Origin of the sequence: Hymenobacter sp. BRD128, from assembly GCF_013256625.1 — a bacterium.
Classification (GTDB): domain Bacteria; phylum Bacteroidota; class Bacteroidia; order Cytophagales; family Hymenobacteraceae; genus Hymenobacter.
The window spans coordinates 3,371,482-3,429,152 of the sequence record NZ_CP053908.1 but is presented as its reverse complement, the minus strand read 5'-3'; the positions used below and the strand labels follow the sequence as shown (position 1 = coordinate 3,429,152).

Here is a 57,671-nt window from a genome sequence, read left to right as displayed (position 1 = left end):
CCGACGTGGGTGAGGCTAGGAGAAGTTGATTCGGACATAAACAGAAAATAGAAAGTGCAAAGAACGGATACGCGTACGGGACTGGGGCCAGTCTGGGTCGGGTATAAAAAAACCTCCCTGCCAGCGGCAGGGAGGTTTTTTAGCTAGTCTCAAGGGCTTATTCCTTGGTAAGGCGCAGGGTCTGGCGTAGGGTCGAGCCGTCGGCCAGGGTACCCGTCACGAGTACGTGGTAGGTGCCGGTAGCCAGCTCATGCAGGTCCAGCGACTGGGCCAGGCCACCGCCGAGGCTAGCCGAGCGCACCAGGCGGCCGGTGGCATCGAGTAGCTGCACCTGGTAGGTGCCGGTGGTCGGCAGCTGGCTCAGGTCGAGGGTTGTGGCGCTCTGGGCCGGGTTGGGGTAGAGGCTCAGGGCCACCGTGCCGGCTTTGGTGAAGCTAACCGAGCGCACAGGCGAGTAGCTAGCCTTGGCGTCGAAGTCTACCTGCTTGAGGCGGTAGTACACCGGGCCCTGGGCCAGGCGTGCCGCGTTCAGGTCGGTGAAGGTGTAGTTCGTCGCAACCGTTACAGTGCCTTGCGCTGCTACCTGGCCAATTTTGGTGAAGGCCAAGCCGTCGAGGCTACGCTCCACGTCAAAATAGGCGCTGTTGAGTTCCGAAGCGGTGGTCCAGCTCAGCTTGGTGTCGCGGTTTTGCACGGCCGAAGCCGTGAAGGCCGTCAATTCCACCGGCAGCGGGTAAGCCCCGATGACAAAGGAAACAGGCGTGGTGTTGGTACCGCCATTGCTGTCAGTGGTTGTAACCGATACGGTGTAGGTCTGCGCCGTAGGGTTATTAGCCAGTAGGCTAGCGTTGCTTACGTAGATGGTGCCGGTAGTTGGATTAAGGCTTACACCAGCTGGCAGGGTACCCGAGGCCAGCACCGCGTTGGTGCCGGTGGTGGGCAAGCCATTAGCCGCTCCACTTTGCAAAACACCAGTCGTGGCATTGTAAATCAAGCCCCCTGCGGTATAAACGGCCGTGTTAGGGTCAGTTACTTGCGCCAGGATGTCATTGGTTACATACTTATTAGTGTTAGTGCCGCCTTTCGTGTCGTTATACTTCACGTAGGAGGTTGGCTGGTCGGCGGCCACCGGAATGGTATACTCCACAACCGGCGACTGAGCACCCGCCGCATTGGTGGCCAGGTACGTGAAGGAGGCGTTGCCTACGAACGACGTACTGGGCAGGAAGCGAAGGGTAGTAGCCTGGGCGGCGGTTAGCGTCTGATTGGCTGCCACGGCAGCGTAAGTGCCCGTGCTGGTACCGTTGGTGCTGTAGTACAGAACGCCCTGGGAGGTAGGGGGGATGCTCACGATGGTAAAGGGCGTTGTGGCACTGAGGGCGTTTTGAGGGTCGGAAGCCGCGAGCGGCGAAATGAGCAAGCCATTGGGCGTGGCGCTGTTGTTGGCAGCGGTGTTGCCCATGGGGCTTTGCAGCGTGTTCACCACGGCGTAAGCCAGCGGGGGCTGGTTGGTAGCCGTAGTAGTAATCGTCGCACTGTTGTTGGCCGTGTTGCTTTCGCCGGTTACCGTAACGTTGGCCGTGAGCGTAAGGCTGCCAGCGGGTTGGGTCACCGTGAAGCTGTTGGCCACGGCGCCGTTGCTGCCAGGCGCTTGGCCGGCGGGCACCGTCCAGGTAATGGTGTTGCTGGTGCTCGAGTATACCCCACCGTTTGTGATGTTGGTGGGCGTGAGGCCACTGGGCAGCGTTACCGTTTGCGTAGTAGTATTAGCCGTGAGCGAGGGGCCGTTGTTGGTCGTCGTTACGGTATACGTCTGGCTGGTGCCGGGCAGGGCCGAGGCTGGCCCGCTGATGCTGGTCACCTCGTCGAATACGGGTGTAATCCCGACGCTGGCGCTGTTCACATTGTTGGCCTGGGCAGCCGCCGTAGCCGGCTCACTGGTGTCGGTAGTCGTGGCAGCGGTAGCCAGCAGCGGCCCGTTCGTCGGGGCCGTTACCTGCACCTGATAGCTGACATTGCCGGTGCTGCCGCTAGCCTGGCTGGCGATAGTGGGGAAGGTCAACAGGCCGCTGGTCGTGTTGTAGGTAGCACCGTTGCCAAACGTTATAACGTTGCCGCTCAGCGTGCCCGTCTGCCCCGCTACCTGAATGCTGGTAGTAGTCAGGCCAGGCACCAGCTGCAGCGTAGGCCGCACATTCACGGCCGGGTCGGTACCAATGTTGCCGTAAGTAGCCGTAAACGTTACCGCTGTGCCGGCATTGACAGAGCTGGCCGAGGCCGATACCGCGGCCGTAACATCAGCCGAAGTCGTGGTTGTCGGGGCAATGCTGGTTGCTACGCTGCTGGTATTGTTGCTGGCAATCGGGTCGGCTGCTGCCGAGCTGGCGGAGGCAACCCCGGTGGTTTGGCCACCGGTTGCGTTGGGCATCACATACGTTACGTAGTTGCTCACCGTCTGGCCGTTGGCTAGGTTGGCAACGGCCGGGAAGGTAACCAGGCCGGTGCTCGTGTTGTAAGTAGCGCCGCTGCCGTAGGTAATAACGTTGCCGCTCAGCGTACCCGTCTGCCCGCCTACCTGCAACGTGGCCGGCGTAAAGCCAGTGGCCAGTTGTAAGGTCGTGACCGTATTGGCCGCTATTGAGGGGCCGTTATTAGTGGTGTTCACCGAGTAGGTAACCGCATTGCCCACCACGGCGGTAGCCGGGCCGCTTACCGTGGTAGCTAGGTCGGCCGAGGCCGCTACCGTAGTGGCTACGCTGGCGTTGTTATTGGCCGGTACGGCGTCGGAGCTGCTCGAGCCAACGCTGCTGCTGGGGCTGAAGCTCAGTGCCGGGGCAGCGAAAGACAGCTTGAATACCTGCGTGGCCCCGTTGGGGTCATTGGCCTGGGTGGGGAAGGTAACCAGGCCGGTAGCAGCAGTATAGGTAGCGCCGCTCACGGCAGTGCCTGCGCCATCGGTAATGGTCACGCTGGCCAGGCCGGCGGGCAGCTGCGCCGTTTCCGTCACGCCGGTGGCGGCCATCGGGCCGTTGTTGAGGAAGGTCACGGTATACTGAACCGGCTGGCCGGCCGTAGCCGAGGCCGGGCCCGAAATAGTCGTGGCCAGGTCGGTCGATTGCAGCAGCGTAACGGCTACCGCCGCTACGTTGTCGGCCGGTACGGGGTCGGTATTAGAAGTGCTTACCGTAGCAGTAGCCAGCAGCTGGCCGTTGCTGCCCGTAGAGGCCGGCGCCGCAAACGAAATCGTGTTGCTCACGCTCGTGCCGCTCGTGCTGCCGTTCGTGCCATTGGCCAGCGTGGGGAAGGTTACAATGCCGGTCTGCGTGTTGTAAGTAGCCCCGCTGGCCGTGCCGTTCGTGAAGGTCACCACGTTTCCAGCAGTGGTGCTGGTGGTGCTACCCCCTACGCTGATGCTGCCTTGCAGGCCGGGCAGAATCTGCACGGTTTGCGTAACGCCAGTAGCCTGGCTAGGACCATTGTTGCCCGTGATAACGGTCAGCGTAACGTTGCTGCCCACCGTAGTGCTCGCCACCGATGAGCTGATTTTGGTGTAGGCATTGGCCGTGCCGGCAGCGGTGGTGCTTACGCTTATCGAAGCCGGGCTAGCGCTCGTGCTGCCGTTGATGCCAACCGCATTGTTAGCGAGGTTGGTATCGCCGGCCGTAGTGGCGCTGGAGGCAGTGTTGGGCGTTACCAGAGCCGTCGGCGCAAACGGCGCGCTGGGCATAGCAAAGCTCACGGTGTTGGCCACCGTCTGGCCGCTGGGTACGTTGGGCAGGGTGGGGAAAACAACGCCGCCGGCTGGTACCGTGTAGCTAACTCCGTTCGCTACCAAGGTCTGGGTAGAAGTCGAAGGGTTATAAACACCGCCATTGCTCACGTACACATTAGTCAGGCCGCTTACCAGCTGCAGGGTTTGCACGGCGTTGGCTACGGCACTGGGGCCGTTGTTGGTCGTGGTTACCGCCAGGGTTACCGGGTCGCCGGCTACGGCCGAGGTCGGACCCGTGAGCGTGGTAGCCAGGTCGAAGGCCGGCGTAATGGTCATGGCCGCGTTGGCCGTATTATTAGCCGTTTGACCGGCCTCGCTGGTCGTCGTCGAAACGGTGGCTGCGGCCACTACCGGGCCGGTGGCCGGGGCATCGAACGTGATAACGGAAGTGGTTGGGGTGCCGCTGGCGATAGAAGTCAGCCCCGAGTACGTTACGACGCCCGTTGCGCTGTTGTACACGCCGCCGTTGGTAGCCGTTACGTTGGTCAGGCCCTTGGGCAGCTGCACGGCAGCTACCACGCCGGCTGCCGTAGCGGGACCGTTGTTGTTGAAAACCACCGTGAACTTGGGCGGCGTGCCGGCCGATGCCAGCGTCCCGGCCGCTACCGAAGTGGTAGTAGCCGTCACGGTCGTGAATACGTCGGCCGTCGGGGCCACTGCGGCGGTAATGGTCGAGGCGTCCGGAGCGACATTGCTCCCCTGCTGGGTTGTCGTTGTCACGTTGCTCGTAATAGCTACACTACCCGTAGCCGTGGTGGCCGGGGTGAAGCTAAACGTGAAGGCATTGCTGGCGCCGTTAGCCAATGCGGCGGCGGTGCCGAAGTCGATAGTGTTGGCCGTAGTAGGTGTATAGGCCATCCCGTTCACAATAATGTTAGTTGCGCCGGTTGGGAGCGTTACCTGTCGGGTCACGTTTGAGGCAGCCTGCGGGCCTTCATTAGTAAAAGTGGCCGTGTAAGTACCTGTGGGCTGACCAGCGATTACGGTTGAAGGGCCAGTGAGTGCTGTTGTTACGTCGGCGACACAGTTAGCGCCCGCCGTGCTGTTAGCGATACTAGTGCTGATAGCTGGGTTAGCGATACCCGTAGTACCAGGAGCCGCGCCGAAAGCGATAGCGCCAGGCACCGTAGTTCCGTTGGCACCACCATTCGCTGTAGCTGTAGCTGTTACATTATTATTAGTTAAGATAACGCCGCCACCGCCACCGCCGCCGGGGCCATGCGATACACCACCACCCGTATTAGTGCCACCAATACCACCATTAGCACTCAAGGTCAATGTAGCCGATTGGCTAACGGCAACCGTCAGAAGGATAGAACCGCCAGCACCGCCTCCGCCACTACCGTCATTGTTAACCGTGTTATTGGCATTTGTACCGTTGGCTAAAATGCTGCCGGTACCACTCAAAATGCCAGTTCGTATCAATACTGCTCCACCACCGGCTGCGCCGCTGCTGGCGAAGCCATTGCCGGGAGTACCAGTGCCGTCATTAGTTACACCTGCTCCGCCGCCTCCACCCAGGGTGAGCCGGCTGCTACTGGTTACTGAGAAAGCCGCACCAGGCTCACCTCCTACCGGACTATTACTGTTCCAGGAGTTGCCACCACGGCCCCCGGTGCCACCATTGGCGCCACCGCCACCGCCTGTGTTCTGGTCGTTAGCAGAAGGATGAGCATCTGTGCCACCGCCACCAGCGTTGCCAGGGGCTCCCCGACCGTTGTCGCCGCTAGGGTAGCCATCGTTTAAAGTAGGTGGTAGTAGAGTGGGATATCCCGTAGTTGCAGGCGCTCGTGTGTCAAGCAACACGCCATTGTTGGCTGCGGCGTAAGCTGGGTCGTTCACGTAGCGCGGAGTGCCAACAATACCTTCTCCTTTAGTGCCGCCAGTATTCAACATAGCTGAGCTGCGGTAGTCAGTGCCTGACGTAGTGCCCGAATTGTCGCCGGTCAACCTCCGGCCAGCACCGCCGCGAAAACCCAGACCCGATGCATCAATTGTGAAACCAGCTAGGTTCAGTTTGCCAGCTACATCGAGAACCACAATGCCACCAGTGTTACCGTTCCATGCTACCGGCGAGATATTGGCGGCTAGGGTCAAGTTGGTATACTGTGGCACACGAATAACCTGAAAAGTGCGCTGTCCAGCCGTTGTAGTAGCCGTAGTATTTGAATAGCTATTCTTAAGAGCGGATGTTAAAGTGATTGTCCCACCTGCCGCTGCGGTTGTCGTACTACTAGCCACCGTCACGTATTCATAAGTGCCGGCCGTAAAGTTGGTAGCGGTGTTGCCGTTAGCTGGGCCTCCAGCCACTCCATCACCATAGCTGTCTGTGTTAGTTGCATCAATAGCTGCGCCTTGCATTTGTATAACAAGTAGCAAGTCGCCCGCTGTAATATTATTGGCTGCGCCCCGAGCAGCACCTACTGCAATAGTGGTGCTGGTGCCACCAGTTAGCGTCTGGCTAGCAATACTAGGATAATAAGTATTAGGAGTAGTCAGGAGGCCCGCAACTGCGCCATCTTTGCCAGGATTGGCGCAAGGAGCCGGGGTGCCAGCGGCACCCGTGGGCGTCAGAGTAGTCGTTACGTTGGCATTAGCTGCTGAGCCATCGTTATTACTAGGATTGGCATCAGTCGAGGTCGTAGTGCTGGCTGCCCGCCCGGTAACTGAGCTACCCAAGGCTACAAAACTAACAGTGTTTGTCACCGTAGTGCCCGGTGCCACCGTGCCATTAGTAAAGGTTACGACGCCCGTGGTGGCATCATAGCTGCCATTAGCCGAAGTCGTAACCGTTGCAGGCTTGCTGGGTAGGGTAATCGTACTTTGTGTGCCCGCAGCGCTAGCCCCCGCATTAGTAGTGGTAGCAGTGTAGGTTATCGTTTGGCCAGCTAGCGCCGTGGTGGGGCCGGCGATTGTCGTAGACAGGTCGGTTGGCGTTACTGCTGAAGTTGCAAGATAGAATACGTCGCCGGCCTGTGCCTCACCGGCTATCGGCCATCGGCCCGTACCGTCACCGTGTATATAGAGCCGGAATTGCAATGATGTAATACCTGCTGCCGGGGTAGTAACCAGTACTGAGCCACTTACGAAATTCCCCGCGGGGTAAGTAGTGTTTGAATTGCTTATCTGCGCTGCTGTTACAGCAAAGCCTGTCGAGCCGCTTAGTTCGGAGAGTGTTACTCCTGCTGTAATCAGGTCTAAATCAGTTGTGAAGCCTACCCTACCGGTATTACCCCCCAGGTCAACAATTTGAATTACCGGGTTGACAGTAGGTTGGCTGAATGTAATAGTTACGGTAGAGTAAGCAAAACGAGTCGAGGCCGCTGTAATGCCTTTGCCTTGGAGCGCCTGAACCGAGTTGTACAAGGAGGTTCCGTGGTTAGTAGTTGGGTCAATGCCCACTCCTGCTCCACTAGTAGCATTCGATGTGTAAGTAGCGCTTGGGTAAGTACCCGTGAACTGCGCATCCATCGTTGGATAAAGCGCAAAGGCAATGGCAGAAGTACCCCCGTTGATAGTTGCACCAAACGATGTGCCCGTATTTGTAGTAGGTACAGAAGCTACCGTAGTATACGCTTGGTTACTAAGCGAAAAAGTAGTTGTGATGGGTACCGAGTAAGCGGCAAATGTATTACCAGTCGGGTTGTCCGTATTATTCTGGAACGTAATAGCTTGGTCAGCTGTCGAAGGACCATTACCAGTCGGATTGTTAACGCCGTTCCCGTTAGGCGCAAATTCTAACGCGGGCGTTTGAGCGAAAGCATGAGTTGCCCCAAATAATAGCAGCATCGCCCACAGCCATGTGGAGCGGAAGGGCCTGCCAGGGCTGGCCAAAGTCGGCCAAGCGAAAAGTAATCGTAAGGTTGGTCTCATACAGCCAAGTGGCTAGGGTGAAAATAAAAAAGTAAGCAGGAAGGATTTTATAATTAGCGCAGACAAGCAGGTCTGAATAGCTTAAAACACTGGCTTGAATGCGTTACAAAACTAAATTCAGCATTCGGGGGCAATTGAAGAATTTCGCTGAATCTCCAGATTTACTCGCCGAATGTAAGCTCGTCCTTATAGTCGAGCTCGCCGGTGCCATACGAAGTAACTGGTACCGGCGGATTGAGAAATTAGCTAAAAAAACCTCTGACAGGCAACTTTTTTAGGATTTTTGAGTAGCTCAACATTTAGCGCGCTAATGTGCTTGCTGCTTGCGGATTAAAAAAGCAGTCAAGCTAAAAAAAGTCATTTTACCGGTAGATAGCTAGCTTGTGCGGACAATAAAGTGCAGTTTTATGCGGGTGGTAGTATCAGAAATTTAATGGACGCGGATTGTGCAGAAAGCTTATATCATAATTTCATAAACCACTGATAATAACTCGAAAATATTATAAAAAAATTATACTTTAACTGGATTAAGTCACTTTGCTTGGCCTTTAGTACATGCTTTAAAAGGCCACGGCAGACACTTTTTTCGTAGCAGGGTGGTTGCAACGTGATTACGTTCAATATTTTCTTTTCTGTGTGCTATGAAAATCCCTCTTACCTTCCCGTGGATTGGCGCTGCTACGATTCTTATAGTGGCCGCCAGTAGTTGCACAAGCATGGCGCATGGCCTGGGTGCGCCTTTGGCAGGTCCGCCGGCCTTGGCCGTAGAGTTTGTACAGGCCTGTGCCAGTCGCCTCGACCTCACTGAAGCCCAGCGGACCAGTCTGCGGGAGTATCTGGAGCAGGAAATTGAGTTTATGAACGTGCAGGCCGTTAATCATCCGGCTGCCGAAGTGGCCGAGCTTATTCCGGCCGAGCGCGAGCAGCTCCAGCGCGTGGCGGGGCACCTGATGTCGCCTAGCCAGCTGAGCCAGTTCCGCGAGCTGGAAGCCACGCCCCAAATGAAAACCTACCTGAAGCAGATGTCGCTGGGCGACTAGCCGGGGCAGCAACTGTCACCAACCAAAAAGGCCGCCCTCATCGGGCGGCCTTTTTGGTGAAAAGTAGGCTAGCGGCGGCCGCCTAGTAGGCCGGGCCACGCCCGCTAGCCTCGACCAGCGCGCGCACCGGCTCGTTGAAGCCCACGGCGTCGTTGAGTTCTTCGAGGGTGAGGTGCAGGCGGTATTTCCAGAAGTGCTGCGGGTTGCTGGGTACGTTGATTTGCTCGTCGTGGGGGTTGGCGCGGCGCAGGCTGGTATCCATGCCCAGGAAGTCCTGGAGCGGGAAAATGGCCCACATGGCCGGCGAGTAGAGGTGCTGGCTCAGCACCTCGCGCACCACCCAGGGCTCGCAGTAGTAGGGCGCCAGCTGGCGCCAGTGGCCCAGCGTGGTTTCGTAGTAGCGCTGGGTGCGCACGCGGTCCTCTTCCCACCAGCCGCGCAGGGTACTCATGTCGTGGCTGCCGGTCGTCACGACCGACAGGTAAGGCGCGTCGTTGGGGTGGCCAAACTCGGTGGCGGGGTTCGAGGGCATCCGCTGAATATTCAGCCCCAGAATGCCGAGCTGGTGCATCACGCCGGGCACCGAGGCGGGCACCATGCCCAGGTCTTCGCCGCAGATGAGCATGTCGGTGGCGTAGCGCACGGCCGGCAGCTTGATAAGCCCCTGCTCGCGCCAGAATTCCTCGTGGCGGCGGAAGAAAAAGTCCACGTAGATATCGTCGTAGAGCCGGCGGCGGCTCTCGTCGTCGGCCAACTCGGCAAAGCTGGCGGTCTTGTTGAGCGTAATGCGCGGGTGGTAGAAGTCGTTGCCGGCGGGCAAAAACAGCACCTCGTTCACGAAGTGATACAAGCCCGGCCGCACGCGCAGCAAAAATTCGGTCCGCTCGGGGCTAGCCGCAAGCTGCTCATCCACATACGTTTCGATGAGGCGCTGGCTGCTTACCTGGGGCTTGAGCTGGATGGCACCGTACTGGTCGGCCGTCATAAACTCGTCGAACACGGCCTGGGCGTCGTTACCAAACGTGCGCTCCAGCAGGTGCCAGCGGATGTAGGGCTCGCAGAGGCGGCCGTAGTCGAACCACCCTAGCCGGCGCACTATCTCGTCGCGGTGCAGGGGCAGGGCGGGCGAGAAGTGCCCGAGTAGTCCCTCCACTGAGTTTTCGGGCATTTCCCAGATGCGGAAGAAGCCCAGAATGTGGTCGATGCGCAGGGCGTCGAAGTAGCGAGCCAGGTGGCCCAGGCGCTCGCGCCACCACTTGTAGTTGTCCTGGGCCATGCGCGCCCAGTTGTAGGTCGGGAAGCGCCAGTTTTGGCCGCTGGTCGAGAAATCATCGGGCGGGGCGCCGGCCTGCTGGTCCAGGTGGTAAAGCTCGGGCTGGGTCCAGGCGTCCACCGAGTGGCGGTAGATGCCGATGGGCAGGTCGCCCTTGAGCACCACGCCGCGGCGGCGGCCGTAGTCCACGGCGGCGCGCAGCTGCTTGTCGAGGTGAAACTGCGTGAAGAAGTGCAGGCCAAACTCGTCGAAGTCGGGGCCGTGCTCAGCGGTGAGCTGGGCCAGGCCGGTGGGCGCGTGAAACTCGCGCGGCCACTGGTTGAAGTCGGCGGTGCCGAAGCGCTCGCGCAGCGCCGAGAAGGCGGCGTAGGGCACGAGCCAGTTAGCCTGCTCGGCCTTGAAAGCGTGGAACTCGGGGTCGGCCAGGAACTTCTTTTTCTCCTGCTGATATAAGAGCTTGAGAAACTTCCACTTGGCGTTCATCACGGCCTCGTAGTCCACGAAGTCCTTTGCGTTCAGTTCTTCTCTGAGGCTAGCCAGCTCGGCGCGGGCGGCTTTGTCCTTAAGCTCGGCAATGCCTTCGAGGTGCAGGTACTGCGGGTGCAGCGCAAACACCGAAATGGCGGCGTAGGGGTACGAGTCGACCCAGGTATGGGTAGCCGTGGTGTCGTTGATGGGCAGAATCTGCACCAGGTTCAGCCCCGTTTTCTCGGCCCAGTCGATGAGCAGCTTGAGGTCGGAAAACTCGCCCACGCCCAGGCCTTTCTCGCTGCGCAGCGAAAACACGGGCATGGCCACCCCGGCCCCGCGCCAGGGCTGCGCGGCGTAGCGGAAGCCTTCGTCGGCGAGCACGGTGAGGGTGCCGGGCTGGGCGCTGCCGGCCGGCAGCACGCGGTCGTCGCCGGTTTCGAGCTGCACCACGGCGTGGCGCCGGGGGTCCCAGAAGCCGTATTTGTAGCGCAGCTCCTGGTCGGGGCTTTGCAAGGCCAGCTCGGCCTGCCAGGCGGGGTAAGTAGCGTCGCTGAGAATGAGTGGGTGGGTGTTGTCCCAATTGCCGAGGGCGGGGTCCGAGCCCAGCACGCACACCTGGTGGTGCGGGTCGACGCGCGGCGCTTCGAGTTGAAAGCGCACGCTGGCCGGGGCGGGCACGGCTTTTTTGCCTTTGGCAGCGCCTTTTTTGGCGGGGGCGGGGCTAGCGGTGCCGATGCCGGGGTGGTGGGGCGGCCGGCGAAACAGCGCCTTGGTGAAAGCCGCCGTAAAGAGCTCGTTTTCAGGCTGGGCAGGCGCACGCCAGAAGTCACGTACCGTCAGGCTGGCCGGGCTGGCGGGCACGGCCAGGGTGCGGTTGTCGCCCCATTCCCACACCACGCCGCCGCCCTCAAACAGCAGCACGTATTTATAAATTACTGCGGTAGCATCGGCGGGCACCTCCAGGGAGGCGCTCCAGCGGGTGGTGGCTTCGTCGTAGGCCAGGGGCAGGGCCTGGGTCAGGTTCCAGTGGCCCAGGGCGGGCAACGAGCCGCATACCACCAGGCGCTGGCCGTAGGTGGTGCGGTAGGGGAGAGAAAAAGTCAGCGTCATGCAACAAGCCAGATAAGGCCGCAAGATACTGCCCCGCCGCCCGGCCCGGCCCATCGACCCAACGACGGGCGCGCCTCTGCCGTATGGGGGTTCCTACTGCTTCACCTTCGGCCCTCACCTTTTTTGCTGATGCGCTTTCCCCTGCTTCTTGCCCTGCTGGGTACCAGCCTGGCTGCCGTGGCTGGTCCTCCGGGCTACCATGCGCCCCGCCGCTTTCTCACGCCCAGCCGGCAGCCCTACCACCGCGACCCGCTGCGCATCAGCGGGGGCGTAAACGTGGCGTATTATAATGGCGACCTCACGAGCAAGCTTTCCCACAACACGCTGCGCGTGGGCGTCAACGTGGGCCTGACCAAAACGCTGAGCCCCCACCTAACCTTCGTGAGCGACCTGAGCTACCTGCACCTCAAGGCCGTGGATGATTACCCCGACCGGGGCTACAGCTTCAGTGCCGACAACAGCCTGCTCACGGGCCGCCTGCAATACAACCTCTTTGCCGATAAGAGCCTGTACATCGGTCCCACGCACAAGGAAATGCCGGTGCTCGTCTTTGTCGAGGCCGGCGTCGGGGCCACGATATTCAATCCGTCGGCCGCGCAGCATGGGGTGCCGCTGCCCCCCGAAGGTCGCAACACCTACCCGGCCCTGGCGGCAGTGCTGCCCGTGGGCGGGGGCGTCACGCTGCGGGCCAGCAAGCGCCTGGCTTTCACGGTAGAAGCGCTGTACTACTTCAGCAGCACCGACCTGCTCGACGACATCAGTCAGCGCGGTAACCCCGACAAGCTCGACGACTTTGGTACGCTGACCTTCAAGGTCGAGTTCTCGCTTGGCAAGAGCCAGAAAAAGCCCCTCGTGCACAACAATTAATGCAAGGAGAAATTGGGAAGGAGAAATATTTCTGGTGATTATTCCTCCTTCCCAATTCCTCCTCTATTTCCCGGTTAGGTAGTCGGCGGCCAGGGTGGCGAGCGTTTTCACACCCAGCGGAAAGGCGCTCTCGTCAACCCGGAAGCCGGCGGTGTGGTGGTCGGCCACGGTGCTGGGGTCGGTGCCGGGCGTCATGCCGCCCAGGAAGACGAACAGGCCGGGTACTTTCTCCTGGTAAAAGGCAAAATCTTCGGCGCCGGTAGTGGCTTTAATCTCGACTACGTTGCTAGCCCCGGCGGTGCGCTGCATGGTGGGCAGCATGCGGGCCGTGAGGGCCGGGTCGTTGTAGGTGACCGGCACGTAGGGCTCGATGCCGACCTCGGCCGTGGCGCCGTTGGCGGCGGCAATGCCGTTGGCGGTGCGCTTTATGGCCGCCCAGATTTGCTCCTGCGTTTTGGGGCTGAACGCCCGGATGGTGCCGCTGAGGGTGGCATCGGGCGGAATGATGTTGTAGCGCACGCCGGCCTGCACGGTGCCCACCGTCACCACGGCGGCATCCTGCGTCAGGTCAAGCTGGCGGCTCACGATGGTTTGCAGGGCCGTGATAATCTCGGCGGCCGTCACCACCGGGTCCACGCTGCTCCAGGGCTTGGCCCCGTGGCTGCCCTTGCCGATGACCTTCACCGTGAAGCGGTCCGAGCTGGCCATCTCACCCTGTGGCCGGTACTGGAGCTGGCCCACCGGGGCCGAGGCCCAGATGTGCAGCCCGAAGATGGCATCCACCTTGGGGTTTTCGAGCACACCTTCCTGCACCATGAGCTTGGCGCCGCCCACTACGCCGGGCAGCGAGCCTTCCTCGGCGGGCTGAAAAATAAACTTGACGGTACCGGGCAGGTCCTTCTGCACCTGGCTCAGCACCTCGGCGGCCCCCAGCAGCATGGCCACGTGGGTGTCGTGGCCGCAGGCGTGCATTACGCCCACGGGCTGGCCCAGGTAGGTACTCTTGACGGTGCTGGCGAAGGCTAGCCCGGTGGTTTCGGTGAGGGGCAGGCCGTCCATGTCGGCGCGCAGGGCCACCACGCGGCCGGGCTTGCCGCCCTTCAGAATGCCTACCACGCCGGTGCGGCCCACGCCGGTGTGCACTTCCAGGCCCAGGCTCTTGAGCTGGGTGGCGATGAGCTGGGCGGTGCGGGTTTCTTCATTGCCCAGCTCGGGGTGCTCGTGCAGGTCGCGCCGCCAGGCCACCACCTTAGCTTGCTCGGCGGCGGCCAGGGTGGCAATGCGGGCATCGAGGGCGGCGTTGGGGGCGCCCCCAATCTTAGGCGGCGCGGCCGTGGCTGCCAAGCTAAGGGTTAAGGCGGCCAGGGCAATAGGGGTAGCGTATGTCATAGCCCGCAAGGTACTGCCCGGGTGCAGATTACCAAGGGCTGGCCCGGCCACTGGGAACGCTCGTGGCTGGTCGGCGTGTTATCGCTAGGTTACTACGTATCCGATGGTTGGGCTTATTTTTGCTGGCTAAGCCCCGCCCTCGCTTTTAGTCGCCTGCCCTATGCCCGTCCTCCCTTCGCTCCCCACTGCCCTGCCCACCCCTGCGGAAGAAGCAACCCCGCTGGGGGCCTGGGCCACGGCACTGGCTAGGCCGGCCTTTCGCCTCAGCTGGGCTTTGCTGCTGGTGCTGCTGTTTGGGGTGCTGGTGCCGCTGGTGCCGGGCTTCTTTGTGTGGGTGCAGGCCCGCGAGGGCGCTGTGCTGGCCGACCCGCTGCTGCACTTGCTGCCGCGCCACGACGTAGCTACGCCGGTTTTTGTGCTTATGTACGGCGGGGTGCTGGCGGCGGTGGGCTGGCTTACGCGGCAGCCACAACTTTTTTTGCGCGGGCTCTGGGGTTACCTCATTTTACTGCTGCTGCGCATAAGCACCATCTGGCTGGTGGCCCTCAACCCGCCGCCCGGCCTGCTACCCATGCCCGACCCATTCACGGCGCTCGTTTTCCACACCACCGCCAGCGAGGCCATTACCAAGGACTTATTCTTTTCGGGGCACACGGCCACGGTGGCGCTGCTGGCGCTGGCCGTGCGCGGCCCCTGGTTCCGGCGGGGGCTGGCCCTGGTGGCGTTGGCAATTGGGGTGCTGGTGCTGGTGCAGCGCGTGCACTATAGCTACGACGTGCTGGCCGCACCCTTTTTTGCCTGGTTTGCCTACTGGCTGGCGGGGTTCATAGTGCGGCCAGCAATTAAAGATGCTTCCGCTGCCACCCGAGCAACCGACCAACTCAGCTAATATCTCCGGTCTGGTACCGCACAACGGGCTTCCACCACCTAGTGGCAGCAGCCCGCTGCTTGCCAGTAGTGGGGGTGGCCAGGGAGAATTTTTTGGAGCAGGCATTATGAAGGAGAGTGCTCTCTGTGCCCGCTGGTGCGGCTAGGCCGGTGTGGAGGCGGCAGCTTCGGGAGGGCGGACGGGGCCAGCCGGCGCGGGGGCCAGGTCCTGGCGCAGCCACTGACCGCGCAGGTACCACGCGCCGGCTAGGGTAGCCGAGAGCACGTTGGCCACCACAAACGACCACCACAGGCCATGAAAGCCCAGGGCCGTGTGCCGCGACAGGTACCAGGCCACCGGAAACTGCAGGCCCCAGACCCCGATGATGGTGAGCACCATAGCGCCCAGGGTGTTGCCAGCCCCGCGCAACGCCCCCGAAATGCACTGCTGCACGCCCGTGAAGCAGAGGCTACCCACGGCAATGCGCACAAACTCCACGGCGTCGCGCGTCACGGCCTCATCGCCCTTGAGAAAGAAGCGCACCAGCGGCTCGGCGGCCAGCCAGCCGGCAATGCCCAGCAGCAGCAGGCCGGTAAAGCTGAGGCCGATGGCGTAGTTGGCCGTTTGGCGGGCGCGGGGCAGGTTGCGGGCCCCGATATTCTGGGCCACGAGCGTCGAGCAGGCCAGCGAGATGCCTAGCGCCGGGATAATGCCCAGCGCCAGAATGCGTGAGCCAATGCCGTAGGTGGCCAGCACCGTGGTGCCAAAGGCGGCGGCCAGCCCCGTGAGCATCGACAAGCCCAGGGCGCGGGCCGAGAGGTCGACCGACGAGGGCAAGCCCAGCTTCACCGAGCGGCCCATGAGCGCCCAGTCGGGCCGGAAGCCCCGGAAGCTGAGCACGATGCCCGACCGGCCCCGCAGCAGCACCCCCAGGCCGATGGCCACCGACAGCACCTGGGTGCCGAGCGTGGCCACGGCCGCCCCGGCCACGCCAAAGGCCGGCACCGGCCCCCAGCCGTAGATGAAGAGCGGGTCGAGCCCGAAGTTGAGCACCAGCGTGCCGATGTTGATGTACAAGGGAATGCGCACCTCGCCCACGCCCCGCATCAGGGCCTGAAACATAAGGAAGCCAAAGTTGAAGACCAGCCCCAGCATCAGCACCCGCTGAAAGGAATTGGCCAGCCCGAAGATGTCGGGCCCCACCCCAAAGAGGCGCAGGATGAAGGGCGAGGCCGCGTAGGCCACCACGGTGAGTACGAGCGCTAGGCCCGTCTCCAGCACCAGCGACTGGGCCGCAATGTGGTTGACCTGGGCTAGGTTGCGGGCGCCGTAGTTCTGAGCCACCAGCACCGAGCCGGCCACCGAGAAGCCCGAGCCCAGGGCCACCAGCAGGAAGTTGATGGGAAAGCACACGGCCACGGCCGCCACCGCGCTCGGCCCCAGGCGCCCCACCCAGTAGGCATCCACGAGTTGATAGCCGGTCTGAAGCAGATTGCCAAACACGATGGGCAGCGCCAGCGTGAGCAAGGCACTCAGGATAGAGCCCTGGGTGAGATTGGGACGGGCAGTGGCGACGGGTGCGGGCATACTGCCCGCTAGTACGGCAAGGATGAGGGTAGGGTGCATGCCCAACGGCGGGAAGCGCGGCAGCCGCCTGGCTTCCCGCCGTGCATAAGGACACCGGTTAAGGTGCCAGCCAATGCGCCGCTCCTGCTATACCTGAGCCATGCCGCCGTCTACAAACAGCTCGATGCCGGTTACGTAGCTACTGTCGTCCGAGGCCAGGAAGACGACTGCTTTGGCGATTTCGTCGGCCTCGCCCATGCGGCTCAGCGGCACAATGCTCACCATCTGCGCCTTAAACTGCTCGGCCTGTTCGGGCGAGGCGGCTAGCCCATTGAGGCCGGGCGTTTCGATGGGGCCGGGGCTGATGGCATTCACCCGAATTTTGCGGGCTTTGAGGTCGGTGGTCCAGGTGCGGGCCAGCGAGCGGATGGCCGCCTTGGTGGCGCTGTAAATACTGTCGCCCCCGAAGCCCTTCGAGCCCACCACCGACGACATCACGATGATGGCCGCGCCGTCGGCCAGCAGCGGCAGCGCCTTCTGCACCGTAAAGACGATGCCTTTCACGTTGATGTCGAACTGCCGGTCGTAGTGGTCTTCTGTTACCGCATCGATGGGCAGGAACTCGGCAATGCCCGCGTTGGCAAACAGCACATCGAGGTGGCCTTTTTGCGCCTTGATAGTGGCAACGGCCCGGTCGAGGTCGGCCAGGCTGCTTACGTCACCCTGAATGCCAACCGCTTGGCTGCCAAGCGCTTGCACGGCCGCGTCGAGTTCAGCCGACCGCCGGCCGGTGATGAAAACAAACGCGCCTTCGGCTACGAAGCGCTGGGCCGTGGCTAGGCCGATACCGGCCGTACCGCCCGTAACGAGGGCAATTTTACCGGCGAGTTTTTGAGAAGTTACCATGAGCGAAAATTGTGTGTGATTAGTTTCAAAAAGGAACTAATGAAAGTTTCATTTAGTTACTAAAACCAATCATTTTGCCTCACAAACTGGTTACCTCGCCGTAACCAATGAGTAAAGCGTTTATCCACAAGCGGGCAACCTCACTGCCAATTGACATGCGCGACACTGCTTTCTGTACTTCCGCCTGTTCGATGACGCGCACAATGGGCGTGCTGGGCGGCAAATGGAAACCCATCATCATCACCCAGCTCGCCGACCGCCGCGTTCGCTTTGGGCAGCTGGCGCAACGTATGCCGCTTATTTCGCGCAAAGTGCTGACTGAACAGCTCAAGGAGCTGGAAGAAGACGGCATTGTGCGCCGCGAAGCCTTTGCCGAGCTGCCCCCCCGCGTCGAATATTCGCTTACCATGTATGGGTTAGAGCTGCTGCCCATTCTTGCCCAGCTCTGCGCCTGGCACAGCGCCGCGCCGGCTAAGTAAAACAGGGGCCGGCATGCCGAGGCACCGCCTCAAGAGCCCAGCCGCGATGCGAACCTGCCCACCGCTAGGCTAGCGCTGCACTTCGTACTTGCGCTTGATAAAGTCGAGCATTTCGCGCACGTGCTCATCGGTCTTGTTGGCCTCGATTTTCCACAAGGCTTCAATCAGTAGCAGTAGCAGGCGGGTTTCTTTGTCGGGCTCGGGGTAGCCCAATTGCTCGAAGGCTACCCGCAGCCGTGCCGGCACCGGGCGCATAAAGCGTTCGTGCTGCTGCTTAGCCATTTCGCGGTCGGCCAGCCGGTATTGCAGCTTCCAGAAGTGCGGCTCTTCCAACACCAGTTTGTAAGGCAGGTCAATCACACTATGGATAAACGTGAGCGGGTCAGTTTCGAGCAGCCCGCCCCGGTTGTGCTCGATAATGCGCTGGTAGCCACTCTTGATAATAAAGTCGAGCAGCTGATCTTTTGAGCCGAAGTGCTTGAAAATAAGGGCTTCCGAAACACCGGCTGCCTTGGCAATCTGTTGGGTGGAAGTGTTCTCAAACCCTTTGTCCCCAAATAGTTGCAGCGCCACATTGGCAATGTGTTGGCGGCGGGTAATCATAACGCGGTGGGGTGGGTGGGCCAGCGGGTTGCCCAGAATGAGGTACAAAGTTCGGGCATAATTGCTGTATCAACAGCGAAAGCCTCGTTTTATTCCCTTGCGGAGCGGTTTGTGGCTGGCAGCCAAAAAAAACCGGCCGATTCGGAGTTACCAAATCGGCCGGTTGGAAAACGTTCAGGGTCTGCCAGGCCGGGGCGGGGCAGATAGTCATAACCGGCTGGGGTGGGACGACGGCCGGGTAATCAGAGTGTGGGACGGAACCAGGCGGGGTGGGACGACGACTGGCGAAGAGAATGTGGGTACCAACTGGGGTGGGACGACAGCTGGGCAACGTAAGAGTGGACAACTAACCGGGTGGGACTCGCTAGCTGTTTGTGGGAACAATATTACGACAGAAAAGTAATCAGCGGTAAGTGTTAGCTCACCAAAAGACGGTGAGTGGATACTCACCGGTATTATTTCTATTTATCTTATTGATTATCAGTGACAAAATTTTCGTGCAAAATTTTGTCATTTTAATAAATATTGCTGCTGGTCAACACCAACCTATCAATTTGTACCGGCGCTACTGAAAACGATTGCAGCCCTAGTAGCTACGTGAATTTTGCAAAAACGGCCATTACTTCTCGATAAAGGCTACCTACAGCCCTAATACCCGCTAAAAACGGCAAAAATATACGAGCAGAAAATAGACTGATTTACAAGTACTTTTCGTAGATGCCGGCCGCAATTTTTTCTACAAGGGGCTTGGGCACCACGTTGGTAAGGCGCGCCGATACCTTATTAAGTATGCCTGGTATAAACTCGGCCTTGCCGGCAAAAAGGGCTTTGAGGCCGGCCTCGGCTACCTGTTCAGGGCTCATCGACACTTTATTGGCGACGGCCTGGAGCTCGGTGCCCATGCCGGCGCGGTTGCCGAAGTCGGTAGTGGTAGCGCCGGGGCTGAGGCAGGTGACGGAGATAGTGCTGTCTTTCAACTCATAGCGCAGGCCGCGGCTGAAGCTGAGTAAGAACGCTTTGCTGGCGGCATACACCGTGAGCGAAGGCACGGCCTGGTAAGCAGCGGTGCTAGCCACGTTGAGGATGTACCCTTTGGCAGTGCGGCGCAGCAGTGGCAACAGCGCATAGGTGAGTTGCACCGGCAGGTTGAGGTTGAGTTGCAGCATATTAAGCTGCTCTTCCAGATTCAGCTGCTCGAAGCGGCCCCACAGCCCGTAGCCAGCATTATTAATGAGCACGGCCAAGCCTTCGGGTGCTTGGTGGGCGGCCCAGGTGGCTACCCCGGCGGCGGCATCGGGCGCGGTAAGGTCGAGGGCCAGCACCTGGGCTGGGCGCTGATAGCTGGTTTGAATTTCCTGCGCCAATGCCTGAAGCTGGTCGGCCGAGCGGGCCACGAGCAGCAGGTCGTAGCCGCGCTGGGCCAGGCCTAGCGCCAGCGCCCGGCCAATGCCGCGCGACGCGCCGGTAATGAGAGCAAAAGGCATTGCGTGAAAATAAGAAAGTGATAGATTGTCAGAATCTTATAGAAAAACGTCATGCTCATCCGGTGGCTGTTTGCCGAAGCGGCACTACCGCCGCTATTGGATTAATAACCCTAGCGGTGCGGCAGAGCCGCTTCGGCAAGCGGCTACCGGATGAGCATGGCAAAGCTGAAGCTGACTAAAAAGCTAGCGGAGTAACTATTTGACCAAGTGCAGGAAGCGCAGGTAAAACGGCGTGGGGCTCTCCTCGCTCTTGGGCTGATACTTGCCCCCGATGATGGGCACGTACATGACGCGGCGGCGCGACTCGGGGCCTACCAGCGGCGACTGCGCCACGCGGTGCCACATGCGGCCATCGTGCACGGTGAGGTCGCCGGGCTCGGTTTCGATGGCTATTTCGTTGGGGTCGTAGTACACATCTTTGTAGTACTTTTTGCGAAACAGCATTTTGCCCAGGCCCTGGCGATGGGTGCCGGGTATCACGCGCAGGCCGCCGTTGGTGGCCTTAGTGCCGTCGAGGTGCAGGCCCACGTTGAGCATAGGCCGGATGCGCTTGCCGTAAAACACGTCGCGCAGCGAGTCGGTGTGCCAGCCCATCTGGCTGAATTCGGAGCCTTCTACGTTCACGTAGTGGTTCACTACCAGGCCATCGCGCTCGTTTTCACCCACGCGGCCGCCTTGTATCTCCAGCAGGGGAAACAGCGCCTCAAAACGCTTGTCTTGCAGCAGTTCGTGCAGCACGGGGCTGTGCTGCGAGGCAAAAGCGAAGCGCTGCACGATGGACGAGCCGTCCACATCCTTGCCGTATTTAATCGGAACGCCGTTCACTTTTTCCACGTGGTGGGCTAGCCAGTTGGCTTGCACATCCTGAGTAGCTTTTAAGTAGGACTGCACCTGCTCGGGCGAGGCAAAGGGACGAAAGTGCAGAAATCCGTTTTTAGCAAAGAAGGCGCGCTGCTCGGCCGTTAACTCTTGGCCGAGGGTGAAGCGCGGATAATCGGATAAAGATGCCATAGAGGGAAAAGCTGGCGGAAATAATTTCCGGCCGCCCTGGAATTCAAATGAAAGGGCAAAGATACGTTGGCACGGCGCGGCAAAGAAGGAACAGCCAGCAACCGCTAGCTATACCGCGCGGCCAATAACCGCCTTACGCGGAGTGAAGTTTGCCGGTTGGCGTAGGTTTTGAAGGCCGAGGGCTCGCTTTTGACTGCTTTTTACTTACTCTGGCCCTGTATTATACAGTTGAGCCGCCTAGCCGAGCCAGCCACTGTGGACAAACTTGCGTTATTTGGTGCCGAGTACGTCTGCTACAGTTTGCCGCTAACCTCCTCTACCACCCACGCTATGGTTTTCACCCCCAGCCCTATGCTTCTCAAGCTGCTCTACAACCGGGGCAGCCTGCACAACCTGCCCGACGGCCAGGGGGTGGCGTTCAGTATTAAAAATCGACTTGATACGGTGCGCCTCACGGGCCTGCGGCAAGTGAAACTGGGCGAAGTAGTGGTGGCGGCTAGCCGCATCCGGCTCGACCTGGGCGGGGGCGAGGTGCGAACCGGGACGAGCGTTGGGCCCGACGGCCAGGCTATAGAGCTGCCGGTGGGCCGCGTCCTCACGTTTGTGCTCGACACGCCCGCCCTGGCCGAGGGCATGCACCAGCTGCAGGCACAATTTAGCACCGATGCATTTGGCGAGCTGAGCGTGGAGGTCGAAGATGCCATTGTGAGCCAGGATGGCCGCGTGCGTATCCCGCGCTCCGACGACGACGATTATGCCGAGGCTGCCATTCAGGCCCGGCAGCGCTTTGCCGAGCAGTTTACCCAGCAGGAATTCCGGCACTTAAAAAATTATTCCTTCGACCCGCACGCCCTCAAAGGCAACTGCGAGCACTTTGTGGGCGTGGCGCAGGTGCCCGTAGGGCTAGCCGGCCCGCTGCACGTGAACGGTGAGCACGCGCAGGGCGAATTTCTTATCCCGCTGGCTACTACCGAGGGCACGCTGGTGGCCAGCTACAACCGCGGTATGCAGGTGCTCAACCTGTGCGGCGGCGTGAAGTGCACCATTATCGGCGATGCCATGCAGCGCGCGCCGGTATTCGTGTTTGACGATGCGCGGGGTGCCCGCGACTTTGGCCGCTGGGTAGCCGAGAGCCTGGAGCTCATTCGACCCGAGGCCGAAAGTACCTCGCGCGTGGCTAGGCTGCAATACATTGATACTTACCTCAGCAACAAGTTTGCCTTTCTGCGCTTCAACTTCTCGACCGGCGACGCGGCCGGGCAAAATATGGTGGGCCGGGCCACCTTCGCGGCGTGCTCCTGGATTCTGGAGCACTACAAAGGCGCGCCCATTCGGCATTTTTACCTCGAGTCAAACTTTGCTACCGATAAGAAGGCTAGCCAGATAAACGTGATGCGCACACGCGGCAAGCGCGTGGTGGCCGAGGCGGTGATTCGGCGCGACGTATTGCAGCAGCGCATGCGCGTGACGCCCGAGCAGCTGGCCTACCACGGGCAGGTGAGCAATGTGGGCGCTTTTCTGAGCGGGGCCAACAACAACGGCGCGCACTCGGCCAACGGCATTACGGCGCTCTTTATCGCCACCGGCCAGGACGTGGCCAACGTGAGTGAGTCGAGCGCCGGCGTGCTGTATTCGGAGGTAACGAAGGAGGGCGATTTGTACATTAACATTACCATCCCATCGCTCATCGTGGCCACCCACGGCGGCGGCACCGGGCTAGCCACCCAGAATGAGTGCCTGCGCATGCTGGGCTGCGTGGGGCCGGGCACGGTCTATAAGTTTGCCGAGATAGTGGCCGGCGTGGTGCTGGCCGGCGAGCTGAGCCTGGGCGCCGCCATTAGCAGCAGCGACTGGGTGAGCAGCCACGAGCAGTACGGCCGCAACCGCTAGCCATTAGGCAGTTGAGCGGCTGTGTGGCTACTTATCTTTGCGGCCATAATCTCTCTTTTCTGCAAGTAAGTGAACGCACTATTTCTCACGTTGCTGGTGGCGGCGGGTTACACCACTGCCCAGGCCCAGGCCAGCCACTTGGGCGGCACCGACCCTAGCCGCACCCTCTACCGCGAAGCTAATACCCCGGCGGCCAGCCTGCGTACCCGCGCGGCGACCAACCAGCACTCAACCGAATTTCTCAACAAAGGCACTTACGAAGCGGGCTACCTGCGCCCCCTCGATGGCCGCCGCGTTCTGGTGCTCGGCCTGCGCTACCACGTGGGCCAGCGCGTGGTGCAGGTGCAGGACTCGATGCAAGCCGACAGCACCCACTACTGGCCGCTAGCCGCCGTGCGCGGCTTCGACCTGGGCACCGAAGATGACATACCGCCGGCCGGCAGCCCGGGCGCCGCGCCCGGCGTGCGTCGCTACCGGGCCCGGCTGGTGCAGGAAGGCCGGCAAGGCACCCGCCGTGAGGCAGTTGAGGTATTGACTTCTATCGATTCGGGGCCGCTGCTGCTGGCCTGGCTGCCTGTAGCGGCCGCGCCGGCGGGCCTCACCCAGGTGCTGGTGGCCGGTCCTGGCACCGTCACCACCGAGCCGCTGCGCCCCCTGGAATTGACCGAAGCCGCCGTGCTGCGCCTCTGCGGCAGCCGCGCTACGGAGGTCCGCACCTTTGCCACTGGCCGCCACCTGCGCTTCGACCAGCCGACCGAGGTGGCCAAGATACTGGATTACTACAATCGGGTAGCGGTGGCGAAATAGAGCTGAAAAATAACCCGCATTATCCTGCTGAGCTTGCGAAGCAGGATAATGCGGGTTATTTCCCTCCAAGCAGGGCCAGCTGCGCGGTGCTATCCTGCACCACGTGTAGCGCCTGCTGAAGCTCCAGGTCGGTATCGCGCAGCACGGCGCGGCCAGCTTCAGCGCCGTAGGCACTGCGCGCGATGCAGGCCTTGAGGTAGCTGCGCAGGGCCGGCGCGCAGCGGCGTAGCGCCACCGGGTCGGGCCGCAGGCCGGCCAGCGCTGCCGTGCGCACCAGGCCATCAAGCTCGGTATCGGTAACGCGAAATACCGCCTGGTACTGCGCAAAGCGTAGGCCCGCCAGCTCGGTCTTGTGCTGCTGGTAGAAGGCTAGCGCGTAGGCCCACACGGCACCTACGTGTTGCAGCTTAGCGTAATAAGCCGAGTGCAGCAGCGTATCGCGGGCCACAAAGATGTCGGGCATGATGCCGCCACCGCCGTACACCACCCGGCCGTGGTCGGTGCGAAAGCGCTGCCCAGCGGCAAAGTGCACGCTGTCGGCCGAGTTCAATTCGCCGCGCTGCTGGCGTTCGGTCAGCTCGCGGTTGTAGCTGGCGCGGTCGGCACCGTAAGGCTTCTGAATGCACCGGCCCACCGGCGTGTAGTAGCGCGCCACCGTGAGGCGCAGCTCGCCGCCTTCCTGCAACGCGATTGGCTGCTGCACCAAGCCCTTGCCGAAGGTGCGGCGGCCCACCAGCAGGGCGCGGTCGTGGTCTTGCAGCGCACCGGCCAGCACCTCGGCGGCCGAGGCGCTGTTCTCATCCACCAGCACCACCAGCGGCTGTTGCTCCCAGTCGCCGGCCACGTGGGCATAGGTCTGGGTGGCATACTGCTCGTCTTTGCCGGCGGTGTACACGATTTTGCGCGAGCCCGCAATAAATTCGTCGGCTAGCCTAGTGGCGCGGTCGAGGTAGCCGCCGGGGTTGCCGCGCAGGTCGAGCACCAGCCGCTTCAGGCCTTGGCGCTGCAAGTCGGCCAGCTGGGTTTTAAATTCTTCGTAGGTATTGGCCGCGAAGCGGTTCACTTTAATATACCCCGTCTGGCCGTCTTCCAATAGTACCCCCGGCTCTACCGACGCATTGGGCAGGCGGCCCCGGTTGAGGCGCACGGCCAGGGACTGCGGCTGGCCCGGCCGCGCCACGAGCAAGGTCAGGCTGCTGCCCTTGACCCCGCGCAGCAGCTGGGTTAGCTGCGTCGTGCTGAGGTGCGCCCCGGCCACCGGTTGCGTACCCACGCGCAGTACCTGGTCGCCGGGCAGCAGGCCGGCGGCCTCGGCCGGGCCGCCCGGCAGGGTCGTCACGACGGTGGCCGTATCCCGGAAAAAGTTAAAATCGAGCCCCACCCCGTCGAAGCTGCTTTGCAGGAAGGCATCGACCTGCTCGCGGTCCTTGGCCGGGATGTACACCGAGTGCGGGTCGAGCTTGCCCAGCAGCTGCGCCACGGCATAGTTGGTGAGCCCATCGGCGTCGACCGAATCGACGTAGTCGCGGTCGATGGCAGTCAGGATTTCCTTGTAGCGCAGGTAGCCCCTGGCCGTCGCGTCGGGGTTTTCGGTATGAGGGCGAAACGGATTGGTACCCAAGATAATACCAAGGCCCAAGGTGAGCAGCGGCAGCAGCGCCAGGCGGTACCCCCGGCCGCGGCGAACCGGCGCCGGGGCAGTAGCAGAATCATCGCGGGGCGATGGCAACGGGGCAGGCATAAGCGAATCCGCTGGGTGTATAAGTTTAAATCAACAAGCAGAAAAGGCTATTGCTCAGTCAAATTTATCACGCGCCAGGCAGAAGTGATGGGCCTGACCCACTAAGTTGATTGCTTTCTGCCTAGGCCCACACATTTTCTTGGTAAAAGGCAAAAATACCTGTTGCCTGGCGCAGGGGTTAGGCGAGCACAAAGGCCAGCCTGCTCGCCGCTAGCCCTGCGGCCGGGCCGTATCTTTGTGGTTTACTGCGCCTGCTTTATGTCTACTCCCGCTACCGGCCGCATTCTGGCTATCGACTACGGCCACAAGCGGGTGGGCCTGGCCATTACCGACCCGCTCCAGCTTATTGCGTCGCCGCTCGACACCATTCACAGCCAGGATTTGGTAAAATTTGTGCTCGACTACCATCGGCGCGAGCCGCTGGCGGCCGTGGTGGTGGGCATGCCCCGCACCCTGCTCAACGAGCCCACCGACTCGACCAGCGCCGTGGTGGGTCTGCTGCGCCGCCTGCGCCGCGAGCTGCCCGAGCTGGCCGTCCACGAAATCGACGAGCGCTTTACTTCACGGCTAGCCAAGCAGGCCATGCTGGCCGGTGGCCTGGGCCGCAAGGCCCGCCAGGACAAAGCCACCGTCGATAAGGTGAGCGCGGCGCTTATTCTTCAGTCATTTCTAGAATCCCCCCTACGTTAAATGATTCTCCCGATTGTTGCCATCGGCGACCCCGTTCTCAAAACCCTCGCCAAAGACCTGCCCGCCGACCTGCCCGCCGCTGAGCTACAAAAGCTGGTGGAGGATATGTTCGAAACCATGTACTCGGCCCACGGCGTGGGGCTGGCCGCGCCGCAAATCGGGCGCGCCGTGCGCCTGTTTGTGATGGACTCGGGCCCCATGCTGGGCCCCGATGAGGACGACGAGGACGAGCCCGTAGAAGTAGCCGCGCCCGACGAAATCCAGGAAATGCCCATTAAGCGCGCCTTTATCAACCCCCAGATGCTGAGCGAAACCGGCGAGCCCTGGGGCTTCGAGGAAGGCTGCCTGAGCATTCCCGGCGTGCGCGAGCTGGTGAGCCGCTGCCCCAATATCGTGCTGCGCTACGAGGACGAAAACCGCCAGGTGCACGAGGAAGCATTTAGTGGCATGGCGGCCCGTATTATTCAGCATGAATACGACCACCTCGAAGGTATCTTGTTCACCGACAAGCTTTCAGCTTTTAAAAAGCAGCTGCTGAAAGGCCGGCTGGCCCGCATCAGCAAGGGCGATGTGAAGCACGACTACCGCATGAAATTTGCGACCAGCGGGCGCCGCTAGAGTGCAAGCGGAAAGCAGCTTGCTGACAAAGCCGGTATATCGTCAGATATACCGGCTTTTTTTGTTACTTGCTGGTTTATTCACGGAAGTATTCTTTTATGAGCAAACTGCTGCGCTTTAAGCTGGGTAAACGGTGCCTGCTGCTAGCCCTGGCCTGCTGGCTAGCCCGGCCCGCGCCGGCGCGGGCGTGGGGCTTCTTCGGCCACCGGCTGCTGAATCGACTGGCCGTGTACACGCTGCCGCCCGAGATGCTGCCGTTTTTTAAGGCCAACATTGACTACCTTACCAACAACGCCACCCGGCCCGATTCGCGGCGCACGGTGGTGCCCACCGAAGCGCCGCGCCACTTTATGGACGTGGACGTGTACGGCGACAGCGCCCTCACGCGCCACGGCCTGCCCCGCGCCTACGCCGACGCGGTGGCCCTGGTGGGCGGCGAAGACTCGCTGCTGCACCACGGCATGGTGCCCTGGCAGGTGGCTAGCATGAAAAGCCAGCTCACGGCCGCCTTCCAGGCCGGCGATACTGACCGCATTCTGTACCTGGCTGCTGACCTGGGCCACTACGTGGCTGATGTCTGCGTGCCGCTGCACACCACCCGCAACTATAACGGCCAGCTTACCAACCAGCGCGGCATCCACGCGCTCTGGGAGTCGCGCCTGCCCGAGCTGCAAGCCGCCGACTACGACCTGCTTACCGGCCAGGCGCCGTACCTGGAGCAGCCCACCGAGGCCGCCTGGGCGGCCGTGGCCCGCGCCCACGCGGCCGTCGATTCGGTGTTTCAGATGGAGCGGCTCGTGTCGGGTGAGCTAAGCGAGGACCGCAAATTCAGCTACGAGCAGCGCGGCAACCAGACCATCCGGGTCTACTCGCGCGAGTTCAGCCTGGCGTATCACCGGCGGCTAGGGGGGCAGGTCGAGCGCCAGCTGCGCTACGCGGCGCGGCTCATCGGCGCGTTCTGGTACACGGCCTGGGTCGATGCCGGCCAGCCCGATTTAACCGGGTTGGACCAGCAGCCCTCGGCAGCCGCGCAGCTGCAAGCCGCCTATGAAACGAAGGCCGCCAGCGTGGTGCCCAGCGTAGCGCTGCCGGGCCACGACGAGTAACAAGCGTAAAAAAAGCCCGCCAGTAAGGTCGGGCTTTCTTCGGAGTGAATGACGCTATACGTTCGGGTTACTGCTGGCCAGCACGTCGTAGGCCAGGTTTTCGGCGGGCGTCATGTTGTTGGGGAGGCGAATGTCGTCGGCGTCGTGCACGCGCAGGGTGAGTAGGCCCGAAAGTATCATCGAGCCGCCGCCGAGCACGAGCGTGAGCGAGGAGTCGTTGTGAAACAGATGCTTTGTGAAGAAACCCAGCGTGACGCTGGCCAGCATCTGGGGCAGCACGATGAAGAAGTTGAACACGCCCATGTAGTAGCCCATTTTATTCGACGGCAGCGCGCCGGCCAGCATGGCGTAGGGAATGCTCAGAATGCTGGCCCAGGCCACGCCCACACCCACCATCGATAGCAGCAACAACTGGGGGTTTTGAATAAAGTAGATGGAAATCAGCCCCAGGCCGCCCGCCGTGAGGCAGAGCAGGTGCGTGACGCGCCGGCTCGTGGCGCGCGCAATAACGGGCAGCGCCAGCGCCGCCAGCGCCGAAATGCCGTTGTAGACGGAAAAGCACACGTTCACCCAGTCGGCTCCTTCGTTGTAGATTTTTGAGGTAGTATCGCTGGTGTGATAGATGTGGCTCGTGATGGCCGGCGTGGCATAAATCCACATCGAAAACAGGGCTAGCCAGCTAAAAAACTGCACCACCGCCAGCTGCCGCATAGTGCGGGGCATGTCGGCAATGCCCGCAAACGACTCCTGGATGCCGTGCCAGAAGCCGGCGGTGCGAGCCTTCTCAGCTTCAAACTCAGCCAGGTTTTCGGGCGGGTATTCGCGGGTCCGGATAACCGTCCAGAGCACCGCCAGAAAATACACAATGCCGCCGGTATAAAAGGCGTATTTCAGCGAAGGCGAAATCTCGCCGGCCGGCGCCACATTACTGAAGTGCAGCCAGTTGGTGAAAATATAAGGTAATAGCGACCCCACCACGGCCCCGATGCCGATAAAGAACGTTTGGGCGCCGAAGCCCGTGGTGCGCTGGTTGCTGGGCAGCATATCGCCGACCAGTGCCCGAAACGGCTCCATCGAGATGTTGATGCTCGAATCCATAATCCAGAGCATGCCGGCCGCCATCCAGAGGGCCGATACGTGGGGCATCACCAGCAGGGCTAGCGAGGCGCACAGCGCGCCCACCAGGAAAAATGGTCGCCGCCGGCCCCAGCGCGGGCTCCAGGTGCGGTCGGAGAGGTAGCCGATAATGGGCTGAATGAGCAGGCCGGTGGTGGGCGCCGCCAGCCACAGAAAGGCTAGCTGGTCTTCTTTGGCACCCATCGTTTCGAAGATGCGGCTCATATTGCCATTCTGGAGGGCAAAGCCAAACTGGATGCCCAGAAAGCCGAAGCTCATGTTCCAGATTTGCCAGAAGCTCAGGCGGGGCTTCACGCGCAGCGCCGAGGGGTTGTCGATGATAGCACTACCGGCCATAGCAGCGAAACAAAAAGGGTGGGAAATGAAGTAGCTGAAAGTTACGCCTAGCCAGTGCTTTAGTCCTAGCTATTGCGGCTTAATTTCTAAAACCAGGGCACTGAGCGGTGCCAGTGTGAGCTTGCTGAGGCTAGCCAGCGGCTCGCCGCCGTTGAGCAGGTCGCGGTAGGTGAAAGTGCGCTGGGTAGGCAGGCCCATGCGCTGCAACACGGCCTCCGGAATGAGCAGGGTGGGGCGGTAGGTTTTGGTATCGCTAAAGTTGACGACCACCAGCACCTGCTGGCCCTTGGTGTAGCGCAAAAAGCAGTACAGCTGGCGCTGGTCGTATTCCTTGCTGAGATTGTTGGCATCCTGCAACTCATAAAACTGACCCTTACGGATGGCCTCGCTGCTGCCCGCCAGGGTTAGCAGGCGCTTGTAAAAGTCGCGCAGCTGCTTTTGCTCGGCGCTGAGCTTGGCGCCGTCCATCTTGCCCTGGTTCAGCCACTTCTGGTGCTCGGGCACGCCCCAGTAGTCGAAAATGGTCGTGCGGCCATCCTCGCCCGAAAAGCCTTCGCTGCCCAGCGCGGGCTCGCCCACCTCCTGGCCCATGTAGAGCATGATGGGCCCGGTGGCTAGGGTGGCGCTCACCGTCATGGCCGGAATGGCGCGGCGCGGGTCGCCGGCAAATTCCTTAGAGGCAATGCGCTGCTCGTCGTGGTTTTCCAGAAAGCGCAGCATCTTGGAGCTGAAGCCGTTGCTTTCTTCTTTCCACACGTGGGTGATGTCATCCATGTTGCCTTCCTGGCGCATGAGGCGGCGCAGCCCGTCGTAGAGGCCTACCTTGTCGTAGAGAAAGTCGAAGTGACCCTTGTTGAAATACGTGGCGTATTCCTTTGGATTGTAGGCTTCACCGATGAAAATAAGGCCGGGCTTCCCCTTTTTCAGTTCCGGAATAACCCAGGCCCAGAACTCGACGGGCACCATCTCGGCCATGTCGCAGCGAAAGCCGTCCACGTCTTTCTTGGCCCAGAATACGAGGATGTCGCGCATCTTCTTCCACGTATCCGGAATGGGCTCGAAATACGTTTTGCGCCCGTGCTGGTAATCGACGCCGTAGTTGAGCTTGATGGTTTCAAACCAGTCGTTCACGCTCGGGGCGGCCGAAAACACGTCGTTGCCGGTGGCCTTGGCCGGAAACTCGTTGTACTTGCCATCCTCGCCGGGCCCCTTCAACGGCCCGAGCGGGTCGTAGCCGGCGGGCACCGTAAAGTGCTCGCCGGGCAGGTAATAAAAATTGTTGTTGGGCGCAAAGGCCTTGGTCTTGTCATCCTGCGCGCCCAGGTCTACCACGCCGGCCGGCTTGGCGTCGGAGTGGTACGAGCGGGCCACGTGGTTGGGGATGAAGTCCATCAGCACCTTTAGGCCGTGGGCGTGGGTGCGCGCCACGAGGGCCTCAAACTCGGCCATGCGGGCCTTTTTGTCCACGGCCAGGTCGGGAGCCACGTCGTAGTAGTCCTTCACGGCGTAGGGCGAGCCGGCGCGGCCCTTCACCACGTCGGCATCGTCGGCGAGCAGGCCCGACTGCGGGTAGCTGGTCATGGTGGCGTGCTCCAGCACGCCGGTGTACCACACGTGCGACGCACCCATCTCCTTGATTTTGGTCAGGGCCAGGTCATTGATGTCGTTAAACTTGCCGCAGCCATTTTCGAGCACCGTGCCGTAGGGCTTGTTCAGGGCCACCTTATTGCCAAACAAGCGCGGTAGCAACTGGTAGATAACGAGCTTGTTATCCTGCGGAATCTCGGTAGTCGTGTTGGGGTCTTGGGCCACGGGCAAGGTAAAAGCGGATACGGCCAGCAAGCTGGCCGCCAGCATCAGGTTTTTCATAAGTGCCGGCAAGGTAGGCGGGATAAAACCTAACGCGCAAGCCTACTTCCGCAGCTCCACCACCCAGGCCGTGTGCGCCGGCACTGTCAGGGTCTTCAAATCGGCGAGGCTAGCCCCGCTCACCACCTCCACACCCGACGAAAAGCCAGCGGTGCGCTCGGCGTAGCGGGTGCCATCCACCTTCTTCACCTCTTTAGTATTATTGGCAATCACCATCACGCACTCGCCCGCGTCGTTGTAGCGGAAGTAGGTATACACGCCATCCTGCGGGATAAACTGCATAAGCTTGCCCGATGAGAGCACCGGATGCGCTTTGCGGTAGTTGGCTAGCTTGCTCACGTAGTCGAACGCCTCGCCGGCCTGGCCGGGGCGCGAAGCGAAGTAGTTCGTCTTATCGCCGGCCCAGCCCCCGGGAAAGTCTTCGCGCACCTTGCCGTCGGGGTCCGAGAAATTCTTCATCAGCACTTCGGTGCCGTAGTAAAGCTGCGGCGTGCCGCGCAGCGTCAGCAGCCAGGCAATACCCATCTTGTACTTGGCGAAGTCCTCCCCGATAACCGAGTAGAAGCGGCTCATGTCGTGGTTATCGAGGAAGGGCACGTTGCGCGTGGCATCGGTATACATCCAGTCGCCCTGCAAGGCACGGTAGAGCTTGTTGAGGTCGCCGCCGTCGCCCTTCAGCACGTCGCTGATGCCGAAGCAAATCTGGAAATCAAGCACACCCGGCAGGTTCGACTTAAAGCCATTAACCGGCGGGAAAATATTCTGCGCGAAGAATGCCTGCTCGGCCTCCGTCCCCTCCCAGGCCTCGCCAAACAGGGCTAGCTTAGGATATTCGTCGCCGATGGCCTTGCCCCAGTCCATTAAGAACTTAGGCTCCGAATAGGGGTAGGTGTCGATGCGGTAGCCATCCAGCCCGGTGCTCTCCACCCACCACAAGAAATTCTGAATCAAATACGTAGCTACCAGCGGATTGCTCTGGTTCACGTCGGGCATGGTGGTGTCAAACCAGCCGTCGTTTTCCAGCATCCGGTCGCGCCGCGAGGCGTAGGGGTCGTTGAGGGTGAAGGCGTTGTAATTGCTGCGCGTGAAGGTTGGGAAAGCGTGGAACCAGTCGGCCGCCGGCTTGTCCAGAAATAAGTGGTGGTAGCTGCCCCAGTGATTAAGCACAATATCCTGCACCACTTTCAGGCCCTGGGCGTGGGCGGCTTTCACAAACTGCACGTATTCGGCATTGGTGCCGTAGCGCGGGTCTACCTTGTAGCAGTCCGTCACGGCGTAGCCGTGGTAGCTGGCCTTGGGCATGTCGTTTTCGATAATCGGCGTGGGCCACACGGCCGTGGCCCCAAGCTGCTTCAGGTAATCGAAGTGGTTTTGAATGCCCTTGAGGTCGCCGCCGTGGCGGGCATACATCGAGTCGCGGGCGATGTGGTTCACGCGGGTGCCCTTCACCACGTCGTTCTTCGGGTCGCCGTTTGAGAAGCGGTCCGGCATCAGCATATAAATAAAGTCGGCCTGCGTGAGGCCCTGTGTGCGGGCCGGGTCGGTGTTGCGCGGGCGCAGTTCGTAGCTGTAGGTGAGGGGCTTGGCGCCGGCAAACTTCAGCTGCAGCTTGCCCAGCTGGGCCTGCGGACTCACCGTGAGGTTGACGATGAGGTAGTTGCTGCTTTCGAGCTTCTGAAAGCCGTCGAGCGTTACGCCGGGATACGTGGCTAGGGTCACCTGGTCGGCGGCGATGCCGGGCGCATTCACCAAAAGCTGCAGCTTGGGATTTTTCATGCCCACAAACCAGTAGGTGGGGTCGATGCGGGCGGCCGTTTTGGCGGGGGGCGCAGCTAGCGCGGGGCTAGCGGCGAGCAGCAGCGCGGCCGCCGCGGCGGGCAGGAACGAGCGAAAAAAGTGCATAGGGCAGATAATGAGCTGGAAGGGTGGGGGAAATGAGGAAAAGCTACGACTAGTCAAAACGGGCTGGCCGGGCGCGGGAGGTGGCATTTTGGCCCGCAAACCATTGCGGAACTGCCCCCCGAAGCCCGCGACAAATTACGCCGACATGCCCCGCCCCTCCGCTAGCTTTGGCGTGTGGGCGCTTCCTTTGCCCTGCCGAAACCCCTTAGCCACAATCAACTACTGACTTTTTTTTCATGGCTTTTACTTTCAAAGCACCGGCTCCGGCCGCAAAATACAAGACCGCCGCGGCCTACTTCTCGATGGAGTTTGCCCTCGACCAGAGCTTGAAAATTTATTCGGGCGGCCTGGGCTTCCTGGCCGGCTCGCACATGCGCTCGGCCTACGAACTCAAGCAAAACCTCATCGGCATCGGTATGCTGTGGACCTACGGCTACTACGACCAGGTGCGCAACCCCGACCAGACCATGAAGGCCGAGTTTCTGCACAAGCAGTACTCGTTCTTGGAAGACACGGGCATCGTGTTCCCCGTCACCATCCACGATGCGCAGGTGCACGTGAAAGCGCTGTACCTGGCGCCCGAGACGTTTGGCACCGCGCCCATGTTCTTCCTCACCACCGACATTGAGGAGAATGACTATCTCTCGCGCACCATCTCGCACCACCTCTACGACCCGGACGCGGCTACCCGCGTGGCCCAAAGCATCGTGCTGGGCGTGGGCGGTGGCCGCCTGCTCGACGTGCTGGGTCGCCAGACCGACATGTACCACCTGAATGAAGGCCACGGCCTGCCGCTAGCCTTCTACCTCTACGAAAAGCACGGCCGCGACCTGCCCGAGGTGCAGAAGCGCCTGGTTTTCACCACCCACACGCCCGAGCTGGCCGGCAACGAGGAACGCCCCATCAAGCTGCTCCAGGACATGAGCTTCTTTGCCGGCGTGCCGCTTGAGGAGATTCGCCGCGTGGCCCGCCTCGACGGCGATTCGCTCAACTACACGCTCACCGCGCTGCGCTTTGCCCGCAAGGCCAACGCCGTGAGCAAGGTACACGGCGAAGTGGCCCGCGAAATGTGGGGTCACTACGCGGGCATCTGCCCCATCATCTCCATTACCAACGCCCAGAATGGCACGTACTGGCGCGACACGCAGCTGGCCGCCGCGCTCAAAGCCAAGGACGATACAGCGCTGCTGGCCCGCAAAAAGGAGTTGAAGAAGGAGTTCTTCAAAATCGTGGCCGACCAGACCGGGACGCTCCTCGACCCGGAGGTGCTGACCATTGTGTGGGCCCGCCGCTTTGCCGCCTACAAGCGCGCCGACCTCATTATGCGTGATTTCGAGCGCTTTGTGAAGTTGGTGAGCGATGATACCCGCCCCGTGCAGGTGATTTGGGCCGGCAAGCCGTATCCGAAGGACTACGGCGCCATCGACATCTTCAACAACATCATCCGCAAGACCAAGAGCCTCAAGCGCTGCGCCGTGCTCACGGGCTACGAGCTGGCACTGAGCGCCGAGATGAAGAAGGGCTCCGACATCTGGCTGAATACGCCGCGCTACCCGCGCGAGGCCAGCGGCACCAGCGGCATGACCGCCGCCATGAACGCCAGCGTGAGCGTGAGCATCGCCGACGGCTGGATTCCGGAGTTTGCCAAGGATGGCGAGAACTGCTTCCTTATCAAACACGCCGACGTGGCCTTGCCCGACGCTACTAAGGATGATATGGAGGCCGACAACCTGCTCGCCGTACTCGAAAACACCGTGGTGCCGATGTATTATGACCAACCCAAGCAGTTTCTAAAAGTAGTAAAAGCCGCCATGAAGGACGTAGAGCCCGAGTTTGAGAGCGGCCGCATGGCCAAGGAGTACTACGAGCAGCTCTATAAATAATAATCGCAGATTTAGAGAGATTAGGCTGATTCCGCAGATTCGGGCTTCAGCAACGGCGGCCGGTTTTTCCTGAATCTGGGAGAAGCCGGCCGCTTTTTAGTGCCCATTTTTGGTAGAAAATCGTAAGGGAAAGACCATAGCCAAACTGGCCGTTGCCGAAGCCCAAATCTGCGAAATCAGCCTAATCTCTCTAAATCTGCGATTATCGTGTGTGGCCGTTATACCGTTATCACGCCCGCTTCGGGGCTAGCCAAGCGCTTTTCGGCGCAAGCGGCGGCTAGCCCGGCGCCCAATTTCAACGCCGCGCCCTCGCAGGCCCTGCCCATCATCACCAATACCGCGCCCGGCCAGATTCAGCTCGTGAACTGGGGCTTGGTGCCCTCCTGGAGCCGCGACCCGGCCGGCGGCCCCAAGCCCATCAATGCCCGCGCCGAGACCCTGGCCGAGAAGCCCAGCTTTCGGCAGCTGCTGGCGCGCAAGCGCTGCCTGGTGCTGGCCGACTCATTCTACGAATGGCAGGCCACCGAGCGTGGCAAGATTCCGCACCGCATTTTATTGAAAAGCGAGGAGCCCTTTGCCTTCGCGGGGCTCTGGGATGAGTGGGTCGATAAGGCTACCGGCGAGCTGCACCCCACGTTCACCATCGTCACGACTGAGCCCAACGAGCTGATGGCCAAGCTGCACAATCGCATGCCCGTCATCCTGCCCGGCCCCGACGCCGAGCGCGCCTGGCTGGCCGACGACCTGGGGCCTAGCCAGCATCAGCAGCTCCTGATACCTTGCGATGCCAGCCTGATTCGCGAATACGTCATCACCACCCGCGTGAACTCGCCGGCTAACAATGACGCGGAGGTGCTGGCCGCTGCCTGAACAGAGCTAAAGCGCAGGCTTCACCTCAAACGAGAAGCTGGTGCTGCCGGCTAGGCCGGTGGGCGCCAGGCCCTGCACCACTACCAGGTAGCGGCCGGCCTGGTCCGAAGAAAAGAAATCGAGCGCCCGCGGCTGGCCGGGGGCTAGCTGCACGGCGGGGTTCCAGTAGAGCAGGTTGCGCAGGTCGGGCAGGCGGCTGTGCTGCTGGGCTTCGGTGTCGTAGCGCGGGGTGTAGAACTCGCGCGGGGTTTGCAGGCCCTCATACTCTTCGATAAGCGCGTGCGGGTTGATGGGAAAGCCGCCTAGGTCGCCCTTGTAGGTGGTGTAGCTTACCACGCCATCGTACACTTGCTGGCCCAGGAAATAGCGGTTGGCAATTACCTCTAATTTTCTAATTTTCAGCGGGTCAAAGGCCATTACCTGGTTGATGTTGAAAATGGGTAGGCCATCGAGCAGCGTCAGTGGGTTTTCCTGGAGGGTGAGGTGCTTGGGCCGGTCTATTACCAAAAAGTGGAAGCCGTCTTTGCGCTTGCGTACCAGCACGGCGGGCACGTATTCGCGCATCACATCTTCCAGCGAGGGGAAGCGCGTGTAGTTGTCGAGCAGGTACCACTCATCGGCTCGCCCAAAAAAGGCCAATGTATCATTGGAAATTGACCGGTAGCGTGGGGGCTGCCTATCATAGACACGTTGCGCCTGGGTTTGCAGGTGGCGCTCGCTCAGGGAGGTGGCCCACTGGCGCGGCAGGGGGGCTAGCCCGGGGGGCACCAGGCCGCCGCCCGCCGTGAAGGGGCTTAGCAGTTCGAGGTGATACGTGCTGTCGCGCTGCGGATTGGTTTGCAGCACCAGTTTGCGCAATCCATAAAAATCGGGCAGCTCAAACTGCACCGTGCCATCGGTGCGGCTGAGGGAGTTGGCTAGCTGGAAGGACAGGCCCGGCAGCGATAAGTAAGCCGGGATGCCGCTGGCCGGCGCCCCGCCCGGCTGGCTGACGCGGCCACGTAGCACGTAGCCATTCAGCTCGGGTGGGTAGAGGCTAGCGGCCGGGCGGCCCGCCAGCACCTCGTCCCACTTGAAGCGGCGCCAGCCTTGGGTCAGCATCAGGTTGTCGGCGGCCAGCCGGGCCGTGGCGCTGGAGTCGCGGAAATAGTAGCCGGCATCTTCGATAAAGCCTTTCAGGTCAGCAGCCAGCAGCAGGTAGCTGCTGATATCGGCCGCGGGCGTGGCGGCCGCCAGCGAATCGAGCCGGTATACGGCCAGCGAGGTCGCGGCTGGCTGGCTGGCTTCTAGCCGCAGGCTCACGCGGCTGCGCGGGCCATAGGCAGCGGCCGAGGCGCTGCCTTGCAAAGCCAGCGTGTGGGTGGGCCGGCGGAAGAACAGGCGCTCGGCCACGGGCCGCTGCCCGTTGAAAATAGTGAAATGCGTGATGCCCGGCTGCAAGCCGCGTTTATCGACCTGAAAAGTGGCCCGCCCGGCCACCAGGGCGGCTTCGGCGGACGCCGTTAGCTGCTGGCCGGTGTGGGCTAGCAGGTGCAGGCGCTCGGTGCCCGTCGTGGGCTGCGTTTGCACGGCTAGGGTGAGCGAGTTAGGGTTGTCATCGGTCAGCAGCAGCGCATAACCCTGCTCGGCTATTGCCGGCAGCCTGCCCGTTACGACGGCCCCGCCCGGTAGCTTCACGGTAGCCGTGTAGGTTGCCCCGGCTGTGGTGGGCGTCAGTTGAAAGCTGCCCATGCCAAATTTTAGCGTTTGCAAAGTGGCTACAGTAGTTCCCCGCGCATCGGCCACGGTGCCGGTGGCGGCCAGGCTGTGGCCCCGCCGGTCGGTGAGCTTGAACGCTACCCGGCCGGGCAGCCCCTGCACCAGCTGTCCACCTTCTGGGAAGAATTGAAAGTCATAAGCCGGCGCCGACGAAGTGGCGGGCATTGGGGCCGGGCCGGCCTGCCAGGTATTGAGTATCGTAACCGGCTGCTGGAAATAAAAATCTGGGCCCGCGTTTTTCATCCAGTTGGTGTAGGCACGCACTACGTAGCGCCCGCTAGCCAGGTCGGCGGGCAGTTCCACGGCCCCGTTGCCCGTGGCATCGGTGAGCGCTAGCTTGGTTTGCACTACCGGGCGTTGCGCCGCATCGAGTACTTCCACGTAGGCTACCTTGCTCATGGCCAGGGGGCGGTGAAAGGTGCCATCGACGGCGTAGGCCTTAAACCACATCGTTTCGCCCGCCGTGTAGGCCGGCCGGTCGAGGTGCAGAAAAAGCTGCTCGGTGAGGGTGCGGCGGTAGTGTTGCCGGAGCTTATTGCCAGGCGCAGTAGAGTCGGTAGGGGCCTGCGCCAGGCTAGAGGCGCTAGCTAGCCAGCCTAGCGTCAGGAGTAGGTAGCCAGGATGGCGCAAAAGCCGACCGCAAAACAGCCGCGCGGGTAGTAAAGGACGTGACATAGGCTAGAAAATGGCTGGCTAGGCTACCAGAAGCTGGGTTTTACAATGGTGCCGCGCGTGCGGCAGTCGATGCACGCGTGCGGTCCCCCTTCGTACCCCAGCGTGTCGCCGCCAACGATGTAGTACTGGGTTGGTATGCTTTCGCCCGACTTGAAAATCCGGGTATTGGGCCGGTATATGCGCAGCGATATTTTGTCGTTTAGGTCGGGCACCAGCTCCGAGCCAAACGTGCAGTCGCTGTACGGGTCCTCGAATACCCAGTCTTTCGGTAGGCCCAGGCTGGCCGGCGTGGCAAACAAGCGGCGCTGCACCACCGTGTGGGCGCCGACAAAGCCGAGCACGGGCTCCTGAGGGTTGTCCACGCGGTGCACGTTGCCGGTGAGCTGCGCCGGCAAGGGGTCGTTGACGGTGCCCACAGCTTCGGTGTTTTTACGCAGCAACTCATAGTAGGCAAACTCTTCGGCCGTTTCGGCATACTGCGTGACCAGCACGCTATAGCGAATCTTGATGCGCTCGGCGCGGTCCGAAAAGCTATTGACTACCTGTTGAGCTATGATATTCTGGCTGAGCGAGGCGGTTCTGGCTTGCCTAACGGTAGAAGGTGTTTCGGAGCGGTAGCAGGTGTAGATGGGCGTGACGCGCCGCCGCACCAAGCCCCCGATAACTTCCAGCTCCGATTTGTAAGCCGCATTGAATTCCCAGGTTTCGTAGGTGCGCCAGCGGTAGTACTGGGCTTGGTTAGTGGGGTCGTGGGTGCTGGCCAGCAACTGGATTTGCCCATCCTTTTGTACAAATTCGAGGCGGTCAAAATCAGGCGTCACTTTTAACGGCACTAACTCTGACTCATAGGTGGCCGCCGAAGCGCTTTCCCCCAGACTGATACGCAGCTGGTAGCGGTGGCCCGCCGGGAGGTGTAGGCTGTCCGATTGATAGTAGCCGGGCAGCTGCTCGGCTAGGGTATAGCGCTGGCCCGCATCGTCGAGGATGTAAACCGTGGCGCCCTTCTGGGCAGGTGGGGTAGTGGTAGCAGCAATATTTTCGGAGCGCGAGAGGCGGATGCGGGTGCGCCCGTTGCCATTGATGAAGCCATCGACTACCAGCAGGTTGGCATTGGCGCTCACCACCTCGGGCAGATACGCTTCTACGCACCCGCCCGCCCCCAGGGCCAGCAGCACGGCTAGGCCTGCGGCAGCGATACGAAAATAGGAGCAACGCTTTGTCATGCAGGTTACCAGAAAGTAGGCTTTATATTGCTGCCCCGGGTGCGGCAGTCGATGCACTCGCGGGCACCGCCCAAATAGCCATATACGGGGTAAGTGGTGCTTTGCGAATATAGAAGGTCGGTCGGTACGTTGTCGGGGTCGGCGAATATGCGCGATGCTGGATAATACACCCCGTATTTAAAGTAGGGCTTTACAACTTCACCCGTATCGGGTGCCTGGCAGTTGGCATAAGGGTTTTCGTAGAAGTCGGGCTTATGGGCCGGCAAGTCCTGGGGGTTGATGAAGAGACGCTGCTGCACGAGTGTATGGGCACCGACGAAGCCGAGCACGGGCTCCTGGGGGTTGTCCACGCGGTGCACGTTGCCGGTGAGCTGGGAGGGCAGCGGGTCGTTGACGGTGCCCACGGCCTCGGTGTTTTTGCGCAGAATCTCGTTGTAGGCGAATTCTTCGGCCGTCTCGGCATACTGGGTCAGCAACAGGCTGTAGCGAATCTTGACGCGCTCGCTGCGCTCGGAAAAGGCGAGCACCTGCTGCTGACTCAGCGCGTCCTGGCTCAGCGAGGCCGTGCTCACTTGCGTGATGGTGCTCGGCTGCTCGGTGTGCCAGCAGGTGAATATCGGCGTGATGCGTTTCACAATAATTCCGCCGCGAAACTCGATGTTCGACGGATACAGCGCGTTAAACTCCCAGGTTTCGGCCAAGCGCCAGCGGTAAAAGCGCGAGCTGCCGCTGGGGTCGTGCGTAGAGAAGCTAAATAGCAGCTGCCCATCCTGGCGCGTCCACTTGAACTTGTCGAAGGCAGGCGTAACCTTCAGAGGCACGAGGTCAGACGCATAGCTGGCAGCATTAGTAGTGCTGATGCGCAGCTGATAGCGCCGGCCAGCGGGCAGCACGAGGCTGTCCGAAACATAAAAGCCCGGGCGCTGCTCCGCTAGAGCATAGCTGCGGCCCGTCTCATCAACGATGCTGAGTTTGGCGCCCTGCTCGGCGGGTGGGGCGGTGGCGGTGCCGATGTTCTGGGTGCGCGAGAGGCGGATGCGCGTGCGCCCCGCTCCGTTGAGGAAGCCGTCCACCACCAAGTATTTGGTCGGCGCGTCCAGCACGGCCGGCACATACGGCTCCACGCACCCGGATAGACCTAGCAACGAGGCTACAGCCAGGCTCGCCGCACCCTGGCGGGGCCAGTCCGAGAATAAAGATGGATGGCGCATCAGAGGCGGAAGTTATAAGTGACAGTCGGGATGGGCGTCCCGAAAATGGAAAGCTGATAGCCTTTCAACTGCCCGTTAACGGTCTGAAAATACACCGAATACGGATTGTGCCGGCCCGTCAGGTTGTACACGGCCACCGTCCAGGAGCTGTGCGCGAACTTCTTCACTTTGTGGTTGCCTTCAAAATTGACGGCTAGGTCGACGCGGTAGTAGTCGGGCACCCGGTACATGTTGCGGTCCGAGTAGTATACCCGCAAGGCATTGTCGATGTAGTACTTGGCTAGCGGCAGCGTAATGGGCCGGCCGGTGCTGTAGTTGAAGTTGAGCCCTACGTTGAAGCGGCGGCTGAAGCGGTAGTTGCCTACGAGCGTAAAGTCGTGCGGCTTGTCGTAGTTGCTCGGGTACCAGTTGCCGCCGTTTACCACGTCGGTGGCCGTGTTCACCTGCACCAGCGAGCGCGCATAGGTGTAGCTCAACCAGCCGTTGATTTTGCCCACGTTTTTGCGCAGCAGCAGCTCTACCCCGTAGGCGCGGCCTTCGGCATTCACGAGGTCAGTTTCGAGGTGCGGATTAAGTAGTAGCACGGCACCGCTCTTATAATCCACAAAATCGTGAATTTTCTTGTAGTACACCTCCGCCGAAAACTCGATGGTATTGCGCTTGAAATTGTGGTAGTACCCTAGCGACACCTGGTCGCCCACCTGCGGGCGGATATAATTATCGCTCAGCTTCCAGGTGTCGGTCGGCGACACGACAGTTGTGTTCGATAGCTGATGAATATACTGGCGCATCCGGTTGTAGCTGGCTTTCACCGACGAGTTGGCCGTCAGCTCTAGCTTGGTCGAAATGCGCCACTCGGGGCCGGCGTAGTGGGCTAGCACCTGCCCGCTGCCGTAGGCCGTGGTGCCGGTTTTGGTGCTCTCGCTGCGCGATAGCCCCGGCAGGTAGTCATTTACGAGGCGGGGCCCCAGCGCCTGGTAAAAGGAGTAGCGCAGCCCCGCTTGCACCGAAAAGCGCGTGCTGACGTCGAAACGGTCGGTGAGGTACGCGCCGCTTTCCAGGGCCCGCTCGTGCTGAATAGTGGTCGGTAGCAGCAGCGACTGGTCACCCAGCGGCTGCTGGTCGCCGGGGGCAGTGTTATAAAGCAGGGTGCTAGCCCCAAAATCAAGCGTGTGCTTGGGAGCAGCCAGGTAAGAAAAATCGGCTTGCAGCGCCGACTGGCTTACCCGGTAAGCAAAAGAAGAGGCGGATAATGGGTACCGATTGGTCGTCAGGCTGAAGTCGTACTGGCTGGTAGTAGCCAGCACCGAACTGGCGAGCTTAGGGCTGAACGTGTGCTTCCAGTTCAGGCTAGCGGCTTGGTTGCGATACTCATAGATGGTATCGCTGGCCAGCCGAAACCGGTCGTGGCTGAGATAGCCAGTCACCGAAAGAGAATTGTTGGGGTTAAGGTCGTACGTCAGGTAGGCGCTTAGGTCATAAAAAGAGGCCGCGCTGTTGCGCAGCGTCGGGCTGGGCACCCGCTGCAACAGCCAGTCGGAATAGGAGGTGCGCCCACTAATCAGAAAAGAACCTTTGGCGCCGGGCAGCGGCCCTTCGAGCGTGAGGCGGCTGGTGAGTAGCCCAATACCGCCCGAGGCCCCAAACTTCTTGCGGTCGCCCTCGCGGCTCACAATGTCGAGCACCGAGGCTAGCCGCCCGCCGTAGCGCGCCGGAATGGCACTCTTGTACAGCTCCACCGACTTCACTATGTCGGGGTTGAAGGCCGAGAAGAAGCCGAACAAGTGGGCCGGGTTATAAATAGTGGCGCCGTTGAAAAGCACCAGGTTTTGGTCGGTGCCGCCACCGCGCACGCTCATGCCAGTGCTGCCTTCGCCCACCGTCTTCACGCCGGGCAGCGCCATTACCACGCGCAGCAGGTCGGCCTCACCAAATACGGTGGGTACTTGCTTAATCGTCTTGATATCCAGCAGTTGCACGCCCATTTGCATGCCGCGCACGTTGCGGTCCTTCTGGCCTTCTACTACCACTTCTTGCAGGGCCGCCGCATCGGTGGCCACCTCCAGGTTGAAGCGGCCGTCGGCGTGCACCACTAGCTGGCGCCGCGTGGTCCGGATGCCGATGCCCCGGATATTGAGGTTGTGCCGCCCCACGGGCACCGTAAGCGAATAGTTGCCCTGCCGGTCGGTGGTCGTACCGATAGTGGGCGAGTCGATAAATACGGCCGCCCCTATTACCGGTTCGCTGCGCGGCCCGGCCGTGCGCACCGTGCCCGTGATGGTAGCGCGCCCGCTAGCCGGCGCAGCCTGGCGCGGACCGATTTCATACACTTTGAACTCCGAGGTGCCGGTGGCCGGTGGCCCGCCGGCGCGCGCCGGGCCCGTAGCAACTGCCGCAGGCGGCGCCGTGCCCGCAGGCACTTGCTCAAAAAAATCGCTCGATAGCTGCGTTTGCAGCGGGTACTCAGGGGTAATAAATACGCGGTGCGTTGCTTCGTCTATGGCAAATTGTAAAGAAGAATGTGCAAATACTTGCTTCAATAAAGCGCTTACGGCCAAGCCGCTAGCCTGCACCTGCACGGTTACCGTGTCAACAGCGGCTGGGTTAAAGAAAAAGCGATAGGGCGTTTGGGCCTCCACGCGTTGCGCAAACTCCTCGAAGCGCAGATTGCGGAAGTCGCCGCTAATAGTGGGTTCGGTTTGCTGGGCCCAGCTTGCTTGGTTGGCTACCAACAGGCCTAGCAGGAGGAAAAGGAAGGAGTAGAGACGGGGCACAGCAGGTGGCTAAGAGCAAGAGATAGAGCAGTCCAGCCGTTCATTGAGGCAGCGTGTAGTAGTACCGTAGCACCTCAAGGGCCGAGGCCTCGCGTTGCGCCGCCCGAAAGCGCAGTTTGTGCTGACGGGCGTAGCGCTGGGCCTCGGCTTTGTGAGCGGGTAGTAAGGCTAGCAGGTCTTTCAGGCTACTTACCTCGGCAGCGCTACTGGCCGTGCGTAGCAAAAGCTGGTCGGCCTGCCGGTACTCAAAGCGCAGGTTCTGCTGCACGTAGGTCTGCTCCACTCTTTTGGTGTGGCGGGCTAGCAGGCTCACCGGGCCCGGCAGCAGCACCTCGTAAAAGCCGGTCGGCATTATCCGGCTGGTAGTCGAGTCGGCGCGCATGCGCGCAAACTGATGGTTACCCAGCGTGAAGCTGCTGATAAATTCTGGCACAAGTTTGATGACTGCCGTTTGGCCCGGGTAAGTCAGTACAACCTGGTCTAACAGTAGGTCGTAGCGCAGCAGCACATTCTCAAAAGCGCCCTGGCGATACACGATAGTGCCCGTTTGCGGAGTGGCATCCAGAAAAAACTGGTGCCCAATGCTGCCCGGCTTGCTATAATCTACGTACTCCGGGCCATTAAATAACACTGACTCAGGCCGCACCAAGTGTGCATATACTTGGCGAGCGGTAGCTACTGCCTCTACCGAGGCGCTGTCAACTCGCACTTGGGCTACTGCTTGGCCGGGGACTGCTAGCGCGAACAAGATGCTAAAGCATCCATAGTAGGCTAAGTTCTTCATAGGCAGATAGAAGGTCGAAGTAGTAAGCCAAGCAAGCTTTTAAGTACTAAGCTCGCCAAGAAACGGCAAGAAGCAACACAATCAGCAATTATGAGCACCGATGCCTAGGCTAAGTTGCGTAGAGGAGAATAATAAATCTCATTTTATTTTCATAAGAATTAGCCTTTCTATTAAAGTAAAGCGCAAGTAGTAGCAACTCATTCCGAATACTATAAAAAGCTAAAGAGCTCATTTTTACTATGCATAAGGCCGCCGTGAAGAAAATATTTTCTCGCTTACTACGGCGGCTGGGCCGCCGGGCCGCCCGCACCTCAGTCACGTTCCGGCTCACTAGTGTGCCGGCCAATACGCCGGACGGGGCCACCATCTACCTCGCTGGCTCGTGCAACGGCTGGACTACTGACGACCCAGCTTATGCTTTTAGCTTTGACCCGGCCGCTGGCAACTACTACCTCACCCTACCGCCCGGCCGGGGCACCCTCGACTACAAGCTGTGCCGCGGCACCTGGACTACCATCGAAACCGACGCCGACAACCTAGCCGTGCCTAATCGGCGCTACATCTTCGGGCAGGGCCCACGCGAAGTCCAGCTACAGGTGCTCAACTGGGAAGACCAAGGCGGCTTCATTCCGCCGCGTCAGCATTCGGCCTCAGCCAATGTGCACATTATCAGCCCAGCCTTTGCCATGCCGCAGCTGCGGCGCACGCGGCGGGTGTGGGTGTACCTGCCACCCGGCTACGCTGAGGGGGCTAGCCACTACCCGGTACTGTACTTGCAGGATGGCCAGAATGTGTTTGACCAATACACGTCCTTCGCTGGCGAGTGGGGTGTGGATGAGACGCTTGATGCCCTAGCGGCCAGCGGCCACGACCTGGGCGGCTGCCTGGTAGTGGCCGTAGACAATGGCGGCCAGCACCGCCTCGATGAGTATTCGCCCTGGCGCAACCGCCGCACCGGCCGTGGTGGCGAAGGCGAGCAATACACCGAGTTCTTGGTCAAAACCCTGAAGCCCTATATCGACCACCACTACCGTACCCAGCCGGGGCGCGAGGCCACCGGTATTCTGGGTTCGAGCATGGGCGGGCTGCTGGCTACGTATGCGGCGCTGCGCTACCCAGCGGTATTTGGGCGGGTGGGCGTGTTTTCGCCGGCCTATTGGTTTGCTGGGCAGGCGCTGCTGGCCTACGTGGCGGAGCAGTCGCCCCGGCCCGATACCCGCTGGTATTTCGTGTGCGGCACCCAGGAAAGCCCCACGATGGCGCCGCTCATGGCGGCCATACGCGATGCCTTACACGATGCCAGCGTGCCCGCCAGCAATTTGAATTTCACTACCCTAGCCGATGGGCAGCACGCCGAGTGGTTTTGGCAGCGCGAGTTTGCGGCTGCCTACACCTGGCTCTTTGCCGAAGGCTTACCGGCCGCCGGGGCTAGCTCCGGCGCTACTGTTTTGGCGTAGTAAGCGCAAAAATCGGTGAGCGGGCAGGCGCTGCACTTGGGCGAGCGCGCCACGCACACGTAGCGCCCGTGCAAAATCAGCCAGTGGTGGGCCTTCGGGATAATTTCCTGCGGAATATATTTTACCAGGGCTTTTTCTACCGCTAGGGGGGTGGTGGCGGTTTTGGGCACCAGCCCCAGCCGGTGCGACACCCGGAAGACGTGCGTATCGACCGCCATCGCGGGCTGGTTATAAATCACCGATACCACGACGTTGGCCGTTTTGCGACCTACGCCGGGCAGGCGCTGCAATTGCTCAATGGTACTGGGCACCTCGCCCGCGAATTCTTCCATGAGCAGTTTGCCCAGTCCGGCCAAGTGCCTAGCCTTATTATTCGGGTACGAAACGCTGCGGATAAACGGAAAAATGTCGTCGGCCGCGGCCACGCCCAACTCGGCGGCGGTCGGAAACTGCTCCAGTAGCGCGGGCATCACCTGGTTCACGCGCTTGTCGGTGCACTGCGCACTCAGCACCACGGCTACTATCAGCTCGTAAGGATTGCGGTAGGCAAGCTCCGTTTTGGGCTCCGGAAAATTAGTGGTGAAGTAATCGAGAAAGCGGCGAAACCGTTCGGGGCGAGTCATGGCAAAAACGAAGAGCTGCAAGCGGCACTAGCCCAAAGCTACCTAAAAAAGAACGTCCTGCTGAGCTTGCCGAAGCATCGCTACCGTCTTTGGGTGAAGCGATAGCGATGCTTCGACAAGCTCAGCAGGACGTTCCTTGAGGGTAAAGAAATCGGCGTTGCTCCCGCCGCTAGCGCATAAACGTGCGCGAGTACTGCAAAATAGCCGCCGAGGTATCGGGGCGCGGGCCGCGCACCAGGTGGTCGAGGGTGCGCTGGGCCAGGAGCAGGTCGGCACAGGCTGCGGCTAGCTCGGAGTCGTGCAGCAGGGCATCCTCTACCTCGTGCTGTTCATCAGCTGGCAATTCGTTGTACACGTAGCGAAGCAACGTCGGGTGGGGTAAGGTTTGAATCATAAAGAAGCGAATGGGCGGCCATTTTTTTCCGCAGGTTAATGAGTGCGTAACGCATGCGGCCCAGCGCGGTATTGATGCTAACGCCGGTTGCGTCAGCGATTTCCTGAAAGCTCATATCGCCGTAGTGGCGCATTAGTAGCACTTCTTTCTGGGCCGTGGGTAGTTCCTGAATGAGTTGGCGTAGGTGCGCGTGGCTTTCCTCGCGGCCCAGCACATCGTCGGCCGACTCTTCTGAAAGGTGTAACGAATTAGCCAGCCCCATGTTGTCATCGAGGCTCGTTTGGGGCGCTCTTTTTGCGCGGCGAAACGCATCGATGGCCAGATTGTGGGCAATGCGGCACAGCCACGAGCCAAACTTGCCTTCGTCCTGGTAGCGCCCGCTCTTGAGCGTATGAATGGCTTTGATAAACGTATCCTGGGTCAGGTCGTCGGCCAGGTCTTCGTCGCGTACCACCAAGTGAATAGTCGTGTAGACCCGCGCCTGATAGCGCTGGAGCAGCTGGGCAAATGCCGATTCGCGGCCGGCCAGGTAGAGGTCGATGAGCGCGGAGTCGCTCGGCTGCAGAGGTTCCATAAAGAACTACGAGTTATAAGGGAACGTAGAGCTTCTGGTCGATAGTGTGCAGCGTTAAGAAAAAAAGGAGTGGGGGTTTAGGAAACCGCCATAATCGAGCCAAATGTAGCAGCGCATGCCCGAATTTTACAAGTGTGCCGCGCCGCCAGGTACAACTATTTTTTGTTTTTGGATTCACCGTCGATTTTCGAACGGGCTACCTCTTTAACCAGCCCCCGGCTGGCGCGTAGAACGAACCGGCTACCAATCCCCTTGCCCCCATGACTACTTACCTTGCATTACACTACTGGGCAGGCTCTGGCCGTGAATTTGAGTTGCTCAAGCCATTGTTGCCGCCGGGCAGCCGCCTGCTAGCTCCCGACCTGCCGGGCTTTGGCGACCAGGCCGCGCCGGCCAGCTTCGACTACTCAGTGGCTAGCTATGCCGATTGGGTTGCGAAGTATAGTGAAGCCAATAAGCTGACTGATTACCAAATAATCGGTCATAGTATGGGCGGTAAAATAGCGCTGCTGCTGGCGGCCCGGCGGCCGGTGGGGTTGCGCGGTCTGTTGCTGCTGTCGCCCTCGCCACCCAGCGCCGAGCCCCTCAGCGACGCCGACCGCGCGGCTAGCCTGGCCGCCTATGGCCAGCCGGCCGAAGCCGAAAAAACGTTCGTGAAAATAACTGGTATTCCACTCCCCGAGCAGGAGCGCCAGCAAGTGGTGGCCGACAACCTGCGTACCACCCGCGCCGCCTGGGAGGCGTGGCTTCTGCACGGCTCGCGCGAGGACATCTCGGCCCAAATGCCCCGGATTGAGGTGCCGTGCCGCCTGCTGGTGGGGGAGAATGACCAGGCCATTTCGCCAGCGGTGCAGCGCCAGCACACCTTGCCGCTGCTGCCCGCCGGCACCGCGCTGGTAGTGGTGCCGGGCGCGGGGCACCTGCTGCCGCTGGAAGCCCCGGAAGAGCTATTCAAAGGTCAGTACGCTAATGACGCTGCGCTATGAACGCCCCACAGCCCGCGCAATTGCCGCCTACTGGTATTTACCAAAATCCCGTACTGGACACGGACTTTCCGGACCCCAGCGTATTGCTGGCGCCCGATGGCTATTACTACGCCTACGCTACCCAAACCCGGTACCAAGGGCAGGTTATCAATTTTCAGGTTGCCCGCTCGCTGAATCTGGTTGACTGGGAGCACCTGGGCGAGGCGCTGCCCCACAAGCCCGGCTGGGCCGCCACGAGCCAGCGCTTCTGGGCGCCCGATGTGAGCCGCCATCCCGATGGCCACTACCTGTTGTATTATTCGGCGCAGCCCAATGACCCCCTGGCGGGGCTGTGCCTGGGCGTGGCCGTGGCGCAGCAGCCGGCCGGCCCGTTTGTAGATAGTGGGCAGCCGCTGCTGGCGGGTGGGGTGGGCTTTGAAAATATCGACCCGATGCGCTTTGTGGAGCCTGTCACGGGCCGGCAGCTATTGTTTTGGGGCTCGGGCTTTGGGCCGTTGCGGGTGCGGCCACTGGCTCCTGATGGACTCAGCTTCGCGCCGGGCAGCCAGGAAACAGTGGTAATCAGGCCGCGCCTGGCTAGCGACTATGCCTCGTATGGCTACCTCATTGAGGGGAGTTGGGTACACTACCGCGCCGGTTGGTACTATCTGTTTTATTCGGGCGACAATTGCTGCGGCCCCGATGCGCGCTATGCCGTGCTGGTGGCCCGCGCCCGCACCGCCACCGGCCCCTATGAAACGCTAGCTGCCGCTACGGGCACGGCCGGCACCATTCTCAGCGAAAACCAGCGCTGGCAGGCGCCGGGCCATAACTGCCTGGTAACCGACGTGGCGGGGCAGGACTGGATGCTGTACCACGCCATTGACCGCCAGCAGCCTACCTTCGATGCCATCAATGACGAGCAGGGCTACTCGCGCCGAGTGCTGCTGCTTGATAAAGTTCAGTACGACGAGGCGGGCTGGCCGCACATCGGCACGCCTTCCACCGCACCGCAACCGGCGCCCCAGATTGCGCCCGTTAGCTAGGCTTTGCGCAAGCCGTTACTCCAGCGAACGACTTCTGAACAGGATATAGCCCAGGTGGGCATACAAACCAAAGCGACTGCTGGGGAGGGCCGAGTCATAATAAAGCGCGTGCAGGGCTAGCGGCCCCACTGGCGTGGTAACGATGAAACCCGTGGAGGCCGTCAGGTAGGGCCGGCTTACGCCCGACTGCCGCTCGGCCATCTGTTTATTATCGGTTAGCTCGGCAAAATTGACGTGCGCAAATACCTCTGAGCGCCACTCTATCTTGCCCAGCACTATCTGCGAGTAGCGTAGCCCCACCGCCGCGAAGCTGGGCGAGCGGTAGCGGTCCAGAAACTTGGTGCGCGAATCGGGCAGCGGGGCGAAAATGGGTGCCATAGTCAGCGACGAGCGGTAGTTAAAGAATTCGTCTTGGCCGCTGATACTCAGCTCCCCGAAGTAGCCCCAGGCCGATTTATCCTTGTGTAAAGGCAGGTACCGCTCGTAGGCACCCCGAAACTGCACCCACTGGTGGTGTTGCGAGCGCTCGCCCAGGTCGCGGAACAATGACGTTGAGCCGGGGTCGTATACCTCGGTGCCGGTCACGGCTCGCACGGTAAGCACGGCCCGTCGCCCCGCGGTGGCGTACTGCTTGCGGTTGAGCGAGTTGCGCGCGAAGCGCAGGGCCACCGTGCCGCCCTTAAATGAGGTGCGGTCGAGCACGGCCGAAGGCGAAATCTGGTCCACGATGTTGGAGTAGTTATCTACGTTGTAAAACGCGCCAACGTCGAGCACCAGGCGCGAGCGGTAGCGGGGCGACACGCCAATCTGCGCCCCGATTTTGGTGTCCTTTTGCTGCACCTGCGTATTGAGGGCATCGTTGCCGCCCAGCAGCGGGCTCGTTTGCTGATAATCCCAGTTATTATACGTTACCAGGGGCGCGATGTAGAACGGCAGCCGACCGGGGGCGTTGAGTCGAAACGTGCCCTGCGCCCCGTTGTAAAAGCGGCCCACGCTCACGTTGGCCGCCGCCGAGTAGAGCAGTTGCCGCAGGTAGCGAAACTCGACGCCCAGATACAGGCTCTCAATGGGCCGCGTGCTGAGCGTCAGGCCTATCTCGGTGGCAATGTTATTGTTGCGCTGCGCATCTACGCTAAATACGTAGCCTTTCAGGGCCTCATCGTAGCGAATGCGGGGGTAGATATTGCGAAAATAATCGTCCGAGGCCAGGCGGTAGTACCCCTCCTCCAGCGCATCGAGGCCGTAGGTAGAGCCTTCTTTGCGAAAAAAGCGCTGGGCATATTCGTTCTGGTCGGGGCGTAGGCCCTGCACTTCCACTTTCACAAAGCGCGGCGCGGGCACGCTCTGCTGGAAGGCTAGCCGGCGGCGCTGCAACTCTACGGTATCGATGCGCCGGCCGATGCGCTGCTTTATTTCGGCCATCCTCAGCTGGGCCGCCGTATCGCCCTTGGCAATGAGCGTGCGCACTTTATCAAAATCGGCCGCGCCCAGGCTGCCTAGCGCAGGCTGAATGTAGATGCCGTTTTTGCCCACGCTGTTGGTATCGGCCACGCTGGTACCCAGAAATACGAGCGTGCTCGTGAGGAGCGCATCGTCGGTCTTGTACGGATACTTCTTAAAGGCCACGTCGCCCACGTTTACACCAATGATAATGTCGGGCTTAAAGTCCTGCCGCATCACGTCGGTCGGAAAATTGTCGAGCACCGCGCCGTCGAACAGGTAGCGCCCGTCGAGGTTGCGAATAGGCCGGAAGGCTAGCGGATACGCCATTGAGTTGCGCACGGCATCGGAAAGCAGCCCCGATTTCTGCACCACTTCCCGGCGCGTAAATACCTCGGTGGCCAGGCAGCGATACGGCACAAACAAGTTGTCGAAGTTGTACTTAGCCGCGGCGCCGGCCGGGGCTAGCAGCCGCGCCAGCGCAAAATTGAGGTTCAGGTCGTTGACCAGATTGGGCGAGATATTGGCCTTGAAGGTCGAATCAATCGAGAGCCCCAGCCGCAGCGACGAAGGCGAAGGCTCGGCCGTAAGAAAATTGAATGTTTTGTCGGGCAGTACTTTCCCCGTAGCCCAGTTCTGAAATTCGTCCGACAACACAATCTGCTCAATATCGCGGGGCGAATAGCCGGCCGCGTACATGGCACCAACCACGGCCCCCATGCTATTGCCCACGATATAATCAATCGGGATGCCGTTGGCTTCCAATTGCTTGAGCACCCCTACGTGCGCCAAGCCCTTGGCGCCGCCGCCGCTGAGCACCAGCCCCACACGCTGGGCCAAAGCTGTTGGCCCTATTCCCAGCAACAGTAGTAAATACAGTAGTTTTCTATACATACAAATGAAATAAAACAATGAATATGGGCGCCTTACGCCGCTGGTTGGGCGGTGGTTGTCGAAATAGCAGCCGGTAAAGTACGACTTGGCAAGGCAATAGGCTGTAAAAAAGGAGTAGTTTGTTTAACAAATTGATTATGAATGTTAAACATCTTTTTCTAATTGACTTACGCCGTGCAACCTCAATTATTTTCTGCCGTAGGTCAATTGTTCTACTTTTCTGGCCCCCTGATGAAGACCCCTGCCCCCGAAGCCGCCGCCAGTAGCACCCCGGCTCGCAAACGTACCAAAACCCGCCCTGCTGCGCGCCGCCGCACCGACGAGAATACCTACACCGACCCCTCCCTGCGCGAGCGTCTAAAGACCGAGATTCGCGCTGCCGCCAAGGGTGGCGAGCCTGGCACCTGGAGTGCTCGCAAATCGCAGCTGCTCACGCTGGCTTATCAAAAAGCGGGCGGCGGCTATCTGCAGCGCCATCCTAACTCCAAGCAGAAGAGCCTACATCAGTGGACGGCGCAGGAGTGGCAAACTGCCGATGAGAAGCCAGCGCGCCGTCCCAATGGTACTACCCGTTACCTGCCCGCCAAAGCCTGGGATGCCCTGACGCCAGCTGAGAAAAAAGCTACCAACGCCAAAAAACAAGCGGGCTCCAAAGCCGGTGAGCATACCGTAGCCAACACCGCTGCCGCGAAGCGCGCCCGCAAACAAGCAGAGTAAGTGGCTTGCTACCAATGAATCGACTGGTTGATTTGCGGTAATAACTGCAAGTAAGCTAGTCGATTCGTGGCTAGCCCGTATAGGTAGGAAAAACTATTTACCACGGGCTGGCATGAAAGATTTTCTGGTTGACTTATTGGGGCTCGCTGCCAAGGCTGATACCATCACCACTAGTCAGATATGCTGGCGCACGCTGGTTGTTTTTATCATTGCGCTGGTGTTGCTGCGGGTGTCGGGGCGGCGCACCTTTGCCAGCAACAGCGGCCAGGAAACGGTGGTCAAATTTATGCTGGGCGCCATTCTGAGCCGAGCCATCGCGGGTGATTCACCATTTGGCGTCATCATCGCGGCGGCGGTTGCGCTGGTGCTGCTGCACCGGCTGCTAGCCTATGCCACGTACTTTTCCCCCGCATTTGGCCGGCTGGTAAAAGGAGAATCTTCCGTACTAGCCGAAGGCGCTACCGTCAATCACCACGAACTACGCCGGGCTAGCTTCTCGGAGGAGGCGCTGCACGCCGCCGTGCGCGGCGCGGCTAACCTCGGCGACCTCGCCCAAACCGAAACCGTGCGCCTGGAACACGATGGCACCGTGAGCGTGGTGAAAAAAGCTTAGCAAGCGCTGGCTCGCCGGGCTTATTAGGGCACCTCGTGATTAATCACGCTTGCTTTTCAGCATTTGCTTGAGCGCCCCCAACTCGTCGCGCAGCTTGGCGGCCTGCAAGAAGTCCAGCTCTTTGGCGGCGGCTTCCATTTGTTTTTCAGTGATTTTGATGAGCTTTTCCAGCTCAGCGCGGTTCATCATGGCCACTACCGGCTCGGCGGCCAGGGCTAGCGCGGCACCACCGTCGGCATAGGCCGTGGCGGGCGCCTGCGTTTCCACCACGCGGTAGTCGGCCAGGTCGGTTTGGCCCATAATCTGGGCGTGGCTCTTGCGCACCGTTTTGGGCGTGATGCCGTGCTCTTCGTTATATGCCATCTGGGTGGCGCGGCGGCGGTTGGTTTCGTCGATGGCGCGTTGCATCGAGCCCGTCATGCGGTCGGCGTAGAGGATAACCTTGCCGCGCTCGTTACGCGCCGCCCGGCCCATTGTCTGAATCAGCGAGCGCTGGTCGCGCAGGAATCCCTCCTTATCGGCATCCAGAATGGCCACCAGGCTAACTTCCGGCAGGTCAAGGCCCTCGCGCAACAGATTCACCCCAATAAGCACATCTACTTCCCCGAGCCGCAAGCGGCGCAGAATCTCTACCCGGTCCAGCGTCTTCACATCCGAGTGAATGTATTCGACCTTGATGCCGAGCCGCTCCATGTATTTGCTTAGCTCTTCGGCCATGCGCTTGGTAAGCGTGGTCACGAGCACGCGGTCGCCGGCTTTTACGCGCTCATCTACCTCGTCGAGCAGGTCGTCAATCTGATTGATGCTGGGTCGCAAGTCGATTTCGGGGTCAAGCAAGCCGGTGGGTCGGATAATCTGCTCCACCACCACACCGTTGGCCTGGGTCAGCTCGTAGTCGGCCGGCGTGGCGCTCACGTACACCGCCTGCCGATACATACTCTCGAACTCGTTGAACGTCAAAGGCCGGTTGTCAAAGGCCGACGGCAGGCGGAAGCCATACTCGATGAGGGCAGTTTTGCGCGAGCGGTCGCCGCCCCACATGGCCCGGATTTGCGGAATCGTGGCGTGGCTTTCGTCCACCACCAGCAGGTAGTCATCCGGAAAATAATCGAGCAAGCAAAACGGCCGCGAGCCCGGCTCGCGCCGGTCAAAGTAGCGCGAGTAGTTTTCGATACCCGAGCAATAGCCCAGCTCACGTATCATTTCCAGGTCAAACTCGGTGCGCTCCTGGATGCGGCGCGCTTCCACATCGCGGCCCTCCTTCTCAAAGTACTTGTGTTGCTGCACCATATCATCCTGGATTTCGTGAATGGCGGTGTTCAGCGTTTCTTTGCCGGTCACGAAGAGGTTGGCCGGGTAGAGCGTCATGTTCTTCTCGTCGCTCAGCTTTTTGCCGCTCGCCGGGTCTATTTTCTGAATCGCCTCAATCTCGTCGCCAAAGAAGTAGATGCGGTAGGCAAAGTCGGCGTAGGCCGGAAACACGTCTACCGTGTCGCCTTTCACCCGAAACGAGCCGCGCGTGAACTCGACCTCGGTGCGCGAGTACAAAATCTGCACGAACTGGTAGAGCAGATTATTGCGCGAGTAGCGCAGACCCGGCGCCAGATAAATGACATTTTTGCCAAATTCTTCGGGGTTGCCAATACCGTAGATGCACGACACCGAGGCTACCACCACCACGTCGCGCCGCCCGCTCAGCAGCGTGCTGGTGCAGTGCAGCCGCAGCTTCTCAATCTCCTCGTTGATGGCTAAGTCCTTCTCAATGAATACGTCGGAGCTGGCGATGTAGGCCTCGGGCTGATAGTAGTCGTAGTAGCTGATGTAGTACTCGACGGCATTCTGCGGGAAAAACGCCTTGAACTCGCCGTAGAGCTGGGCGGCCAGGGTCTTGTTGTGGCACAGCACGAGGGCCGGCTTACCGGTTTCGGCAATCACGTTGGCCATCGTGAAGGTTTTGCCCGTGCCGGTGGCCCCCAGCAGTACCTGGGCCGGCTCGCCGCTGTTTACACCCTGCACAAGCTGGGCAATGGCCGTTGGCTGGTCGCCGGTGGGTTTAAATTCAGAAGTAAGCTGGTAGGTCGACATGCAGAGGCGGGCAAAAACGGGCCAACCCCCTTAACCCCAAATGGCCGGCCGAGGTTTCTGCACTTCTACAGGCAGGGCTGAAAAAAGACCGGCCAACTCACCGGGTTTTGACTAGCGGGGCCGCCAGTGGAAGCAGTTAGCGCCAGCTCAGCAAGCGCCATGCCCCCGGCAGCTGAGTTTCTTGCTGCCCGGCGGCGGTTGCTCTGGCTAGTGGGGCATGCTTCAGACAATGGTGAGTGGCCAGCCGGGCTCCCAGGATAGAAGCGCCTGCCAGCGCCACAAGCAGGATGCGTAACGTGATGCCCATAAGGTTAGCGGATAGCGTGGAAAAGAATTTACCATCAAGTACTTCAACTTAAACTACGCTGGGTCGCAGATTTGGGTGCGCCCCCTGAATGGTTGGCCGCGCTTATTGCAGCTTGAATCCGCGCCCAAGCTCCATACCAGCTTCCAGCCCAAAGCTATAAGGCCGCTGCTGCCCCCAGAAATTCTGGCTAGGGTCAGTATTCAAACTTAGGATGCCTAGCTCGGTCACTGGGCCAAAATTGAGCGACCACTGGTGGCCGGCCGGCCGGTACTGTATGCCGGCGGCGCCCCGCAGTCCACCCGAGAAAGGCCGGTAGGGCGTACTGGCCGATTGCATGGTGTAGGTGCGGGCGGCTTCGGGGCTGCCTTCGACCTCGCTATGCACATTGAGCAGCGCCGATACAAATGCTCCCACCCGGCCATAAAAAGAGAAACCGGTTTTGAGTGAGTTAGAGTAGCGCAGTTCGGCGGGCACACTCACCGAGCGGTAGCGGTAAGAGGTGCGCTGCAAGCGGCGGACGGTATTGCTGGGTGCATAAGCCAGGCCAGCCTGGGTATAGCTTACATCGGCCACCTGCTCGCCTACAAAAGCCACCGAGCTGGCCGAGGTCGCCGTGTTTTGAGCTATTTCCAGGCCCGTGCGCAGGCTCCAGCGGCCGTTGCCCAGGCGGCGGGTAGCCCACAAACTCAGGCGCTGGCCCAGGCCCGGCCGCAGATTGTCGCGGTACTCGGCGGCCGCCGAGCGGGTCAGGCTAGCCGAGTTAAAGCCTAGCGCGGTATTGTAAGCGGTAGCGGACTTGGTCCAGTCGATGTTAGGCTGGTAGGCGCTGGCTGCATACGTAAGCCCGTATTGCCAGCGGCGAGCTAGCTCTAGTGGGGGGCCAGGAGCCACTGCCACTTCCGACAGATGGGCGGGTAGCGCAACGGCCGTGGGCGCCGCTAAGCTAGCCCAGCGAGCAGCCAGGCTAGCTTCGGCGGTCGTGGTAGCGGGGGCTGACGCAAATTCTTGGCTCGCACCCTCGACCGGTGCAGCAACTTGCGCTACGGTCAGTTGGTCAGCGGTTTGGGCAGCGTTGGAAAGTGTAGCTGTCGCAAGCCCAGCCCTGGCAACGAGCGTGCCGGCAGCCGCCGACAGGGTGCCAGCTACCTGCCCTGCTGGCTGGCCGGCAGTACCTGCTGGCATGCGAACGGAGGCTGGCCGACGCCGGCCAGGCACCTGACCATAAAGCTGGCCGGCCGTCTGAGTTGCATACCTAGCCGCTGGTCGAGGTAATTGGCCGCTGGCTAGCGCCGCAATACCAATAGAAGACGTGCTGGAAGAAGCAGAAGCGGCCGCAGCCGTAAGAGTAGCAGTTTGGTCGATAGCAGTAGGAGTAGCGGTAGAAAATGGAGTAATGGGTCCGGTCAGCTGATTTGGGCGGCTTGGCTGCGTAGTGGCCTGCGCCAGCGAGGGTGCAAGGGCCGCGTTGTGCTGGCTGCGCCACCAGCCGCCGCCCGCCAGCGAAGCCAGCAGCAGGCTAGCCGCCATAGCCCACCGGTAGGCTAGCAGGCGGCGGCGATATTTTTCGTTTTGAGCTAGCAGCAGGCTGTTATCGACCTGCTCCCACACTTGCGGGCGCGGGCGCACGGCCGCCGCTTCGCTCTCCAGCAAGTGGTGGCGAAACAGCTCTTCGAGACTTCCCTTAGGCGGGGTGGAAGGATTCATGATAAAGGATAATAGCTTATTTAGTAGGCGGTTGCAGGCGGGCTAGCTTGGTTTGTAGCACTACCCTGGCGCGCGAGTACTGCGATTTGCTGGTGCCTTCCGAAATCTCCAGCAGCTCGCCGATTTCTTTGTGCGTGTAGCCCTCAATAGCATAAAGGTTGAATACCAGCCGGTAGCGCGGGGCAAGCTCCTGCACCACGGCCAGCAGCTCACCGTAGGCATAGTTGCTGAACGTAAATTCTTCGCTGGCCAGCGTTTCGGGGTAGTCACCGTCGCTCACTGCTACCAGCGGGGCATTGCGCCGGTGCTGGCGCAGGGCCGCATTCACCATAATGCGCCGAATCCAGAATTCGAGCGGGCACTCGCGCCGAAAGCCTGCCAGCGTCCGAAACACCGTCACGAAGCCTTCCTGCAACACGTCTTCGGCCTCGAAAGTAGTCTGGGCATAGCGCAGGCACACGGCCATCATGCGCGCCGAGTAGCGCTCATACAATTGTTTCTGCGCCGCCTGGCTGCCACGCAGGCAGCCGTCGATTAGCGCCTCTTCGCTAAGGGCAGCGCTAGGGGTCGAGCGGCTCACCGTGAGTTGGTTAGCGGCCGGCTTTGCCAGGCCAATGGCCAGCGCGGGCCAAGCAGCAGCACTCATGAGCCGAGCCGGCTCGGGCCGGAGTAAACTAGTTGTAACATATACGCTGCTGACTGCGAACGAAAGATACGCTTCTCCCGCAAGGATTAAACTCCCTGCTTCCTCATCTTTAAACAAGAATCCTTTGCCTCTCAAATCGTTGCACCATCGGCTTGAATAATCAAGCAGGTAAAGATATTGCGTTGATAATCTGATATTTGTAATGTAATAAACAGCTGCC

At 60.8% G+C, this 57,671-nt stretch carries 41 protein-coding genes and 1 pseudogene (1 of these 42 running past the window's edge); 16 read left to right on the top strand and 26 right to left on the bottom strand.

Annotated elements, in window-relative coordinates; all coding sequences use genetic code 11:
- The 3 genes and pseudogenes from moaC to GKZ68_RS22740 form a co-directional block, all read right to left on the bottom strand.
- Positions 1-38, bottom strand: the beginning of a protein-coding gene (gene moaC / locus GKZ68_RS15125) for a cyclic pyranopterin monophosphate synthase MoaC (protein WP_173116222.1). The gene continues 457 nt to the left of window position 1, outside the view; only the first 38 of its 495 coding nucleotides appear in the window; its start codon is at positions 36-38; its stop codon lies off the left edge, out of view.
- Between the two features lie 119 nt (positions 39-157).
- Entirely contained in the window at positions 158-4,630 is a 4,473-nt protein-coding gene (locus GKZ68_RS15120) for a T9SS type A sorting domain-containing protein (protein WP_173116220.1), read from the bottom strand.
- A 1,752-nt stretch (positions 4,631-6,382) separates the two neighbouring features.
- A pseudogene (locus tag GKZ68_RS22740) lies at positions 6,383-7,243 on the bottom strand (hypothetical protein); the annotation flags it as partial.
- Positions 7,244-8,286: 1,043 nt separating this feature from the next.
- On the opposite strand from GKZ68_RS22740, the gene GKZ68_RS15115 reads away from it, so the two are divergent.
- Entirely contained in the window at positions 8,287-8,685 is a 399-nt protein-coding gene (locus tag GKZ68_RS15115) for a hypothetical protein (protein ID WP_173116218.1), read from the top strand.
- Between the two features lie 82 nt (positions 8,686-8,767).
- Here the strand turns inward: GKZ68_RS15115 and GKZ68_RS15110 are convergent, their stop codons facing one another.
- Positions 8,768-11,539 carry a 4-alpha-glucanotransferase gene (locus tag GKZ68_RS15110; RefSeq protein ID WP_173116216.1) on the bottom strand — a complete coding sequence of 924 codons (2,772 nt, stop codon included), beginning with the start codon at positions 11,537-11,539 and terminating at the stop codon, positions 8,768-8,770.
- A gap of 129 nt (positions 11,540-11,668) precedes the next feature.
- On the opposite strand from GKZ68_RS15110, the gene GKZ68_RS15105 reads away from it, so the two are divergent.
- The gene (locus tag GKZ68_RS15105; RefSeq protein ID WP_173116214.1) at positions 11,669-12,406 is read left to right on the top strand and encodes a hypothetical protein; all 738 of its coding nucleotides are present in this window, start codon (positions 11,669-11,671) and stop codon (positions 12,404-12,406) included.
- 63 nt (positions 12,407-12,469) lie between these two features.
- Here GKZ68_RS15105 and GKZ68_RS15100 read toward each other — a convergent pair whose 3' ends face one another.
- Positions 12,470-13,795 carry an amidohydrolase gene (locus tag GKZ68_RS15100; protein ID WP_173116212.1) on the bottom strand — a complete coding sequence of 442 codons (1,326 nt, stop codon included), beginning with the start codon at positions 13,793-13,795 and terminating at the stop codon, positions 12,470-12,472.
- 160 nt (positions 13,796-13,955) lie between these two features.
- Between GKZ68_RS15100 and GKZ68_RS15095 the strand changes: the two genes are divergently transcribed.
- Positions 13,956-14,684 carry a phosphatase PAP2-related protein gene (locus GKZ68_RS15095; protein WP_173116210.1) on the top strand — a complete coding sequence of 243 codons (729 nt, stop codon included), beginning with the start codon at positions 13,956-13,958 and terminating at the stop codon, positions 14,682-14,684.
- A gap of 141 nt (positions 14,685-14,825) precedes the next feature.
- On the opposite strand, the gene GKZ68_RS15090 is transcribed toward GKZ68_RS15095, so the two are convergent.
- Together GKZ68_RS15090 and GKZ68_RS15085 are read right to left on the bottom strand one after the other, a co-directional pair.
- On the bottom strand, positions 14,826-16,250 hold the full coding sequence (locus GKZ68_RS15090) for an MATE family efflux transporter (RefSeq protein ID WP_173116208.1): 1,425 nt from the start codon (positions 16,248-16,250) through the stop codon (positions 14,826-14,828).
- Positions 16,251-16,376: 126 nt separating this feature from the next.
- Complete coding sequence (locus GKZ68_RS15085; RefSeq protein WP_173116206.1) at positions 16,377-17,135, bottom strand: SDR family oxidoreductase; 759 nt, start codon at positions 17,133-17,135, stop codon at positions 16,377-16,379.
- A 155-nt stretch (positions 17,136-17,290) separates the two neighbouring features.
- Here GKZ68_RS15085 and GKZ68_RS15080 point away from each other — a divergent pair, with 155 nt between their 5' ends.
- The gene (locus GKZ68_RS15080; RefSeq protein WP_173116204.1) at positions 17,291-17,614 is read left to right on the top strand and encodes a helix-turn-helix domain-containing protein; all 324 of its coding nucleotides are present in this window, start codon (positions 17,291-17,293) and stop codon (positions 17,612-17,614) included.
- A 69-nt stretch (positions 17,615-17,683) separates the two neighbouring features.
- Here GKZ68_RS15080 and GKZ68_RS15075 read toward each other — a convergent pair whose 3' ends face one another.
- From GKZ68_RS15075 to GKZ68_RS15065, 3 genes are all read right to left on the bottom strand, one after another.
- A complete protein-coding gene (locus GKZ68_RS15075) occupies positions 17,684-18,265 on the bottom strand; it encodes a TetR/AcrR family transcriptional regulator (RefSeq protein ID WP_217275263.1) in 582 nt (193 codons plus the stop codon).
- A gap of 650 nt (positions 18,266-18,915) precedes the next feature.
- Positions 18,916-19,701, bottom strand: a complete 786-nt coding sequence (locus GKZ68_RS15070) for an SDR family oxidoreductase (protein ID WP_173116202.1) — start codon at positions 19,699-19,701, stop codon at positions 18,916-18,918.
- Positions 19,702-19,896: 195 nt separating this feature from the next.
- Positions 19,897-20,712: a phytanoyl-CoA dioxygenase family protein gene (locus tag GKZ68_RS15065; protein WP_173116200.1), complete on the bottom strand. Its 816-nt coding sequence runs from the start codon at positions 20,710-20,712 to the stop codon at positions 19,897-19,899.
- A gap of 351 nt (positions 20,713-21,063) precedes the next feature.
- Here GKZ68_RS15065 and GKZ68_RS15060 point away from each other — a divergent pair, with 351 nt between their 5' ends.
- Both GKZ68_RS15060 and GKZ68_RS15055 read left to right on the top strand, forming a co-directional pair.
- Positions 21,064-22,602: a hydroxymethylglutaryl-CoA reductase gene (locus tag GKZ68_RS15060; RefSeq protein WP_367949168.1), complete on the top strand. Its 1,539-nt coding sequence runs from the start codon at positions 21,064-21,066 to the stop codon at positions 22,600-22,602.
- A 69-nt stretch (positions 22,603-22,671) separates the two neighbouring features.
- A complete protein-coding gene (locus GKZ68_RS15055; protein WP_173116196.1) occupies positions 22,672-23,409 on the top strand; it encodes a hypothetical protein in 738 nt (245 codons plus the stop codon).
- Positions 23,410-23,464: 55 nt separating this feature from the next.
- Here the strand turns inward: GKZ68_RS15055 and GKZ68_RS15050 are convergent, their stop codons facing one another.
- Complete coding sequence (locus tag GKZ68_RS15050; RefSeq protein ID WP_173116194.1) at positions 23,465-25,150, bottom strand: S41 family peptidase; 1,686 nt, start codon at positions 25,148-25,150, stop codon at positions 23,465-23,467.
- Positions 25,151-25,408: 258 nt separating this feature from the next.
- On the opposite strand from GKZ68_RS15050, the gene ruvX reads away from it, so the two are divergent.
- The 3 genes from ruvX to GKZ68_RS15035 all read left to right on the top strand — a co-directional run bounded on the left by ruvX (position 25,409) and on the right by GKZ68_RS15035 (position 27,564).
- Entirely contained in the window at positions 25,409-25,840 is a 432-nt protein-coding gene (ruvX, locus tag GKZ68_RS15045; protein ID WP_173116192.1) for a Holliday junction resolvase RuvX, read from the top strand.
- Complete coding sequence (gene def, locus GKZ68_RS15040) at positions 25,841-26,458, top strand: peptide deformylase (RefSeq protein WP_173116190.1); 618 nt, start codon at positions 25,841-25,843, stop codon at positions 26,456-26,458. It begins immediately after the preceding gene.
- Positions 26,459-26,556: 98 nt separating this feature from the next.
- On the top strand, positions 26,557-27,564 hold the full coding sequence (locus GKZ68_RS15035; RefSeq protein ID WP_217275262.1) for a zinc dependent phospholipase C family protein: 1,008 nt from the start codon (positions 26,557-26,559) through the stop codon (positions 27,562-27,564).
- A 54-nt stretch (positions 27,565-27,618) separates the two neighbouring features.
- On the opposite strand, the gene GKZ68_RS15030 is transcribed toward GKZ68_RS15035, so the two are convergent.
- The 3 genes from GKZ68_RS15030 to GKZ68_RS15020 form a co-directional block, all read right to left on the bottom strand.
- Positions 27,619-29,037: an MFS transporter gene (locus tag GKZ68_RS15030; protein WP_254244020.1), complete on the bottom strand. Its 1,419-nt coding sequence runs from the start codon at positions 29,035-29,037 to the stop codon at positions 27,619-27,621.
- 69 nt (positions 29,038-29,106) lie between these two features.
- Complete coding sequence (locus GKZ68_RS15025) at positions 29,107-30,906, bottom strand: alpha-amylase family glycosyl hydrolase (protein WP_173116188.1); 1,800 nt, start codon at positions 30,904-30,906, stop codon at positions 29,107-29,109.
- A 42-nt stretch (positions 30,907-30,948) separates the two neighbouring features.
- Entirely contained in the window at positions 30,949-32,808 is a 1,860-nt protein-coding gene (locus GKZ68_RS15020) for an alpha-amylase family glycosyl hydrolase (protein ID WP_173116186.1), read from the bottom strand.
- 236 nt (positions 32,809-33,044) lie between these two features.
- Between GKZ68_RS15020 and glgP the strand changes: the two genes are divergently transcribed.
- Together glgP and GKZ68_RS15010 are read left to right on the top strand one after the other, a co-directional pair.
- Positions 33,045-34,691, top strand: coding sequence for an alpha-glucan family phosphorylase (gene glgP, locus GKZ68_RS15015; RefSeq protein WP_173116184.1), 1,647 nt, complete (start codon positions 33,045-33,047; stop codon positions 34,689-34,691).
- Positions 34,692-34,898: 207 nt separating this feature from the next.
- Positions 34,899-35,561 carry an SOS response-associated peptidase gene (locus GKZ68_RS15010; RefSeq protein ID WP_173116182.1) on the top strand — a complete coding sequence of 221 codons (663 nt, stop codon included), beginning with the start codon at positions 34,899-34,901 and terminating at the stop codon, positions 35,559-35,561.
- A 6-nt stretch (positions 35,562-35,567) separates the two neighbouring features.
- Here GKZ68_RS15010 and GKZ68_RS15005 read toward each other — a convergent pair whose 3' ends face one another.
- Genes GKZ68_RS15005 through GKZ68_RS14985 form a run of 5 tightly spaced genes read right to left on the bottom strand, consistent with a single transcriptional unit; the run spans position 35,568 to position 43,986 of the window.
- On the bottom strand, positions 35,568-37,994 hold the full coding sequence (locus tag GKZ68_RS15005) for a hypothetical protein (RefSeq protein WP_173116180.1): 2,427 nt from the start codon (positions 37,992-37,994) through the stop codon (positions 35,568-35,570).
- A gap of 23 nt (positions 37,995-38,017) precedes the next feature.
- Positions 38,018-39,217 carry a DUF4249 domain-containing protein gene (locus GKZ68_RS15000; RefSeq protein WP_173116178.1) on the bottom strand — a complete coding sequence of 400 codons (1,200 nt, stop codon included), beginning with the start codon at positions 39,215-39,217 and terminating at the stop codon, positions 38,018-38,020.
- Positions 39,218-39,222: 5 nt separating this feature from the next.
- On the bottom strand, positions 39,223-40,428 hold the full coding sequence (locus GKZ68_RS14995; protein WP_173116176.1) for a DUF4249 domain-containing protein: 1,206 nt from the start codon (positions 40,426-40,428) through the stop codon (positions 39,223-39,225).
- Complete coding sequence (locus GKZ68_RS14990; protein ID WP_173116174.1) at positions 40,428-43,202, bottom strand: TonB-dependent receptor; 2,775 nt, start codon at positions 43,200-43,202, stop codon at positions 40,428-40,430. Before GKZ68_RS14990 ends, GKZ68_RS14995 begins: the two co-directional genes overlap by 1 nt.
- Positions 43,203-43,242: 40 nt before the next feature.
- Positions 43,243-43,986, bottom strand: coding sequence for a hypothetical protein (locus GKZ68_RS14985; protein WP_173116172.1), 744 nt, complete (start codon positions 43,984-43,986; stop codon positions 43,243-43,245).
- A gap of 239 nt (positions 43,987-44,225) precedes the next feature.
- Here GKZ68_RS14985 and GKZ68_RS14980 point away from each other — a divergent pair, with 239 nt between their 5' ends.
- The gene (locus GKZ68_RS14980; protein WP_173116170.1) at positions 44,226-45,443 is read left to right on the top strand and encodes an alpha/beta hydrolase-fold protein; all 1,218 of its coding nucleotides are present in this window, start codon (positions 44,226-44,228) and stop codon (positions 45,441-45,443) included.
- Here the strand turns inward: GKZ68_RS14980 and nth are convergent.
- The 3 genes from nth to GKZ68_RS14965 all read right to left on the bottom strand — a co-directional run bounded on the left by nth (position 45,374) and on the right by GKZ68_RS14965 (position 47,034).
- Positions 45,374-46,066, bottom strand: coding sequence for an endonuclease III (nth, locus tag GKZ68_RS14975; protein ID WP_173116168.1), 693 nt, complete (start codon positions 46,064-46,066; stop codon positions 45,374-45,376). The genes GKZ68_RS14980 and nth overlap by 70 nt on opposite strands.
- Before the next feature lie 169 nt (positions 46,067-46,235).
- On the bottom strand, positions 46,236-46,421 hold the full coding sequence (locus GKZ68_RS14970; protein ID WP_173116165.1) for a hypothetical protein: 186 nt from the start codon (positions 46,419-46,421) through the stop codon (positions 46,236-46,238).
- Positions 46,399-47,034 carry an RNA polymerase sigma factor gene (locus GKZ68_RS14965; RefSeq protein WP_173116163.1) on the bottom strand — a complete coding sequence of 212 codons (636 nt, stop codon included), beginning with the start codon at positions 47,032-47,034 and terminating at the stop codon, positions 46,399-46,401. Before GKZ68_RS14965 ends, GKZ68_RS14970 begins: the two co-directional genes overlap by 23 nt.
- A 260-nt stretch (positions 47,035-47,294) precedes the next feature.
- Here GKZ68_RS14965 and GKZ68_RS14960 point away from each other — a divergent pair, with 260 nt between their 5' ends.
- Together GKZ68_RS14960 and GKZ68_RS14955 are read left to right on the top strand one after the other, a co-directional pair.
- Complete coding sequence (locus GKZ68_RS14960; protein ID WP_173116161.1) at positions 47,295-48,020, top strand: alpha/beta fold hydrolase; 726 nt, start codon at positions 47,295-47,297, stop codon at positions 48,018-48,020.
- Positions 48,017-49,045 carry a glycoside hydrolase family 43 protein gene (locus tag GKZ68_RS14955; RefSeq protein WP_173116159.1) on the top strand — a complete coding sequence of 343 codons (1,029 nt, stop codon included), beginning with the start codon at positions 48,017-48,019 and terminating at the stop codon, positions 49,043-49,045. Before GKZ68_RS14960 ends, GKZ68_RS14955 begins: the two co-directional genes overlap by 4 nt.
- A gap of 15 nt (positions 49,046-49,060) precedes the next feature.
- Here the strand turns inward: GKZ68_RS14955 and GKZ68_RS14950 are convergent, their stop codons facing one another.
- Entirely contained in the window at positions 49,061-51,379 is a 2,319-nt protein-coding gene (locus tag GKZ68_RS14950; RefSeq protein WP_173116157.1) for a patatin-like phospholipase family protein, read from the bottom strand.
- Between the two features lie 231 nt (positions 51,380-51,610).
- Here GKZ68_RS14950 and GKZ68_RS14945 point away from each other — a divergent pair, with 231 nt between their 5' ends.
- Together GKZ68_RS14945 and GKZ68_RS14940 are read left to right on the top strand one after the other, a co-directional pair.
- Positions 51,611-52,096: a hypothetical protein gene (locus tag GKZ68_RS14945; RefSeq protein ID WP_173116155.1), complete on the top strand. Its 486-nt coding sequence runs from the start codon at positions 51,611-51,613 to the stop codon at positions 52,094-52,096.
- A gap of 112 nt (positions 52,097-52,208) precedes the next feature.
- A complete protein-coding gene (locus GKZ68_RS14940) occupies positions 52,209-52,709 on the top strand; it encodes a DUF421 domain-containing protein (protein WP_173116153.1) in 501 nt (166 codons plus the stop codon).
- A 39-nt stretch (positions 52,710-52,748) separates the two neighbouring features.
- Here GKZ68_RS14940 and uvrB read toward each other — a convergent pair whose 3' ends face one another.
- From uvrB to GKZ68_RS14925, 3 genes are all read right to left on the bottom strand, one after another.
- Entirely contained in the window at positions 52,749-54,794 is a 2,046-nt protein-coding gene (gene uvrB, locus GKZ68_RS14935; protein ID WP_173116151.1) for an excinuclease ABC subunit UvrB, read from the bottom strand.
- Between the two features lie 409 nt (positions 54,795-55,203).
- Positions 55,204-56,805 carry an outer membrane beta-barrel protein gene (locus tag GKZ68_RS14930; RefSeq protein ID WP_173116149.1) on the bottom strand — a complete coding sequence of 534 codons (1,602 nt, stop codon included), beginning with the start codon at positions 56,803-56,805 and terminating at the stop codon, positions 55,204-55,206.
- Between the two features lie 16 nt (positions 56,806-56,821).
- Positions 56,822-57,451 carry an RNA polymerase sigma factor gene (locus tag GKZ68_RS14925; RefSeq protein ID WP_173116148.1) on the bottom strand — a complete coding sequence of 210 codons (630 nt, stop codon included), beginning with the start codon at positions 57,449-57,451 and terminating at the stop codon, positions 56,822-56,824.
- Between the last annotated feature and the right edge of the window lie 220 nt (positions 57,452-57,671).

What these genes read in the sequence shown, in the direction of transcription:
- def (WP_173116190.1), top strand. Translation starts at nt 25,841, where the DNA reads ATGATTCTCCCGATTGTTGCCATCGGCGACCCCGTTCTCAAAACCCTC.
- GKZ68_RS15030 (WP_254244020.1), bottom strand. Translation starts at nt 29,037, where the DNA reads ATGGCCGGTAGTGCTATCATCGACAACCCCTCGGCGCTGCGCGTGAAG.
- GKZ68_RS14965 (WP_173116163.1), bottom strand. Translation starts at nt 47,034, where the DNA reads ATGGAACCTCTGCAGCCGAGCGACTCCGCGCTCATCGACCTCTACCTG.
- GKZ68_RS15035 (WP_217275262.1), top strand. Translation starts at nt 26,557, where the DNA reads ATGAGCAAACTGCTGCGCTTTAAGCTGGGTAAACGGTGCCTGCTGCTA.
- GKZ68_RS15095 (WP_173116210.1), top strand. Translation starts at nt 13,956, where the DNA reads ATGCCCGTCCTCCCTTCGCTCCCCACTGCCCTGCCCACCCCTGCGGAA.
- GKZ68_RS14985 (WP_173116172.1), bottom strand. Translation starts at nt 43,986, where the DNA reads ATGAAGAACTTAGCCTACTATGGATGCTTTAGCATCTTGTTCGCGCTA.
- GKZ68_RS15000 (WP_173116178.1), bottom strand. Translation starts at nt 39,217, where the DNA reads ATGACAAAGCGTTGCTCCTATTTTCGTATCGCTGCCGCAGGCCTAGCC.
- uvrB (WP_173116151.1), bottom strand. Translation starts at nt 54,794, where the DNA reads ATGTCGACCTACCAGCTTACTTCTGAATTTAAACCCACCGGCGACCAG.
- GKZ68_RS15100 (WP_173116212.1), bottom strand. Translation starts at nt 13,795, where the DNA reads ATGACATACGCTACCCCTATTGCCCTGGCCGCCTTAACCCTTAGCTTG.
- GKZ68_RS14925 (WP_173116148.1), bottom strand. Translation starts at nt 57,451, where the DNA reads ATGAGTGCTGCTGCTTGGCCCGCGCTGGCCATTGGCCTGGCAAAGCCG.
- GKZ68_RS14980 (WP_173116170.1), top strand. Translation starts at nt 44,226, where the DNA reads ATGCATAAGGCCGCCGTGAAGAAAATATTTTCTCGCTTACTACGGCGG.
- ruvX (WP_173116192.1), top strand. Translation starts at nt 25,409, where the DNA reads ATGTCTACTCCCGCTACCGGCCGCATTCTGGCTATCGACTACGGCCAC.
- GKZ68_RS15105 (WP_173116214.1), top strand. Translation starts at nt 11,669, where the DNA reads ATGCGCTTTCCCCTGCTTCTTGCCCTGCTGGGTACCAGCCTGGCTGCC.
- GKZ68_RS15110 (WP_173116216.1), bottom strand. Translation starts at nt 11,539, where the DNA reads ATGACGCTGACTTTTTCTCTCCCCTACCGCACCACCTACGGCCAGCGC.
- GKZ68_RS14945 (WP_173116155.1), top strand. Translation starts at nt 51,611, where the DNA reads ATGAAGACCCCTGCCCCCGAAGCCGCCGCCAGTAGCACCCCGGCTCGC.
- GKZ68_RS15080 (WP_173116204.1), top strand. Translation starts at nt 17,291, where the DNA reads ATGCGCGACACTGCTTTCTGTACTTCCGCCTGTTCGATGACGCGCACA.
- GKZ68_RS14955 (WP_173116159.1), top strand. Translation starts at nt 48,017, where the DNA reads ATGAACGCCCCACAGCCCGCGCAATTGCCGCCTACTGGTATTTACCAA.
- GKZ68_RS15020 (WP_173116186.1), bottom strand. Translation starts at nt 32,808, where the DNA reads ATGCACTTTTTTCGCTCGTTCCTGCCCGCCGCGGCGGCCGCGCTGCTG.
- GKZ68_RS15005 (WP_173116180.1), bottom strand. Translation starts at nt 37,994, where the DNA reads ATGTCACGTCCTTTACTACCCGCGCGGCTGTTTTGCGGTCGGCTTTTG.
- GKZ68_RS15025 (WP_173116188.1), bottom strand. Translation starts at nt 30,906, where the DNA reads ATGAAAAACCTGATGCTGGCGGCCAGCTTGCTGGCCGTATCCGCTTTT.
- GKZ68_RS14960 (WP_173116161.1), top strand. Translation starts at nt 47,295, where the DNA reads ATGACTACTTACCTTGCATTACACTACTGGGCAGGCTCTGGCCGTGAA.
- GKZ68_RS14950 (WP_173116157.1), bottom strand. Translation starts at nt 51,379, where the DNA reads ATGTATAGAAAACTACTGTATTTACTACTGTTGCTGGGAATAGGGCCA.
- GKZ68_RS14940 (WP_173116153.1), top strand. Translation starts at nt 52,209, where the DNA reads ATGAAAGATTTTCTGGTTGACTTATTGGGGCTCGCTGCCAAGGCTGAT.
- GKZ68_RS14995 (WP_173116176.1), bottom strand. Translation starts at nt 40,428, where the DNA reads ATGCGCCATCCATCTTTATTCTCGGACTGGCCCCGCCAGGGTGCGGCG.
- nth (WP_173116168.1), bottom strand. Translation starts at nt 46,066, where the DNA reads ATGACTCGCCCCGAACGGTTTCGCCGCTTTCTCGATTACTTCACCACT.
- GKZ68_RS15090 (WP_173116208.1), bottom strand. Translation starts at nt 16,250, where the DNA reads ATGCCCGCACCCGTCGCCACTGCCCGTCCCAATCTCACCCAGGGCTCT.
- glgP (WP_173116184.1), top strand. Translation starts at nt 33,045, where the DNA reads ATGGCTTTTACTTTCAAAGCACCGGCTCCGGCCGCAAAATACAAGACC.
- GKZ68_RS15115 (WP_173116218.1), top strand. Translation starts at nt 8,287, where the DNA reads ATGAAAATCCCTCTTACCTTCCCGTGGATTGGCGCTGCTACGATTCTT.
- GKZ68_RS15050 (WP_173116194.1), bottom strand. Translation starts at nt 25,150, where the DNA reads ATGCCTGCCCCGTTGCCATCGCCCCGCGATGATTCTGCTACTGCCCCG.
- GKZ68_RS15070 (WP_173116202.1), bottom strand. Translation starts at nt 19,701, where the DNA reads ATGCCTTTTGCTCTCATTACCGGCGCGTCGCGCGGCATTGGCCGGGCG.
- GKZ68_RS15060 (WP_367949168.1), top strand. Translation starts at nt 21,064, where the DNA reads ATGCTTCTCAAGCTGCTCTACAACCGGGGCAGCCTGCACAACCTGCCC.
- GKZ68_RS14930 (WP_173116149.1), bottom strand. Translation starts at nt 56,805, where the DNA reads ATGAATCCTTCCACCCCGCCTAAGGGAAGTCTCGAAGAGCTGTTTCGC.
- GKZ68_RS15085 (WP_173116206.1), bottom strand. Translation starts at nt 17,135, where the DNA reads ATGGTAACTTCTCAAAAACTCGCCGGTAAAATTGCCCTCGTTACGGGC.
- GKZ68_RS15120 (WP_173116220.1), bottom strand. Translation starts at nt 4,630, where the DNA reads ATGGCCTATACACCTACTACGGCCAACACTATCGACTTCGGCACCGCC.
- GKZ68_RS15065 (WP_173116200.1), bottom strand. Translation starts at nt 20,712, where the DNA reads ATGGCATCTTTATCCGATTATCCGCGCTTCACCCTCGGCCAAGAGTTA.